Source organism: Aliiroseovarius crassostreae, from assembly GCF_001307765.1.
Taxonomy (GTDB): domain Bacteria; phylum Pseudomonadota; class Alphaproteobacteria; order Rhodobacterales; family Rhodobacteraceae; genus Aliiroseovarius; species Aliiroseovarius crassostreae.
This window is the reverse complement of record NZ_LKBA01000025.1, coordinates 56,828-113,483: the sequence shown is the minus strand read 5'-3', so window position 1 is coordinate 113,483 and position 56,656 is coordinate 56,828. Positions and strand designations below refer to the sequence as shown.

Sequence of the window (56,656 nt, the reverse complement as noted above, 5' to 3'; positions counted from 1 at the left end):
GCGCAGAAGGTGCGGCCCGCATCCATATTGAGGCCGAAGTGGCCAAACTGGCCTATGACGCCAGGGATCGCTTTATCGCCGACCCGTCCCTGTCCACACGGCTGGACCACATGATTTCCAACGAAACCGCCGAAAAACTTGCCGCTCGCATTCACCCGGCAAAGGCTCTGCACTCAGCCGCTAGGGTTTCTGAAGCGGTTCACAAAGACACTGTTTACCTCACGGTGGTCGATCAGAATCTGATGTCTGTTTCGCTGATCTATTCGATTTTCCACAGCTTCGGATCCGGGCTGGCATCAGATAGGTTCGGCATTCTGTTTCAAAATCGGGGCGCAGGTTTCAACCTGATTCCCGGTCATCCGAACGAAGCAAATGGTGGAAAGCGCCCGATGCACACGATTATCCCGGGGATGATTCGCCAGCATGGGAAAGTCATTCTGCCCTTTGGTGTCATGGGGGGCGCCTACCAACCCACGGGACATGCCCGTTTCCTCAGCAATCTGGTGGATTATGGCATGGATATTCAATCCGCCATTGATGGTCCGCGGGCATTTGCCGACGGAAACATATTGAAGCTGGAGCGGGCTTACCCGGATACTGTGGCCGCCAGATTGGTTGAAATGGGACACCGTGTTGAAATCCCAGAGGTCCCGATCGGTGGTGGACAGGCCATTAGGATCGACCATCAAAGGGGCGTCCTGATGGGGGCATCAGATCATAGAAAAGATGGGTGCGCCATCGGTTACTGATTAAAAACAAAAGGGTTTAGGATCAGTTCAGTTGAAAATGCAGCGGGTATTGCCCGTCCTCAAATTCACCAAACATATCAGGCAGATCAGGGTGGCTCACCGGCTCTCCGGAATAATCCGCAATCAGGTTCTGTTCGGACACGTAAGCCACATAATAGCTCTGATCGTTTTCGGCGAGCAGGTGATAGAAGGGCTGATCTTTTGAGGGGCGGCTGTCCTCAGGGATGGCGTCATACCACTCCTCGGTGTTCGAAAACATGGCATCGACATCAAAAATCACCCCGCGAAACGGATGTTTGCGGTGGCGCACAATTTGGCCCAGGTGATATTTCGCGTGTGTCTTCAACATCTTTTAGCCCCTATGTCCGTTACTACCGCGTTAACACCTGAGCGTCCATGCATGGAGGCCCGAAATATTAGAAACAAATTGTCCTTCATCAGCAGGTAGCAACTTTTCGCCTCTCCTTCGAACTGCCTTGCGCATCATCACTCGACCCCCTCATTTGTGATCAGTTGGTCCGTTTTCAAGCCTTTGCAAACCGTGTATGCTGGGACCAATAACAAACAATAGCGAGTTAGGCAGATGAGCAGCTTTCTTCGCACCGTAGTCATCAGCGGCCTTATTTTAGGCGTCCTCGCAGCCTGTGGCGGCGGCGGATCAAAGGCACCACGCAACCTGGACAACGCGTGCAGTATTATCAAACAGAAGCCCAAAATTTATCGGGCGATGAAAAAAGCCCAGCGAAAATGGGGGGTTCCGGTGCATGTGCAGATGGCCGTGATCCATCAGGAATCAAAATTCGTGGCCGATGCCCGCACCCCGGTGAAATATGTTCTGGGCGTCTTGCCAATGGGGCGACAGAGCTCGGCCTATGGCTATGCGCAGGCTCTGGATGCCACCTGGAAGGAATATCAGCGGGCAGAAGGGGGGCGCGGCGCCAAGCGCACGGACATTCGCGATGCCACGGATTTCATCGGCTGGTACATGACAGAAACCACGCAGGTTACCGGGATTCCCCTATCGGACGCGCGTGGACAGTATCTGGCCTATCACGAAGGGCGCACCGGGTATCTACGCGGCAGCCATAATAGGAAGACTTGGCTTTTGAACGTGGCCAACCGCGTTCAGGACCGCTCTTACATGTATCGTTCGCAATTGCTGAGCTGCGGCCGGTAAAGCAGGATCCGGCCCCACCCATACCGGAAGGGGCCGTTAAAGTGTTTCGCCTTATTATTGAGACACAATAATGAGGCGAAACACTTTAATCTATTGATTTATTGTCTTTTTCTGATCTCCTGACTGATCGAAAACAGTTTATTGGGCAGATCGCCCCCCTTGTTCAACTCCCCAAGTATCACCGTCGTTTCAGTGCCGCTATCATCGGTGATGATCCATTGGCGCAGCTCTGTCGGGTTGGATGTGAACATCAGTTTGATATTGCCATATTGCGGGTTGTCCGGGTCCTGTGCGGTGATGGTTGTGGCGGTGCCATCATAGCTGTGCCCCGTCACCATCTTGGCGCGCGACAGGTCAACGGTCTTGGCGAGGATCACCGAAAGCGGCGTGCGGCTGAGCGGATATTGCGACGGGCCAGCATTGGATTTTCCATCAAAAACAGCAACTTGCTGGCTCCCCACCACGACAAGAGCCTTTTCCGGCGGGTTATATTCAAACCGGGCTTTCCCCGGCCGTTTGATATAAAACGTCCCGGTGGACAGCGTCCCATCACCATTCAACTGGGTGAACTGCGCCTGGGCGGTCTGCAACCCATTGAGATAGCTTGAGATTTCCTTCAGCGAAAGTTTCTCGGCCAGAGCCGGCGCCGCGCTGAGCATCACCCCGGCGGCGGCAATCATCATACGAAAAGCGTTCATATATCCTACCTTCTGTTCGGGACCAGTTTGCCCCTTTTCCACAGAGGATTTAACCCCGAACCTCGCGTGATAGGCGATAACATGCGCGTGTCATGCCACGTCATCACGGGGGAAATTCGGATACGGCCAGTCAGGGCCGCAGCACCGTGAAACTTTAAAGTTTTTAAGGTCTTCAATGGGCGAAGTTTAAAGTTTCTGACGGTGAAATACCGGAACTTTAAAGTTTTGCGCCGCGACAAGGGGGCCACGGCGCAGGAAATCACTCGTCGTAAGCGGCGGTGATGATCACCTCAACCTTGAGATCCGGACTGGCAAGATGGGCCGATCCGCAGGCGCGCGCGGGCGCGTGGCCCTTGGGCACCCAATTGTCCCAGACCGCATTCATCTCGTCGAAGTCTTTCATATCATCCAGCCAGATGATCGCCTGCAGCATCTGTTTGGTCGACGACCCTGCCTCTTCCAGCAGCGCCTCAACCCGCTGCAGGCATTCGCGGGTCTGGTCCGCCACGCTGTCGCCGCGATTGCCGACTTGGCCACAGAGGTAAACCACCCCTTTATGCTTGACGATCTTGCTCATGCGGTCGCTGGTGTAACGTCTTTGAATCATGTCTCTGCCTCAGAAATGCGCGACGCGAGTCGCGGGGATCTTTTCCGCCCTCTACGTTCGGTGCTTTAGATTAATCTTTAGTTGTTTTTGAACGACCCGTTATTGCTGCTCCGGGATCAGGATCTCACGCTTGCCCACATGGTTGGACGCCGACACAAGACCTTCGTCCTCCATCTGTTCAACCAGGCGTGCGGCCTTGTTGTACCCGATGCCCAGTTTGCGCTGGATATAGGAGGTCGAGCATTTGCGATCCTTGATCACAATCGCCACCGCCTGATCGTAAAGTGCATCTTCGCCATTGGTATTCCCACCGGTGTTCAGGCCAAGCACCGCGTCGATATTGTCGGCCTTGTCGTCATCGGGCCCATCGACCACGCCGCCGATATAGTCGGGCGGGCCGTAGGATTTCAGATAGGTGACAATTTCCTCAACCTCTTCATCCGACACAAAGGGGCCATGCACACGGGTGATGCGCGCGCCACCCGCCATGTAAAGCATGTCCCCCATACCAAGGAGCTGTTCGGCGCCCTGTTCGCCCAGAATGGTGCGGCTGTCGATTTTCGACGTCACCTGGAAGGAAATCCGGGTGGGGAAGTTGGCCTTGATCGTGCCGGTGATCACGTCCACGGACGGGCGCTGAGTGGCCATGATCAGGTGGATACCGGACGCCCGCGCCATCTGCGCAAGTCGTTGGATACACGCCTCAATTTCCTTACCCGCCACCATCATCAGGTCGGCCATCTCATCGACGATCACCACGATATAGGGGATTTTCTGCGGCGCGAATTCCTCGCTTTCAAAGATCGGCTCGCCGGTCTCATCGTCAAAACCGGTCTGCACTGTGCGCTCGAACATCTCGCCTTTGGCCAGCGTGTCGGCGACACGGCCGTTGTAACCTTCGATATTGCGCACACCCATCTTGGACATTTTGCGGTAGCGATCTTCCATCTCGCCCACCACCCATTTGAGCGCGACCACGGCCTTTTTCGGGTCGGTCACAACCGGGGACAGGAGGTGCGGGATGCCGTCATAGACGGAAAGTTCCAGCATTTTCGGGTCGATCATGATCATCCGGCATTCTTCCGGTGTCAGGCGGTAAAGCAGCGACAGGATCATGGTGTTGATCGCCACGGATTTCCCGGACCCGGTGGTGCCCGCGATCAGCAGGTGGGGCATTTTGGCGAGGTTCGCGACGATGGGGTCACCGCCGATATCCTTGCCCAGCGCCAGCGGCAGACGCATGTTGGCGTCACCGAAATCACGGGTCGAGAGGATCTCACGCAGGACCACTTTTTCGCGGTTGTCATTGGGCAGTTCGATGCCGATCACGCTGCGGCCTGGCACGGTGGACACACGGGCCGACAGCGCGGACATCGAGCGCGCGATGTCATCCGCCAGGCCAATCACCCGGCTGGCCTTGAGGCCCGGCGCCGGTTCCAGCTCATACATGGTGACCACGGGGCCGGGGCGAACCGAAACGATCTCACCTTTGACGCCATAATCATCCAGCACCGTTTCCAGCATCCGCGCGTTTTCCTCAAGCGCCTCGTCAGACAGGTGATGGCGGTCGATGGTGACCGGATCGGTGAGCAGGCCCAGTGGCGGAACTTCGAATTCCGGGCGGTTGTCGTCGAATTTCAGGCTGGGCTGGGCTTCGGCCTTGGCCTGTGTCGAGGGCTGCGCGGGTTTGCGGGTATTGTGCTGAACCACCTTTTTGGCAGGTGTCGAGAACCCGGCCTGGGGTGGGGTGTAGACGCGCGGCACGTCCGCAGGCGCATCCATCAGGTTTTCCACCACCAGATCGTCCTCTTCCTCGGTCATTTGCGGGGCGGGGGCGACAGGAATGGCGGCGGGCATGCTGTCATGCGGCATTGCCATCGACATCGCCTCATACTCCGCCATGGGATCATCCATCAGCGGGGCCTCAACCATCGGGGCTTCGGGCGTGGTGTCAAGGATCATCGGATCGGGCTTGCGACGGTGGCGCGCCACGGCGCGTTCCAGCGGCGGCTCATTGCGCATGGCACCGGGGGCGCGGGGGATCGGGGCATGGCGGGCGCGGTTTTTCAACGCATTGGCCACCTTGGCCTTGATACGATCCTCACCGCCCAGGCCTTCGGGGATCTCACCTTCAAAGGCGGGGTTTTCCACCAGTTCCGGCGGGGGGGTCGGCTGTGCACGGCGCATGATTGCCGCCAGAAGGCCGGGTTTCTGCACCGGTTCCGGCGCGGGGGCTGCCATCAGCAGATCCGGGTCCTGCGACAGCGCGGCTGCGCTCATCGGCGGCTCAATATGGGCCGGTTGCATATGGGGTTCAGGGCGGCGCACGCGTGCGGCCCGCAGGGGCGGCGGGGCGGCGAAATCTTCATCCTCAATCAGGCTGTCTTCTGCCGCTTCGACGAGCTCACGTTCTTCAGCGCGGGCCATTTTGCGAGCCTGATGGCGCGCGTAAAGCCCCTTTGCAGTCACCGATGCGCCCATGGCGGCACCCTTTGCGGCCCCTTTGGCACCACGGCCCAAGAGCGACATCACGCCAGCATAGCTCATGATCAGGCCAAACAGCAGGAAGTGGCCAATCCGGCTTGCCTCAGCCTTGTTCAGGCCCAGCGCATAGCCCAGCACGACCAGAGTGGCGCATGCGGACACAATTGACATCAGCTTCAGCCCGGCCCCGGTGGTGACCGGCAGGGCCGCCAGGAACGCGCCCAGAACCGTATCCCCAAACAGACCGCCCAGTCCGAAGCTGTGGGTCCACTCGGGCCCCGGCACCAGGGTTGAGGCGTAAACAGCAGCAACCGCGACGGCAATCGGGGCGAAAATCCCCCGCGAAACGGCCCGTTCGCTGCCCATGTGGAATGCAAAACGCCCCCCCCAAACCACGAGGATCACCGGCAGAACCCAGGCACCCAGACCAGAAATCACCGACAGCGGTGAGGCAATGAACGCCCCCACCAGCCCCAGCGCATTTTTCGCGGGCGCATCGGTTGCCGACATCCAGCCCGGATCCTCGGGCGAGTAGCTGCCCAGGATAAAGGCGATGACAATCCCGGCCACCATCAACCCGATGCCGATCAGTTCCTTGCCACGCTTTTCGATCACCGCCTGGGTGGTGCTGTCAAAGATCGGATCTCGTTGTTTCACCTGAAACGCCATTTCGCCAAACCTCACGTATAGAGACAGTCACGAAGCTGGATCAGCCCGCGCCGCATTTCTTCTTTTGGGGCCACCATCGCGGCCCGGATATACCCTTTGCCGGGGTTGAACCCGTCCACTTCGCGCGACAGGTAAGCGCCGGGGAGGACCCGCACGCCGGTCTCTTGCCAAAGCTTCACGGCCGCCGCCTCTCCATCCTCGACCGGCAGCCAGAGGAAGAACCCCGCCTCGGGCGACATGTATCCGGGCACACCGGAAAACACCTCATCCGCGATGGTATATTTCTCCTGATACAGCGCGCGATTCTCGGCCACATGCACGTCATCAGACCATGCCCGTTCCGACACGCGCTGCAGCGGCAACGGGATCGGAGCGCCCGCATAATTGCGCAGGCGACGCATCCGCACGATGCTTTCCGGCCCGGAGGCGACAAAACCCGAACGCAGCCCCGGCAGGTTGGAACGCTTTGAAAGGGAATGGAAAATCGTCACCCTTTCAGGATCCGCCCCCCCTTCCTGCGCCACAGCCATGGCACCGGCGGGCGGTGTGTCACGGTAGATCTCGGAATAACATTCATCCGCGAAAATCTTGAAATCGAACTTCTCCGCCAGCTGGATCAGATTGGCCCAGTAATCGCGATCCGCCACCGCGCCCTGCGGGTTGGCGGGCGAACAGATATAGGCCACTTCGACCCGGTTCAGCACCTCGGGTGGCAGGCTGGTGTAATCCGGCAGATGGCCGGTGGCCGCGGTGGCATGCACGAACATCGGCTCTGCCCCGACGCTGCGCGCGGCCACGGCATAGACCTGATAAAACGGGTTCGGCGTCAGCACAATCGGCTGCTGCCCGCGCGAGGTTTCCTCGGGGCAGAGCGCCAGAAGCGCGTTGTGCAACCCTTCGCGGGTGCCGTTGAGCGCCATGATCTGCGCCTCGGGCATGTCCACGCCATACCGACGTTTCAAAAACCCCGAGATCGCCGAAAGCAGCTCGGGCGTGCCCTCATTGGTCGGGTAGCGCCCAAATTCATGGGCGTGTTCATTGATGATGCCCATCACCCAATCGGGGAAGGCGTGTTTGGGTTCGCCAATGGTCATATGCACCACATCACCCCCCGGATCGAGATGATCCAGAAGCGCGCGCAGGCGCGGGAATGCATAGGCTGGCAAGCCGGAATACCGCTCGGGAAACGTCATTTGGAACGTCTTTTTTCTGCCTCAGATATCGGGATCATGTCGCCCCGTTTTTATCCACAATAGGCCGCAAATTTGCCGCGGTCCAGAAAAACCCCATTATTTTCGCGCGTTGCGGCAGGAAGGTGTGGTTTTTTGGTCAGTGGGGGAGGGAGAGTGTTGGCACAAAGGTGGCCGCGCGAGGTGGGGCGGTCGTGCGCAAAATAGCCTCTCAGAACCGCTATCAGCCCGGAGCGGACCTAGATCTGGACGATAGCTCTAAAATCTGTTTTTCAAATCCTTGGTCCGGACATTGAACATTTCGCATCGTTTCAGAAGAAGAAATCTTGCTACATTCTGACAGTTGTACACCTCGTATGGGCCAAGACATTCCGTTCCTTCCTTAAAGGAATGTGCGGTCAACTGGTTCCGCAAATACTCACAGAACTGAATAGCATAAGGTAGTGAAACCATGCTGTCTCGAATCTTCTCTCCATCCGAAAACTCAGAGGCCTCGCCAATCTCAGAAAACACCTGAAGCTCTGTAGCCGCACCACGTGTGACCCACTCGATTGTAGCATCACGTTCGATATTGCTTTTGCTCAGACGCCCTACAAAAGGTTCCAATACCTTTGGATTCCATTCGTTATTTGCGCCGGGTAAGAACCTACGTTTTTTACTGCTCGCCTGGACTGTAAGACCGAGCTCTTCGATTGCCGAATAAGCAAGATTGATGGCGATCGAAGATCTGACGTGGGATGCAAACTCATCCGTGTGCTTTTCAAATGCTTGTCCATACCTCGGGTGCATGGAATGAGGTGTAACACTTTCAGTTTCATAGGAGTGAGCAAGTTTGTGAATCGCATAGATCAGCTTCTTCTCCCCCCAAGCATGTGCTGCAAGTGCTACAGCCGACGGTAGTGTTTCACGCCAAATGAAACGTTCGAAAAATCCAACCGAACGAAACACATTTTCAAACTGCTTCTCTCTTTCGTCCGGGTCATCGTCCAAAGGAAATCCACATGTGGCAGACGTTCCTTTGTCAGGAAAACCTTCAAGCACTATATTCGAAGCGCAAACCAACTGGATAAAATTATCTGTGGTGCATTCGCTCTCCTCCAAAATGAGTAGTTTGCCAAGCTCACCGAGGAAATTCAGTTTCAAGGCGCTCGCCTGAGATACCTCAGACATTCCTCTAGTTGAAAACCGAAATCGGGCTGAAGGATCAGTGATTGCGCTGACCTTGATGTCGGCGCGCTCGCATATTGACAGCACAAGTTCTATTTCGTCTGGCCTAAAGACCAAAAAGCTGCAGTAAGAGGGCATAGAATTCCCTAGGAGTTTGATTGAAAACGGTGGGGGTATTTAGGCGACCGCGCCCAACGACTGGAAGGCTTCATATCGCTTCAGCGCTAACTTTGCAAACTCCACTCCCCGGCATAGCGGCCGCCTTACGATGCACAGCCTCTGTCAATCTGGGTTCAAAACCAGTTTTTCTACCCCAGCGCCTTTTCCGCCGCGGCCCCCAACCTTAACAGACGTTCTTCCGCCATCGGCTCTCCCAGGAACATGATCCCCGTAGACGGCACTCCGGTCGGCAGCGTCAGGCCACAGCTGCCCATCAGGTTGCCGATGCGGGTATTTCTGAGCGCCCAGAGGTTTTCTTCGACGTAATAGTCACTGTCGGTCAGCAGGCGCTGCATGTTGGGTGGCAGGATGGTTGAGGTCGGCAGGACCACGGCGTCAAAGCCTGCGGTTTGCGCGTGGAACTGCGCGCGCATCTGCTCAAGCGCCTGCCAGGCCTGCACGAACTCCACCCCCGAAAACTGCCCGCCAGAGCGGAACCGGTCACGGATTTCTGGAAATATCAGGTCGGGCTGCGCTTCGATCTGGTCTTTCCAGGTGCCATAGGCTTCGGTCGTGAACAGCACGCCGGACAGGGCCAGCGCCTTTTCCACCACGGGCAGATGGGCGCAGGTGATGTCGGCGCCATGGTCGCGCAGCCGCCCAATTGCGTTTTCAAAGCCTGCGCGCGGGGCGTCGCGGGCATTGTCCAGCCCGTTTTCCAAGACCATAAGCCGGGCGCCGGAAAGCGTGGCCCCGCGCAGGTCAGCTTGCCTGCCCCCCTCAAGCGCGGCCAGCATCAAAGCGGCGTCTTCCACATTGCGACAAAGCGGCCCCACCGTGTCGAAGCTTTTGACCAGCGGCACCACGCCTTTCAGCGACAGGCGGCCAGAGGTGGTTTTCAGCCCAACCAGATCGTTCCACGCAGACGGGATGCGCACCGACCCGCCGGTGTCCGACCCGATCCCGCAAGGGGCCAGATCAAAGGCGACCGAGGTGGCCGCGCCGGACGAGGACCCGCCCGACACGGCGTCAGGATCATTCACGCAAGGTGAGGTGGCCGTGACCGGGTTGAGGCCCAGGCCCGAGAACGCCAGCTCGCTCATATGGGTTTTGCCAAGGCAGACCAGCCCCTGCGCGGTGGCGTTTTTCAAGACCTCGGCATCCTCGGTTGGGATGCGGTTTTTCAGGAGCGCCGACCCGGCCTCGGTCGCGACCCCCGCCGTGTCAAACAGGTCTTTCCACGAGATCGGAACGCCATCGACCAGCCCCAGACGCTGGCCGGACTTGGCGCGCAGACGGGCCGCTTTCGCCTCGGCCATCGCGCGACCCTCGGTCAGGCGGGCATAGATCCGGTCGGCAAAGGGGTGCGCGCGGATCGCCTCGAAATAGCTGCTGACCAGATCCACCGGGTCGATCTGCCCCGCGCCAATACCGCGCCCCAGATCCCCCACAGACATTTTCAACCACGCACGGCTCATGACATTCTCCTCATATCCGCGAGGACGGTAGCGGCAGGATCGCACATGGACAATCCCCCGTAATCGCGCGAGAAAGGGGGCATGAAACTGGATGCTGATATTCTGATCGTGGGTGGCGGGCTGAATGGCCCGGCGCTGGGGCTGGCGCTGGCGGATTGCGGCTTTGACGTCACCATCGTGGATGCGATGCCCAAGGGCGCGCGCGGGGCGGATGATTTCGACGGGCGCGGCTATGCGCTGGCCCTTGCCTCTCAACGCCTGCTTTCGGCGATTGGCGTCTGGCCCAGGGTGGCCGCACATTCCCAGCCGCTTCTGGATATCCGCATCTCGGACGGGCGCGCGGGCGAAGGCCCCGGCCCGTTTGTGCTGGAATTTGACCATGCCGAGATCGACGAAGGCCCGATGGGCTATATGGTCGAGGACCGGTTTCTGTCTCGCGCCTTTCTGGACGCGGTCGAAGCGCATCCCAAGATCACCCTGATTGATCAGGAAACTGTGGTGACGCAAAAGGTGGGACCTGCCTCCGTCACGCTGACACTGGGGTCGGGCAAAACACTTACCGGTCAGATTGTGGTGGGCTGTGACGGGCGGCGCTCGGGCACTTGTGAACGGGCGGGGATCAAACGCTGGGGCCATGATTACGGTCAGACCTCTCTGGTCTGCGCCGTGGACCACGCGCTGCCGCATAACGGCGCGGCACACCAGTTTTTCATGCCCCCCGGTCCGCTGGCCATCCTGCCACTTCCGGGCAATCAAAGCTCCATCGTCTGGACCGAAAGCCATGAAGAAGCAGCGCGCATTCAGGGGCTGGATGACGCGGGCTATCTGGACGAGCTGCGCCCGCGCTTCGGGTCGTTCCTGGGGGAGATCGGTCTGGCCGGGAAACGCTTCACCTATCCCTTGAACCTGACCGTGGCCGAGGCGTTTGTGTCTGACCGTCTGGCGCTGGTGGGGGACGCAGCACATGGGATGCACCCGATTGCCGGGCAGGGCCTGAATGCGGGGTTGAAGGACGTGGCGACGCTGGCGGAAGTGCTGGCACTGGCGCGGCGTCGCGGCGAAGATATCGGCCGGATCGACGTTCTGGAACGGTATCAGCAATGGCGGCGCTGGGACGTGATGCAGATGGTGGGCGCAACCGAGCTGACCAACCGACTGTTTTCAAACGACAACCCAATCCTGCGCGCCACCCGCGACATTGGACTGGGGGTGGTCAACGCCTTCCCCGGCCTGCGCCGTGGTTTCATCCGCGAGGCGGCAGGGCTAACGGGGGATCTGCCAAAACTGTTGCAGGGGCGGCAGATTTAGGGGGTATCCACGAGCAGTAAGTCGCAGAAATCTGCTCGTTTTGTCCCGGTTTGCCCGGGTATCCCAGCCTGTGATGACACTATTCCTACGATATCAACCCCACATAAAGGAGATATCAGATGGGCAAAGGTAAAGGGCAAGGCAATGGCAGCGGCTGGCCGTCGACCACAGGAAAACCCAGCGGTGGCGGGCGCTCCAACGGAGTCCCAAAGGGCAAGTGACTGCCAAGTCAAAAAAGTAAATTCGTACACGACTATGGCGGCGGCTCTAACTGCCGCCATGGTTTCTCAAAACCGCGCAAATTTGACCAGTTCAGGCCAGCAGGCCAATCCCGCATCAAACGCAGTATCAAGATCCGCCGACGGGTGTTCTTGCCTGATCTCCGCCAAGCCAACCGCGTGAGCAAACTGCAGAAAGCCCAACACCGAACCGATCAAGGAACTGATGTTGGCGAATGCTGCAGGGGCGATTTTTTCCTTCGGGTTATTTCTGCAATATGCCTGAAGTGCCCCTTCAAGGAGTAGGTGATGCCGATCAAGAATCCGCGCAGTCAACCGTTTCTGCCCCCGCTCAATTTCGCTGAGTTCGTCAGCAAGTGTTTCCATCGGCCCGCCATTAGCATCTCCGCTGACCAGAAAGGTTGCAATGAACCTGAACCGCGCAGGCCGCCCCATCCGCGGCGCCTCCTCGCGGCGCGTAAATTTGGCAAAACACTCCAACTCCCGAACCCATCTCTTCCCCAGATCGCCAAAATGATCAGGAATATAACCACTGATGTTGGCAGTCTTCCAAGCTCCATGGCTCCCCAGAAGGGCAACCACCCACAGGTATAAAACAACATCCAAAGCCACCAAACGTTCTATACGCCGCTCAAGTGGCGCGTTCTTTTGCGAAATCGCCTGAGCACCCAATGAAACCCACGGCACTCGAACGAAATCATCCGCAATGGCTGTGCCCGCATGGAATTTCCGGGCTACTTCTTCCACCCAATCAACGCGTTGAAGTATTTCCTGACAATCAGCACAGGGCACATCGCCGAACTGCGGGTCACACAGGATGGGGGCAATGAAACCACCAATCAAGTCATGCTTACTAGCTGCCCGCACACGAGCTCTCATGGTATCGCAGGACTGCGGATCGTTGCTTTTCGCCTTGTGAAAACGTTGCAATTCCAAAACAAACGGATCCGAAGGACCCAGCCTGCCCAACCCGCCATTATTTATCAACCGCGACAGACGGCGATAAAGACGCACATGTTCTTTGTCGCGATCATTGCGCGGGCCGATAAGATCACCGGGACCGATGTCAAGCAGACACCTGTCCGTTTGCTTTGAGGTCCGGTATTTTAGGAATAATTGAGGGAAAGGCGGAAAAATAAACATAATACAATGCCACTTTCACCGAATAAAAACACCCCTCACCCCTCCAGTTTGCGCGCCTCATCCACCAGCATCACCGGAATCCCGTCACGGATCGGAAAGGCGATTTTGGCGGCTTTTGAGATCAGCTCCTGCGCCTCAGCGTCATAGCTCAGCGTGGTCTGGGTGACCGGACAAACCAGGGCTTCGATCATGTGGCGGTCAACCTGGGGGGCGGATTTCTGATCAGTCATTGCAGGGTCTCATCTCCTTCCCTGCTGCGCAGGGCGATTTCCATTAGCGCCTCGAGGGTCTCGCGGCGGGTGGTCAGCGATGGTGCCTCAAGAAGCGCCTGTTTGTCTTCGGGGCCAAACGGGCAAAGCGTGGCCAGGGCGTTGATCAGAAGCTCATCTTCCGCCTCTTTCAGACTTTCCCAGTCCGATTGCAACTCTTCCAGCGCAAAATAGCGCGCCAGCAGGTCAAGAAAAGCGGGGCGCTTCATCCGGGGGTCCCGTTCAGGCTTGCCAAGATCGCGATCAAAACAGGTCCAATTGACGCGCGCATATTTGTAGGGGGTGAACCCGTCCTGCACCCCAATCAGACGAAACCGCGACACCCCTGTCAGCGTCACCATGTAACGCCCATCTTCGGTTTCGGTAAACGATGTGATCCGCCCGGCACAGCCAATCCCGTGCAGCGCCTCGCCCTGCGGCTGGACCATGCCAATCAACCTCTCCCGCGTCTTCAGCGCATCCTCAAACATCGCCAGATAGCGTGGCTCGAAAATATGCAGGGGAAGACGACCGCGCGGCAGCAAAAGCGCCCCCGCAAGCGGGAAGATCGGCACAGTGTCGGGCAGGTCAGCAGCGGTGATCATACCCTACCCTACCCCGTGAAGGCGATTACACCAAGATCATTGACGCCAGTTTGCGCCGCCCGTTCAGGGCCACGGGATCATTCGCGGCAAGCGCTTCAAAAATCATCAACAGCTGGGCCTTGGCCGCCCCCTCATTCCAGTCACGATCGCGACGGAAAAGCTCCAAAAGCTCGGTTACAGCCGAGGCACTGTCTCCAGCGGCACTCAGCGCCACCGCCAGATCAAACCGCGCCTGGTGATCATCCTCATTGGCATCCACCCGCGCCCGCAGCTCGGCCACCGGCCCCGCATCCTCAGCCTGCCGGGCCAGTTCAATCTGCGCCCGCACCGCTTCGATGTCTGGGGCCGATGAAATCTCAGCCGGGGCGCCATTCAACACCGCCTCCGCCTGATCCAACTGGCCAAGGGCAATCTGCGCCCGCGCCAGCCCAGCAAAGGCAGCGGCCGAGTTCGGATCCTCCTCAAGGATTGCCGCAAAGGTCTGGGCCGCATCTTCCACAGCGCCCGCCTCCAGCATCTCCTCCGCCGCCTCAATCGCTTCAGAAAGACCGCCATCCCCGCCAAGATCAGCCACCCGGTTCACAAACGCGGTAATCTCGCTCGGCGGCAGGGCACCCTGAAACCCATCCGCAGGCTGGCCCTGCCAGAACGCATATACGGTCGGAATGGACTGCACCCGCAATTGCCCGGCGATCATCTGGTTCTCATCCACGTTGATCTTGATCATCCGCACCCGACCCTTGGCAGCCGTCACAGCCGCTTCCAATGCCGGTCCCAACTGCTTGCATGGGCCACACCAGGGCGCCCAGAAATCAACAATCACCGGCACCTCTTTTGAGGCCTCAACCACGTCCTGCATGAAGGTGGCTTCAGAACCGTCCTTGATCAGATCAGCAGCAGGGGCGGCAGTTTGGCCGAGGTCAAGTTCCATGACAATGCATCCTTATGTTCCGATAAACGGTCTTGCGTTGCTCCTTAGATGGCGCAACCCCACACGCCATGCAAGGGCCACCCCCGGAACCGGGCTTTTTTCTTGCTGAAAATACCTCGGGGTGAGCCTCGAAGAGGCGAGGGGCAGCGCCCCTTACAGATCAAAGCTCGCAAAAACAGGGGCGTGATCCGAAGGTTTTTCCCAGCCACGCGCATCCCGCAACACCCGCGATCCGTGCCCGGCATTGGAAATATCCGGCGTGGCCCAGACATGGTCCAGCCTGCGCCCTTTATCCGCCGCTTCCCAGTCTCGCGCCCGATAGGACCACCAGGAATAAAGCTGCCCTTCGGGGATATCCTGCCGGGTGATGTCGATCCATCCTGCGGCCTCCTGCACGTCGCCCAGCGCCTCAACCTCAACCGGCGTGTGACTGACCACCTTCAAAAGCTGCTTGTGCGACCAGACATCATCTTCACGCGGGGCGATGTTCAGATCGCCTACAAGGATCGACTTCTGCGGTTTCTCACGCCCGAAATGGTCCCGCATCTCTGCGAGGTAATCAAGCTTCTGGCCAAACTTCTCGTTCACCTCGCGATCCGGCACATCGCCGCCCGCCGGGACATAGAAATTGTGGATCGTGACCCCATTTTCCAGCTGCCCCGCAATGTGGCGCGCATGACCAAGATCGGCAAAGTCAAAGCTTTCGGCCTCGACCATCGGCAGGCGCGACAGGATGGCGACACCGTTATATCCCTTCTGCCCCCGCGCCACCATGTGGGTGTAGCCCAGCGCCCTGAAGCCTTCGAGCGGGATCTTGTCAACCGGGCTTTTGCATTCCTGCAGGCACAGCACATCCGGCGCTTCTTCCTCCAGCAGTTTCAGCACAATTGGTTCGCGCAGGCGGACCGAGTTGATGTTCCAGGTGGCAAGGGTAAAGCTCATGGCGTCCTCCGGGTTCGCGCGTTTGGTGCGACCCTACACCGCGAGACATAGGGTGAACAGGGGCGAGTTTCCCCCGCCCCCATTTCATCAATTATACGACACCACTTCCCATTCCACGCCATCATGATCGTCGAAATAGAACCGTTTACCCGGTTCATAATCTGCGTGGTTGTGCGGGGTGAACCCTGCGGCCTTCACCCGCGCCTCGGTCGCGTCGATGTCGTCCACAACCACCCCCACATGGTTCAGGCCAGCGCGTGTCGTATAGGAATGCTGCGGATCCTTCATCGCGATATTGGGCGTGTAGAGCGCCACATATGACCCCTCGTCGCCCACATGCGCGGTGTATCCGCCCGACATCGCGTCGCCTTCCCACCGGGTGGTCCAGCCAAACACCGCGCCCAGCCATGCGGCGGTTGCTTTGGGGTCGGATACGGTCACATTCACATGCTCTAGATTTGCCATTTTGGCCTCCTTTTTTCGTTGCGACTCGGTTGATAATTCCTAAAGCTAACTTTAGCTCAAGCTATTTCTTTCGGAGACCCTCATGGAGCGCAGGAACGAGATTTCGATCGGCACATTGGCCAACCGCACCGGGCTCGCCGTGTCCGCGATCCGCTATTATGAAACCCAGGGGCTGGTTGCCCCGGAACGCAATGCGGGTGGGCAGCGGCGGTTTCTGCGGTCAGATATTCGGCGTCTGAGCTTCGTGATGATCGCGCAGAAATTCGGCTTTTCGCTAGACCGTATCCGCGAGGTGCTGGGCCGGTTGCCGAAAAATCGCACCCCCACGGCCAAGGATTGGACCGTAATCTCGCAAGATTTCCGCGCCGAACTGGACGAACAAATCGCCGCTCTCACGCGTCTCAGAGACAAGCTCGACGGCTGCATCGGCTGCGGCTGCCTCTCGCTGGATCGCTGCGCGCTCTATAACCCCGATGACGTGGCGGCGGATAAGGGCGCCGGCCCCCGCTACCTGATGGGGGATGAGGCGGTGAGGCCGGAGGAGTGACGCCGCGCGGACACAACAATCCCGCCCTGCTTGATCTGCCTTAAGGCACGTGGCGGCGCGGCCCCTCAGACTGGACGCAAAAGAGGTGCCGCATGTCAGAGCATGGCCACAGCCCACAGGAAATCGCCGCCCGCATAGGCGCCCCACCCGGGCGCGGCGTTCTGCGCGATGCGGTTTATGGCGCCATTGACGGATCCGTCACGACCTTTGCCGTTGTGGCCGGTGTGGCGGGTGCCGGGCTGTCCCCCCTCATCATCGTGATCCTCGGGCTGGCCAATGTGCTGGCCGATGGGTTTTCCATGGCCGCCGCCGCCTATTCCGGCTCCAAGGCGGAACAGGACAATTATCGCCGCCTGCGCAAGATCGAAGAGCATCACATCGCCACCAATCCCGAGGGCGAATGGCGCGAGGTGCGCGAGATTCTGGCCCAGAAGGGCCTGTCGGACCACATTCTGGACGAGGCGACCGATGCGGTCACCCAAAACCGGGACCGCTGGATCACCCTGATGATGGAAGGGGAATATGGGCTGGGCGGGCTGGATCCCAATCCCCTGCGCTCTGCCACCACAACCTTTCTGGCATTTCTGGTCGCGGGCATGGTCCCGCTTCTGCCATTCATCTTCCGGCTGGAGGGGGCTTTTACCCTTTCTGCCTGGATGACCATGGCGAGCTTCTTTGCCATCGGCGCGCTGAAAAGCCACTGGTCACTTAGCCCTTGGTGGCGCTCGGCCGGGGAAACGCTGTTGATCGGAGGGGCCGCCGCGGCGCTGGCTTATGGCGTGGGAACATTGTTCAACACCTGATCCCAGCCAGCGCCCGCACCGCGGTAATCTCATCAGGCTGGCGCACTTTGGTCAGTTCAATAGACATCTGAAAATCCTCCGCCGCCAACAATACCACAAATGGCCCGACGAAAAAAAAGCCCGGGCACGAAGGCCCGGGCAGTCTGACAGGGAGGATGTGCCGTTATGCATATCCGATCAACAGAAATGCACGCCCCGGCACGGGGGAGGTTTTGGGAGGCAAATCAGCCGTTCAGGCGATAGCCACCGCTTTCGGTCACCAGAATGCGCGCATTCGAGGGATCGGGTTCGATCTTCTGGCGCAGCCGGTAGATATGTGTCTCAAGCGTGTGCGTGGTCACACCCGCATTATAGCCCCAGACCTCGTGCAACAGCACATCACGGGGCACTACACCATCTGTGGCGCGATAGAGAAATTTCAAGATGTTGGTTTCTTTTTCCGTCAGGCGGATCTTGCGATCATCCTCGGTGATCAGCATTTTCGTGGCAGGTTTGAACGTATACGGCCCAAGCTGGAACACGGCATCTTCGGATTGTTCATGCTGGCGCAGCTGGGCGCGGATACGCGCCAGAAGCACCGGGAATTTGAACGGTTTGGTCACGTAATCATTGGCACCGGCATCCAGCCCCAGAATGGTGTCAGCATCGGTATCATGGCCGGTCAGCATAACCACCGGACATTTCACCCCCTGCTTGCGCATCACCCGGCACAGCTCTCGCCCATCGGTGTCCGGCAGCCCCACATCGAGAATCACCAGCTCATAGATCGCCTCTTTCGCCTTCACGATCGCCTCGGCGCCATTGCCCGCCTCGAACACGTCGAACTCTTCCGTCATCAAAAGCTGTTCTGCGAGCGCCTCGCGCAGGTCCTCATCATCATCCACCAGCAGGATCTTCTTCAGGTTCGACATTTCGCTCTCCCTTTTTGTTGGGCCGATCACGGCAGCAATCACGATTGCGTTTCCCAAGACATGTGCCCCACACACGGGTTTGACAAGCATTGCAACAGATCCTTCACGCCCTCGTGTCCAGGGGGCGATAATTTCGTGGGAAATGTTTCAATTCATTGCGTCCCGCCCCGGCAATCTGATGCAAAAACCTTGAAAAGCCGTTTCCCTTATCCCGCCAAGCCCCTAAATATGGGCGCAAGGAGTGCCCCATGACCCGTTTTGCGGACCTGATCCCGGATCTGAACGAATTGATTGCCCGCGCCCGTGCCGATCTGCGCATGGGGGTGCCGGTGGTGCTCATGCAAAATGGCCGCGCCGTCATTGCCGCGGCGGCCGAGACACTGGCCAGCGCCCGCCTGCGCGAATTGCGTGGGTTGGGCGATCCGGTGCTGGCGATCACCACTCGCCGCGCCGAGACGCTCAAGGCCCGCGCCTATTCTGACAAGGTTGCCCGTGTGACGCTGCCGGAGGATGCGGACACCCGCTGGATCGCCGCCATTGCCGACCCGGCCGACGACCTGACCCACCCGATGAAGGGCCCGCTCAATACAAAACGTGGTGGCGAGGACGGGCTTGAGGCGCAGGCCGTGGCCCTGACAAAATCCGCACAGCTCCTGCCCGCCGCGTTGGTGGTCGAGATTGAAGAGGCTGAAGAGCTGGCCCGCACCCATCTTCTCACCGTGCTGAAGCTCACCGATGATCATGTGGCGGCGCTGAACCTTATGCCCATTGTTCATGCACGCCTGCCGATGGCGGCCTCAGAAGCGGGACGTCTGCATATTTTCCGCCCCGTAGACGGGCGCGAGGAACATTACGCAATCGAAATCGGGCGCCCGCCGCGCGATAAACCGGTTCTGGCACGGCTGCATTCCGCCTGTTTTACCGGTGACGTTCTGGGCAGTCTGAAATGTGACTGCGGCCCGCAGCTGAACACTGCCTTGCGCCGGATGGGGGACGCCGGCGCCGGGGTGCTGCTTTACCTCAACCAGGAAGGGCGCGGCATTGGGCTTGCCAACAAGATGCGCGCCTATTCGTTGCAGGATCAGGGGTTTGACACGGTCGAAGCCAACCACCGGCTGGGGTTCGAGGATGACGAGCGCAATTTCGGCATCGGGTCAGAGATCCTCAAGACCATGGGATTTTCTGCCGTGCGGCTGATGACCAACAACCCGCGCAAAGTTGAGATGATGCAGGCCACCGGGATCGAGGTGAGCGAGCGTGTGCCGCTGAAAGTGGGAGAAGGGGCACATAACGCCGCTTACCTCGCCACCAAGGCGCGCAAATCCGGGCATATCCTGTGACGCGCCTGCTGCCACGTCGGCATGACATGCTGGTCACCCGCTGGGGCGCACGGTTCATGGGGCGCAGCATTCCCTGCTCCATCGGGCGTGGCGGTATGACCGATGACAAGCGGGAGGGGGATGGCGCCACACCGCGCGGGATCTGGGAGCTTGCGGCCGGCCTCTATCGGGCGGATCGGCGCGCGCGACCGGCCTGCCCCCTGCCTTTGCGTCCGATCGGTCCGTGGGACCTTTGGTCAGATGATCCTGATGATTCGAATTACAATCACCCGGTCCGCGCTTTGCGCTATTCGCACAGCCATGAACAGCTTCGCATGGCGGCCCCGCTTTATGATGTTTGCCTGATTTCGGATCAGAACTGGCCTGACGCCGTGCCGGGAAAGGGGTCTGCCCTGTTTGTGCATAACTGGCGTCGTCCGCGGTTTCCAACAGCGGGCTGCATTGCTTTTGCGGCGAACGACCTTAGCTGGATCCTTGCCCGCTGGCAGGCGGATAGCCGCATCCTTGTGCGGTAAGATATGTTTTCCAGTCATGGGCGACCTGCACCCGGGGCGCCTGCGCTTTTGCTTCGGCGCGCTGTTGGTGAACCTGAAAGGGGCGCTGCCCCTCGCGGCTTTGCCGCTCACCCCGGGATATTGAGGACCAGAAAAAGAGGGGATCAGGCGTGGCTGTCGCGTTCGCCAAAAATGGCGGAGCCGACCCGCACATAGGTGGCCCCCTGGCCGATGGCGCGTTCGAAATCACCGCTCATGCCCATGGACAGTTCCGGCAGGTCATTGCGCGCGGCGATTTTGGCGAGCAGGGCGAAATGCAGGCTGGGCTCTTCGTTGGCGGGCGGGATGCACATCAATCCCTCAACAGGCAAGCCAAGCGCGCGGCATTCGGCGATGAATGCATCGGCCTCGGCGGGCAGCACCCCGGCTTTTTGGTCTTCTTCGCCGGTATTCACCTGGATCATCAGACGCGGGCAGCGCCCTGTTTCCCCGGCGATTCGCGCGATGGTCTTGGCGAGTTTCGGGCGGTCGACGGAATGGATCACGTCGAACAGATCCATGGCCTGTCGTGTCTTGTTGGTTTGCAGCGGACCGATGAGGTGCAGTTCGACCCCGTCATATCGCGCTTTCAGATCCGGCCATTTCCCGGCGGCTTCCTGCACCTTGTTTTCGCCAAAGACCCGGTGCCCCTGGTCGAGCACCGCAACCACGCGATCAAGCGGCTGGACCTTTGACACGGCGATCAGCCGGGTCGAACCGGGGGCGCGGCCAAGGCGGGTTTCTTCTTTGGTGATGCGGGCCTGAATGTCAGCAAGGGGCATGGGGGACCTCATGTGTGTATCTGTTTTTCCACATCTCCCAAAAGAAAAGAGCGGGCACAAGGCCCGCTCTTCCCTCGTAATAATCCGTGAGGATTAGAACGACATGGTGATGCCGAGGTCAGCAACGGTGGTGCGATCGCCACCATCAAAGCCAACCGATGCAACGCCGCCTTTAACTTTAGCGCCGCCACCCAGGTCATAGGCAACGCCTACACCGTAGATGTCGAGTTCGGCGCCATCGAAGTCAGCATTCGAGTAAGCAGCGGTCACGGTGGTTGCACCCATGGTGTAGCCAGCGGTCAGACCCCAAGCGGTTACGTCAGTGTCCGCCAGAGTAGTGTCGAGCACCATACCGGCAAATTTGACTTTAGTGTTAGCAACCACTTCACCCTTCGAGAACAGAGCGTCGATGTCGAAGCCGGAAACGTTTGCGCCAGCTTTCACGGTGAACGTGTCGCCGCGCTCGTCATAACCCAGACCGAAGTCGTAGTCGCCCATGTTGTAGGTGGCTGCGATCGAGAATTCGTTTGCCTTGTCACCGACGTTCGGGTCGAGGCCGTCAACCGACATGTTGTACGAAGCAGCCACAGCGAAATCGCCGAAGGTGCCTTTGTACATCAGGCTACCTTGGTCGTTGTAATCAACAAGCGTTTCAGCAACATTGTCGGTGCCCAGACCGTCGAAGCCCAGATCGCCCAGGCCGAGGGTTGCGTCAACAGCCGAACCAACGTTACCAGCCGAGAACTTGCCGAAGCCGCCTTCGATGTAAGCAACCAGGTCGCCACCGTTCAGAGTACCCGTATCGGAGCCGGTAATGGTCAGGTCGGTACCGAAGGTCAGGCCACCGTCGGTTTCACCCGACATTGCGATGGTCAGGGTGTAGTCAAAGTGAGTGACCACTTTTTCTTCGACGATGTCGGTGTCGAAGTATTGGAAACCAGCAGCAGCAGCACCCGACAGGTTGATGTCGGCAGCGGCGTAGCCAGTGGTTGCAACGAGTGCGGTCGTAGCAATAAGGATCTTTTTCATTTCGGTTTCCCTCATGATATTTTTTTAAGAGTGCACCTCAAAACGGGGGATCCGAATTGAGTATGAGCGTGTTTTTCCCCTTCCCGGCGGTCATTGCAAGCACGGTGACCCGCGATGGGTGGTTTGGTCGGAGTGTTGGTGCTTCTTTGCCACAGTTTCCTCACGCCACGCCGGAAATGCCTGAAACAATCGGAAATAAACCGGTGGAAACGCCGTTTGGCCCGGATTGGCCGGCAGGTTTCCAAAAATGGAATCAGCTGAGCAGAATGACGCCGGGGCTGGCGCGCTGTTTCCGGGGAAAACGCTTGCTCGCCCAAGGGGGCTTATATACTAACAAAAAGAGACTTTACAGGAACGGGGCGTTTTGATGAGCAACCTGCGGAAATCTATTCTTGGTGTATCTTTGGTCGCCTTGGTCGCATTGTCGGCATGTGGGGGCGGCAACGGATCTATCGGATCTGGCAATATCTTTGGCGGGTCGGGCAAGACCGGGGCCAAGCAGGACGGGCTGCGCCATGCGCCGGAAAAAGCCCAAGAGCGGGAAACGGCCTGGAGTCTGTTTGCCAATGTGGATGATCCGAACACCACGGTTGAGGTCAACAAGTATATCTGGAACGCGGCGCTGGAAGTTCTGGATTTCATGCCGGTCAAGGCAGCTGACCCGTTCACAGGCATCATCGTGTTTGATTACGGTCGCCCGCCCGGCAGCGGTTCAAGCTATAAGGCCACGGTTTATGTGAAGGACCCGGCGCTTGATGCGCGGTCGTTGACGGTTGCCATGTATACGCGCGGCGGTCCGGCCAGCGCGAGTGCGATGCGGCAGATCGAAGATGCGATTCTGACCCGCGCCCGTCAGCTGCGGGTGGCAGACAGCAAGCTTTAAGGTCCTGACCCCAAGGCTGTCTGACCTTTGCGCAGGCGCGGAGGTTTACAATTCTGAACAGGAGCGCGCCCTATTCATTGGGGCGCGTTTTTTTGTGACCCGTGTGATTGGCCCGCATGAACGTGTTTCGGTCGGTCGATCAGGGGCGCTGCCCCTCGCGGGACAAGCCCGCTCACCCCGGGATATTTTCAGCAAGAGGAAGAGGGGATGGTTTGAGGTGCTTCGGGTTTGGGCTGGCAAAGGGAAATGCCGAAACGCTTTAGCGGGCGACATGTGCTGGTGGGTTGGCGGGCATATCATATAGGTGCTGGATCCAGTTGATCAGGCGCGGCTGGCAGATGGTCAGGAGGTCGTAATTTTCGACAACCTCGGCCCGGGCGGCCTGACCGAGGCGGGCGCGCTGATCCGGGTCATTGAGCAGGGTGATGATATTGTCGGCCAGGCCCTGCGGGTTGTGAAAGTCGAACAACCGCGCGGATTTGCCATCCTGCAGCACTTCCTCCACCGGTTCCGTGCGGCTGGCGACAATGGCGGCCTCAACCGACATGGCTTCGAGCAGGGACCAGCTGAGCACAAACGGGTAGGTCAGGTAGACATGCACCCGGCTGACCTGGAGCATTCTGGTGAACTGGTCATAGGGGATACGGCCCAGAAAGTGCACGCGCGCCCAGTCCGCGTCGGAAATCTGGTCCCGCACCTCGTCAATATAGATCTGTTTCCAGGTCTGCCCCTCGGGTGGGGGGGCGCCATAAGAGGTGTCATCCCCGCCTGTGATCAGCACCTGTGCCTTGGGCCGGTCGCGCAGGATCTGCGGCAGGGCGCGCATGAAGATGTGGTAGCCGCGATAGGGTTCGAGGTTGCGGTTGACGAAAGTGATCACCTCATCCTGACGGGTCAGGTGTGGGGTATTTTCGGCCTGGAAGGTAACGGTTTCATCGCACACCAGCTGGTCGGTGCGGATGCCATCATGGATCACGTGGATCTTGTCGCGGAATGCGGCGGGAAAACTGTCGGCCTGAAATCGGGTGGGGGAGAGCCCTGCATCGCCGATCGCGAAATGCAGGTGGTTGGTGATGTTTTTCATCCTGAGGCGCAGCACGTCGTCTGCCGTGACCTCTCCTTCAAACGCGGCATGTTCGGGACCGTTGTAAAATTCGCAAAACAGGCCCAGCCGCGCGTCGGGCCAGACATCTTTGACAAAAAGGGATTCGCCCCAGCCCGGATGGGCCACGATCACATCCGGGTTGAACCCCTGATCCCGCAGGCGCAGCGCGGCTTTGAAAAAGCTGTGCGCGCGAATGAGGTGGGTGTTGGTGTTGGTCAGCCAGGGGTGCGGCTGGGTGGCATTTTTCGGCACATTGAGCTGATAGGGCAGCACCTTCACCCCTTTCCAGACCCGCGCCTCTTTCACCCGCAGGGTCAGCGCCACGCAGTCATGGCCCTGACGGACCAGTTCAGGTGCCAGATGCACAAATTGCCCCGGAAAATTCTGGTGAATGAAGAGAAGTTTCATCTGAGCCTGCCTGAAAACCACTGCGCGTTACTGATAATGGGGTTTGCTTTACATCAGATTATCGCACCACCTCCCCCTTGAATAGGGCAAGAAGGCTGGACGCCGCCGCGTGTGCCGCTTATCACCGGAAAGAATTTGCGCGAAATGAATGCGAAAGGTCACTGGATGAGCCGCTATACCGCCGCCGACATCGAACCGAAATGGCAAAAGGCCTGGGATGAGGCCGGGATTTTCACCGCCAGGCGCGATGAATCCAAGCCGAAATATTATGTGCTTGAGATGTTCCCCTACCCGTCGGGCCGTATCCATATGGGCCATGTGCGCAACTATACGATGGGGGACGTGATTGCGCGCTACAAGTCCTCTTGCGGCTATTCGGTGCTGCATCCGATGGGGTGGGACGCGTTCGGGATGCCTGCTGAAAACGCGGCGATGGCGCAAGGCGGCCATCCCAGCACATGGACCTACGACAACATTGCCACCATGAAGGGCCAGATGCGCCCGCTGGGTCTGTCGATTGACTGGAGCCGCGAATTTGCCACCTGTGACCCGGAATATTACGGCCAGCAGCAGGCAATGTTCATCGACTTCATGGAGAAGGGCCTCGTTTACCGCAAGAATGCCACGGTGAACTGGGACCCGGTCGACATGACGGTTCTGGCCAACGAGCAGGTCATCGACGGTTGCGGCTGGCGATCCGGCGCGCCGGTGGAACGTCGTGAGCTGACCCAATGGTTCTTCAAGATCTCCGATTACTCGGGCGAGCTGCTGGACGCGCTGGATAGCTTGGACAACTGGCCCGAGAAAGTGCGCACCATGCAGGCCAACTGGATTGGCCGTTCGCAGGGTCTGCAATTCAGCTTTGAACGCACGGATGGCGGCGACGGGATCGAGGTCTATACAACGCGACCGGACACGCTGATGGGTGCCAGCTTCGTCGGCATCTCGCCCGATCATCCGATTTCCAAGGCGCTTGAGGCCGAAAACCCCGAGGTCGCCGCGCAGCTTGTCGAAATGCGCAAGGGCGGCACCACCGCCGAAGCCATCGAGACCGCCGAGAAGCTGGGTTATGACACCGGCATCCGCGTGAAACACCCGCTGAACCCGGATTGGGAGCTGCCGGTCTGGATCGCAAACTTCATTCTGATGGATTATGGCACCGGCGCGATTTTCGCTTGCCCGGCCCATGACCAGCGCGATTTGGACTTCTGCCGCAAATACAACCTGCCGGTCGTCGACACATTCCTGTCTCTGGAAAACCCCGCACCCGTAGAAAACGAAGCTTTCGTGCCGCCGAAAACCGAAAAGGTGAAATGGGTCAACCACTTCGCCGGGCTTGATGAGACCACTGGCGAGGAAGCGATCGACGCCACGGTGAAATTCGCCGAAGAGGCCGGCTGGGGCACAGGTGTCGAGAAGTTCCGCCTGCGCGACTGGGGGCTTTCGCGTCAACGTTACTGGGGCTGCCCGATCCCCGTGGTGCATTGCGACAATTGCGGCGTGGTGCCCGAGAAGAAAGAAAACCTGCCGGTCAAACTGCCCGAGGACGTATCCTTCGACATCCCCGGCAACCCGCTGGATCGTCACCCGACATGGCGCGACTGCGCTTGCCCCTCCTGCGGCAAGCCTGCCAAGCGTGAAACCGACACGATGGACACGTTTGTGGACAGCTCGTGGTATTACGCGCGCTTCACCTCTCCCGGTGCGGCCACGCCGACCGATCTGGAAGAGGCCTCCTATTGGATGAATGTCGACCAGTATATCGGCGGCATTGAACACGCGATCCTGCACCTGCTCTATTCGCGCTTCTTTGCCCGCGCGATGAACATCTGCGGCCATCTGCCGGACAGCGCGAAGGAACCGTTCAACGCGCTGTTCACCCAAGGCATGGTGACCCACGCGATCTACAAAAACGCCGAGCGCACCGATGAAAACGGTCGCGCGATTTACCACTACCCCGAAGAGGTCGAGGAGCGCGACGGGGCGATGGTGGTGAAAGAGACCGGCGAGAAGGTCGACGTGATCCCCTCGGCCAAAATGTCGAAATCGAAAAACAACGTGGTCGACCCGGTGAACATCATCTCGGCCTTCGGGGCCGACACCGCGCGCTGGTTTGTCCTGTCCGACAGCCCGCCCGAACGCGACGTGGAATGGACCGCATCGGGCGCAGAAGCTGCCGCCAAGTTCCTCAGCCGCGTCTATGCTTCTGCGGTGAAGATCGCGGATATGGACGATGCAGACGGGAATGACGAAGACCTCATTCGCGCCATGCACAAGGCCATCCATGACGTGACCATGGGCATTGAAAGCTTCGGCTTCAACGCCGCCATCGCCAAGCTTTACGCCTTCCAGAACACAATCTCGAAATCAAGCGCGGGCGGGCGCGCACAAAAGCAGGCCATGCGCACCATGGCGCAGCTGATGAGCCCGATGACCCCGCACCTGTCGGAAGAGGTCTGGTCGATGCTGGGTGGTGTTGGTCTGGTCGCACAGGCCGCCTGGCCCGTCGCAGACGAGGCCATGCTGATCGAAGACACCGTGACCCTGCCCATTCAGATCAACGGCAAGCGCCGTGCGGAAATCAGCGTGCCCAAGGACATGGACAAAGCCGAGGTTGAAAAACTTGCGCTGGCCGAGGATGCTGTGATCAGGGCACTGGATGGTAAGGCCCCCAAGAAAGTCATCGTTGTTCCGGGACGTATCGTGAATGTGGTTGTCTGATCGCCGCGCATTTTTGTCAGTTCTCCTCGCAGGTGGCGTTGCGGCCTGCGGGTTCACCCCGGTCTATGGGCCGGGCGGCACCGGCGAAGGGTTGCGCGGGGTGATCAGCTTTGCCAGCCCAGACACGCGCGAAGGCTATGAGCTGGTGAAGGCGCTGGAAAGCCGGCTGGGGCGCACATTTGATGGGCCATATCTGCTCAGCTACAAGATCGCCACGCAGACCCAGGACATGGGGGTGACTGCCACGCAGGAGATCACGCGCACCCAGGTGCAGGGCACGGTGGCCTATACGGTGACCGAACGCGCCAGCGGGGCCGTGGTGACCAAAGGGGCGGTTTCCAACTTCACCACCTATTCCTCTGAAGGGTCAACCGTGTCCACCGCGACGGTGGAACGTGATGCCTATCGCCGCCTGATGGTGTCGATGGCGGACATGATCACCACACGCCTGATGGCCAGCTTTACAGGTTGGGGGGCATGAAGCTCTCTCCTCGTGATGCGGCGCGGTATTTCACCAAGCCCGAGCCCCATCGCACCGGCGTTCTGATCTTCGGCACTGACCCGATGCGGGTGGCCCTGAAACGGCAAGAGCTGATTGCCGCGCTGATTGGGCCGCAGGGGGAAGAGGAAATGCGCCTGACCCGCATCCCCGCAAGCGAACTGCGCAAAGATCCCGCCATGCTGTCCGATGCGATCAAGGCACAAAGCTTTTTCCCCGGTCCGCGCGTTGCCTTTGTGGAAGACGCCACCGACCTGGTGGGGGATATCGTGACAAAGGCGCTGGAGGACTGGCAGGAGGGAGATGCTCAGGTGGTGATCACCGCCGGCTCTCTGAAACCCAAAGGAAAGCTGCGCAAACTCTTTGAAACCCACCCCAATGCCTACGCCGCCGGTATTTACGACGATCCCCCTACCCGCGAAGAGATCGAAGCCGATTTCAAGCGTGCCGGGTTGGGAGAGGTCGACCGGGAGGCGATGAATGACCTGATCGGTCTGTCGCGCGATCTGGATCCGGGCGATTTTCGCCAGACCGTCGAAAAACTGGCGCTCTACAAGCTGTCGGACCCAACCCCCGTTACCCCGGACGACGTGCTGGCCATGGCGCCCGCGTCAACCGAAGCTGAACTGGACACGCTGCTGCATATCGTAGCCGAAGGTAAAACCACTGAAATCGGCCCTGTCCTGTCGAAACTGCAGGCACAGGGCACCCAGCCCGTTGCCCTGTGCATCGGGGCCACCCGCCATTTCCGCGCCCTCCATGCCGCAAGCTCCGATCCCGGAGGGGCCGCACAGGGCATTGGGCGCCTGCGCCCGCCCGTGCACTTCAAGAACCGCGACCGAATGGTGCGACAGGCCCAAAACTGGGGCACCCATCGCCTTGAAAAAGCTCTTGAAGCACTGATTGAAACCGACCTCACTCTTCGGTCATCGCAAAAAGCACCGCAATTGGCGCTGATGGAACGGACCTTGATTCGCCTCGCCATGCTGGGCGGTCGTCGGTAGCGCGCCGAAGCGTAGGCGAAGGCGCCCCCTGCCTGCCTACCTGTTCAGATAATCCGCGGCGGCGCGACCGGCATGACGCCCTGTGGCCATGCACGCGGTCAGAAGATAGCCCCCCGTCGGGGCATCCCAATCAAGCATCTCACCACAGGCAAAAACCCCCGGCAGGGCACGGATCATCAGGCCTTGATCAAGCTCCTCAAACCGCAGACCACCGGCCACGGAAATTGCTTCATCCAGCGGGCGCGGCCCCTCATGGCGAATCGGAACCGCCTTGATCAGCGAAGCCAGCTGTTCAGGAGCCTGCGGCAACGGGCGGGCAAATTCCTGTAAAAGCGCGATCTGGGCCGGGCCGAGTTTCAACTGTTTGCGCAGATGGTTGGTCAGCGTTGCCTTGCCGCGCGCACGGCCCAGGCGGGCGGCCACATCCGCAACATCCCGTTCCGGCACGAGATCCACGAACAGCGCCGCCCCCTTCCGCAGGGCGCGCGACATCGCATAGATCGCACTGCCTTCCAGCCCCCGCGACGAGATCACAAACTCGCCCCGAACGGAATGCGCCCCGGCAGTTAGTCTGGCCGGTTTGATCGGACGACCGAAATGTTTCTGCATATGGTCGGACCATTGCACCACAAGCCCGACATTGCTGGGCTGGAACGGGGCAAGGGTAAGACCTTTCTGCACCAGCCAGGGCACCCAGGCCGCATCGGACCCAAGCCGCCGCCAACTGGCCCCACCCAAGGCGAGGACCGTGGCATCGGGGCGGTCAATGACGCGCCCGTCCGGCGTGTCAAAGATCAGGGCCTCCTCTTCCCAGCCCATCCAGCGCCAACGGGTTCTGAGCTGCACCCCCAGCTCCCCGAGTTCCGCCATCCAGGCGCGCAACAGGGGGGACGCTTTCATCACCTTTGGAAACACGCGACCGGAGGAGCCGGTGAACACCTCCTGCCCCAGGCCGCGCGCCCAGCCCATCACCGCCTCTGGCCCAAAACCTGCGGTAATGTCGCGGATCCTCTCAGACCCGGAATAATTGGCAAGGAACTGTTCCAGCGGTTCATCTTTGGTCAGGTTCAGCCCGGATTTTCCCGCCATCAGGAACTTGCGCGCGGGGGAAGGTTTGGCCTCAGCCAAAGTGACCCTGACACCGGCGCGCGCCAGTTCCCCCGCCGCCATCAGGCCAGCCGGGCCTGCCCCTATGACACATGCGGTTTTCACGCGGGCAGCGACCCGTCTTTCACGCCATCCCTGAACTGCACCACCCGTTGCGGGAACGGGATTTCGATGTTGTTTTCCTTGAGCGTTTTCCAGATCTGCACCATCACACGCGGGGTAAACTTGTTGCGCCCGTCGTCAATGCCTTCCACCCAGAACTCCAACGCAAACTCGATCCCGTTGTCACCAAAGGCGCGCAGCTCGCAATCGGGCATGTGTTCGGGCGTATCGGTAAGCACGAAGTCAAGCTCCCCCACCGCGTTTTCCACCAGTGCGGCCACCTGTTCGACATCACTGTCATAGCTGACCGAGAAAGGCGCCTCGTACCGGTTGGCGCTGCCGGCATCGGAAAAATTCACCACGCGGGTGGTGATGAAGTGCTCATTGGGCACCACAATCCAGCGCCCGTCGAAGGTTTCCAGAATGGCTGCGCGGGCGGTCATTTTCACAATGGTGCCCGCCTCACCGCCATCAAGTTCAACATAGTCGCCGACCGTGGCCTGCCCCTCGATCAGCAAGATCACACCAGAGATAAAGTTCGACGCAATCTGTTGCAGGCCAAAGCCCAGCCCCACACCAATTGCGCCCCCCAAGACGGCGAGCGAGGTGAGGTTCACCCCCATGATATTCATCAAGACCAGGAAAGCCGCACCAAAAATGGCGATCTCGGCAGCTTTGGCCGCAAGTTCCCGCGTGGCGGGGCGCATGTCTTCTTGCTGCTTGATCAGTTGAGCGGACTGATCATTCGACCAGCGACCAAACCAGAAGATGATCCCCCCCACCACCGCAAAGCGAATTGCGAATAGCAGCGAGAAGCTCATGTTGCCCAGCGGCACCACCGCATTGTCGAGCCAGGCCATCGCCGGATCCAGCAGACCGATCATGTAAAGCGCTGCGACCGGGATCAGAACATATTTGCCAAGCAGTTTCAGGAACGGGTCAGCCAGGATTTCACGGGCAAAGGCGCGCACGGCCAGGAACAGAAAGATGCGCTTGCCCAGCGCAATCACCGCGCCGGACCCGAAAATCGAACGGGTGACCGCCTCACCAATCCCGGTGAACGCAAAGGCCAGAAGCGGCATCATCAGGGGCAGGAACAGAAGCGAAAACTTCATCACCTTGGCAAAAATGTCGCTCCGCCCCTCTTTCGGAGTGAGGTATTTCAGGATGAGCGGGGTCAGCTTGCCATTCGCATAACGGGCCGCCAGAAATGCCGCGATCAGCAATGCAAATTGCGACCAGGCAGCCGGAGACAGGATCCACCCCTGCACAACCTCCCATACCGGTTCCAGATATCCCCAGATTTTTTGTACGATTTCCGGTTGGTCTTCCATCCCTCACCTCTTGCGCTCATACTCGTGATCAGACTGCATCGAATTTAGACAGGTTGATAGCCCTTTGGCGGGCAAGAACAAGGCCCCTGATCCGATTTCCCCATTATGGGGTCGGGCCATCCCACCGGATGCCAACCCCCTCCGGCGCCTAAAGCGTTTAATCCAAAACGCCCCCCTGCTTATGAGGCGGTGGCCAAAGCCCCCCAGCAAAGGTAGGGACAAGGGGCGCCTTCGCGCACGCTCAGGCGCGCTGTTGGTGGCTCACTTCGTGAGCCTGTGAAAGCACCTCGGCTCTCACCTGAAGCAAGGGATGACCGAAGCACTTCAGGGGCTCTGCCCCTCGCGCTCTGCGCTCACCCCGGAGGATTGGTGCCAAGAAGAAGGGCGCCTGCTTTCTTCTTGGCACCAATACTCCCGCCGGAGGCATCCCGGAAACCGACACGCAGTGGCTTGGATCAGGCAGGCACCATGGCCTTCATGGCAGCGACGTGATCCGGGCTTTGGCCGCGGGCATGATCAGCCAGGTCAAGGGCTGCGATCATGAGCTCGGGACCTTCGACAATGCGATCAATCAAGCCCCATGAGAGGGCTTCATCCGCAAGAATTTTCTGCCCCGCCATAAGGATCATCTTGGCTCGGGCGGGACCAACAAGCGCCGCCATACGGCCTGGATCGGAAGGTTGCGGCAGGTAGCCCAATTTCATCACCGGGTAGAAGAACTTGGCCGAGGGCACCGCGATCCGGATATCGCAGGCCAGCGCCATGCCCATGGCCCCACCGGCCAGCGTTCCGTTCAACGCTGCAATGGTCAGGCAAGGCGCATTGGCGATGGCCCCGGAGAGACGTTCCCAGACATCGTCAGTTGCAAGGCCTGCGCGCGCCTCGTCCAGATCGGCACCGGCCGAGAACACTTTGCCCTCACCGGTCAGAACCAGCACGCGGGCGTCACCCGCTGCCTGCTGTGCAATTGCGGCCAGCTCTTCCAGCATCGCCTTGGTCAGCGAGTTTGCCTTGTCCGGGCGGTTGATTGTCACCGTCCAGACCCCGTCATCCTTGGTCAGGTTGATCATCCAAATACCTTTGCACGTTGGCGGATCGAGACGTCGCGCAGCGAGATTTCCTCGCCTTTGAACTCATCCGCATCTTCAGAACACATCCACAAAAGCGCACGCGCCACCCATTCGGGTGGGATGTGGTCATCCCATTTGAGCTGCGCCACGGCGTTGATGCCCGAGGATTTGATCTCGCGTTGCATCTGTGTGGCCACGGTGCCGGGCGACAGGCCGATGGCACGGATGCCCTTGCCGGCCCCTTCCTTGTGCAGCGCCTTGGTCATCATATGCACCCCCGCCTTGGAGGCACAGTAATGGGCCCAGCCTTCAAGCGCATTATGGGCCGCACCCGAGCTGATGGTCAGCACCGAGCCACCCCCCTGTGCCGCCATGATCGGCATCACGGCGCGCATGCCGTAATAGACCCCCTTGAGGTTCACATCGATCACATGGCCCCATTCGGCCGGGTCGCTGGTCATCATTGGGCCAATCGGCTCAATCACACCGGCATTGTTGATCAGCACGTCGATGCGGCCAAACTTCTTCATACCCGCATCCACGACCGCCTTGACATCTGCCCATTTCGACACGTCACAGGGCACGGCAAGCGCGCGCTCTTCGCCAATTGCCTTGGCAATGGCGCTGATCTGGGCCGCCCCGCGCGCGGTCAGCACGACATTGGCCCCCGCCCCCGCAAAAATATGGGCGCTTGCTTCCCCGATCCCACGGCTTGCACCGGTGATCAGAACGGTTTTTCCGGTCATATCCAACATGTTGCCCCCCTTCTTTGCCTTAAGAGTAACCCAGTCACCAAAGCGTGGCCAGACGGGATGATGACCGCCGCCCGCATCGTGGCCCTTGCGAGACACCGGCCCAGCGTTTACCTGAATGAGAAGCAAATGAAGGAGCGCCCATGACCCGGCCCGACACGGACAATTCCAAGCTTGAGACCCTGACCGAACAGCTGCTCGCCGCGGCAAGGCGCGCGGGCGCCGATCAGGCGGATGCGCTGGCGGTGGATGGCACCTCGGTGTCCATCGACGTGCTGGGCGGCAAGCTGGAACATGCAGAGCGTTCAGAGGGGGTGGATATTGGCCTGCGGGTCCTGATCGGCCAGCGGCAGGCCATCGTCTCGGCCTCGGACACGTCCGCCGAAACGATCGCGGCGATGGCCGAACGCGCGGTGGCGATGGCAAAAGAGGCCCCCGAAGATCCGCATATCCGGCTGGCACGGGCCGATGAACTTGCAAAGGAATGGGATCTGGCCGCGCTGGAACTGGCGGATCCATCCGATGAACCGGACCCGGCGGCGCTTGAACGCGATGCGGCAGAGGCGGAGGCGGCAGCGCTTGCCGTGAAGGGGGTGACGCAGGTGTCGTCGGCCTCGGGTGGGTATGGGCGGCACCAGTTCCACCTGATGACCTCAAACGGGTTTTCCGGTGGCTATGGGCGCACCAACCGGGGTACCTCGGTGGTGGCAATCACCGGGGAAGGCGCCAATATGGAACGGGACTATGCCGGGGAAATGCGAGTGTTTCAGGCCGACCTTCCCTCTCCCGAAGACATCGGCACCAAGGCGGGGGAACGCACCGTTGCCATGGCCGGGGCAAAGAAGCCCCCCACGGGTGCTTTTCCGGTGCTGTATGACGAACGCGTCTCGGCCTCGCTGATCGGGCATCTGCTTGCCGCCACCAATGGGGCGATGATCGCGCGCGGGTCCAGCTGGGCGCGGGATCTGCTGGGCAAAGAGGTGCTACCCGCTGGGCTTGACCTGATCGAAGACCCGCTGCGCCCCCGGATCACCGGGTCGCGGCCCTTTGACGGCGAAGGGTTGGCGACCCGCCGCCGCAAGATCATTGACGCGGGCGTGCTGACCGGCTGGACGCTGGATCTGGCCACGGCAGACAAGCTTGGGATGGAGAGCACGGCAAGTGCGTCGCGCGGCACCTCCTCACCGCCCGGCCCGTCGATTTCCAACGTGGCCCTGACACAGGGCCCACAAAGCCGCGAAGACCTGATCCGCGAGATGGGGACCGGGCTGATTGTCACCTCGATGATCGGATCAACCATCAACCCGACCACAGGGGATTATTCGCGCGGGGCGTCCGGGTTCTGGGTGGAAAACGGCGAGATTGCCTATCCGGTCAATGAATGCACCATCGCGGGCAACCTGATCGAGATGCTGCGCACCCTCGTGCCTGCCAATGACGCCGAACCGCATCTGAGCCGTCTGGTGCCCAGCCTGCTGGTGGATGGCATGACACTTGCGGGGGCGTAAGTGGGCGACCTCGACCTTCTGATAAATGCGGCACGGGCGGCGGGCGAGATCTCATTGGGGTTCTTTCAGGACGACCCGGAGGTCTGGCACAAGGAGGGGGATCAGGGGCCGGTGACCGAAGCCGACCTTGCCGTTGACCGCATGCTGCATGGCGAATTGCTGGCAGCGCGCAATTACGCGTGGCTGTCCGAGGAGACCGAGGATGACAAGGCGCGGCTTGATGCCGAGCATGTGTTTATCGTCGATCCGATCGACGGCACGCGCGCCTTTATCGAAGGGGCCTATCACTGGTCCCATTCGCTGGCCGTGGCCAAGGGCGGAATTGTGCAGGCCGCAGTGGTTTACCTGCCCGCCGCCGACAAGCTTTATGCTGCCGAACGGGGCAAGGGGGCCACGCTGAACGGCACGCCCCTGCGCGTTTCCGACCGGCATGATATTGACGGTGCCACCGTGCTTGCCGCCAAACCCAACCTGGACCCGTGGTTCTGGAAAGGGGCCAAGGCCCCGCCGGTAACCCGCGCCTTCCGTTCATCCCTTGCGTATCGTCTGGCTTTGGTGGCCGAGGGGCGGTTTGATGCAATGATGAGCCTGCGCGGCACTTGGGAATGGGACATTGCCGCTGGAAACCTGATTGTCGAAGAAGCTGGCGGCGATGTGAGCGACCGCCGCGCGGGGCTGGTGCGTTTCAACAATCCGACCCCGATGATCAATGGGCTGGTGGCCGGGAACCCCGACATTCACCACGCCCTTGTCGCAGGGTTACTTTGATCAGATCCAGTAAGGTTTTGTTAGAACTAACATTCAATAAAATTTGGCTTTGCGGATCAGATATCAGACGCTAACACTATAGGCACCGAATTTGAGAAAGGTGCCTGCTTTGACTGATCCGAAGACCTCCCCCGCCCCTTCCGCAAACCGCCGCCCCCTGACCCTGCGCGACGTTTCCGAAGCCTCTGGCGTCAGTGAGATGACGGTCAGCCGGGTGTTGCGCAATCGCGGGGATGTCAGTCAGGCCACGCGGGAAAAGGTCCTCGCCGCGGCAAAGGAACTGGGCTACGTGCCCAATAAAATTGCCGGCGCACTGGCCTCACAACGGGTAAATCTGGTTGCGGTGATCATCCCGTCGCTGTCGAATATGGTGTTTCCCGAAGTGCTGACGGGCATCAATCAGGTGCTGGATGAAACCCCTTTGCAGCCGGTGTTCGGCGTGACCAAATATGACCCGGAGCGCGAAGAAAAAGTGCTTTACGAGATGTTGTCCTGGCGCCCCTCCGGCGTGATCATCGCAGGGTTGGAACACAGCGAAAACGCCAAGGCGATGCTGCGCGCGGCAGGAATTCCAGTGGTGGAAATCATGGATACGGACGGGCCCGCCATCGACGCCTGTGTCGGCATTTCACATCGCCGCGCTGGCCGGATGATGGCCAAGGCGATCCTCAAGGCAGGCTATCGCAATATCGGTTTTCTCGGCACCAAGATGCCGCTGGATCACCGCGCCCGCAAACGGTTTGAAGGCTTCACCGAGGCGCTGGCGAAAGAGGGCATCGAGATCATGGATCAGGAGTTTTATGAGGGCGGATCCGCTCTGGCCAAGGGACGCGAGATGACCGAAACCATTCTGACCCGCTCCCCCGATCTGGATTTTCTGTATTATTCCAATGACATGATCGGCGCCGGCGGGCTGCTTTACTGCCTCGACAAAGGCATCGACGTGCCGGGCAAACTGGGGCTTGCGGGCTTTAACGGGGTGGAGTTGCTGGAGGGGCTGCCGCGCCGACTGGCCACGATGGATGCCTGCAGGCTTGAAATCGGGCGTGCCGCTGCAAGAATCATCGCCGAGCGCGCCCAGGACGGGGGAGTTGCCGGTGGCGAACGGGTGGAACTTGCCCCCAAGATCGAACCCGGCGAGACACTGAAGCGACGCTAGACATCCCGTGCCCCGCAGATTAGACGACTGGCAGGCACCAACGCGGCCCCGTGGCTCAACTGGATAGAGCAGCCCCCTCCTAAGGGGCAGGTTGCAGGTTCGAATCCTGCCGGGGTCGCCAGCGTCTCTTCCCTTATCGCAAATACCCGGCAGATCCCGTGGGGGGGGCAGGCGATTTGCCTGACCTCCTGAAGGCCCCAAGACAGGGAAGAGCATCCCTTGGTTGCAAAACTTTCTTTCGAAACATCGCAAGGTCGTTTAGAGAAGAAGCAGTATCTGGCTGCACCGGGCAAGGCTGACGGGCATTGAGCCTTACAGGCATGACCCGCCTTGCGACGCCGGACACATGATCATGCAGTCGGGATGCGGGATGAACAAGACAGTCCATAATATCACAGGTGCCCCCCCTGCCAGCGGTGCGGAGGAATTTGCTGATCTGGGTGAGATGTTCCGATCCCTGTGGCGACAGAAACGGCTGATCGCGGCGGTGACCCTTTTATGTGTCGCGCTGGGCGCCACCTATGCCTACCAGATTGCAACACCGAAATACCGCGCCACCAGCGTCCTGTTGCTTGACACATCCGGGCGACAACTGGTGGATCTGGGGGGCTCTCTGCCCAGCCTCGGGTCCAGCACGCAAGAGATCAACACCGAGGTGGAAGTGCTGAAAAGTCGCCGCCTGCTGCAACGGGTGGTCTTTGCGGAGAACCTGACGCAGGACCCGGAATTCAACGATGCCCTGCAATCACCCGGCCTGACGGCCCGCGTGAGGGGCTGGCTGTTTGGCAGTGCCCCCGTCGACAACAGCCCGGCCGCCGCTGAACGGCGCGCCATCAATGCGCTGCTTGCGGCCATGCGGGCCCATAACCTGCCCAAGACCGACGTGCTGCAAATCACGGTCGAGACGGAAAGCGGTGCCAAATCCGCCGCATTGGCAGATCAGATCGCAAGGCAATACATCCTCTATCAGATGGATGTGAAATTCGACGCCACGAAAGAGGCCTCCGACTGGCTGAGCCAGCGGGTGGCGGATTTGAAAATCCAGCTGGAAGATGCCGAAGCCAGAGTGGCCGCGTTTACCGCGCGCACCGATGTGGTCAGCCGGGAAACCGTTCTGGCGCTGGATCGCCAATTGAAGGACATGCGAAACCGCGCCGAGACCCTTCAGGGCGAAATGGATGAGGCAAGCGGGCGGACCAATCTTCTGCGCTCTTTGATCACGGCCCCCGCGCAGGAGAAATCCGAGCAGGCCGGGGATGCCCGCCTGACCCGCCTTTTCCAGACCGAGGGCGCAAGCGACGGATTTGATCAGCGGTTTGACCTCATTTTGTCGCGCGCAACGCTTCAGTCCCAGCGGATCCAGGCCCAGGCCGAGGCGCTGGGCAAGGGCATAACCGAGCTGGAGCAGCGCATCGCAACCCAATCCGACGATCTGATCGAGTTGCAGCACCTGACCCGTGAGGCGGAGGCAAACCGGCTGCTTTATGAATATTTCCTGAGCCGGCTGAAAGAAAACTCGGCACAGGAGGGGATCCAGCAGGCGGACAGTCGGATCCTGTCAAACGCGGTGGTTCCAAACCTTCCGTCTGAGCCGAAGAAATCCCTGATATTGGTCATGTCTGCTGTGCTTGGCCTGTTGCTTGGCACGGGCGGCGCGGTGATCCGAAACGCGACCCGGAACAGTTTTCGCACCGCATCTGAGCTGGAGCTTGAAACCGGCCTGTCCGTGATGGGGCAAATCCCGCTTTTGCCGACAAAATCCCGCCGGGAGGCCGTGACCTATCTGAAAAACCGCCCCAGTTCAGCCGCAGCGGAAGCCATTCGCAACCTGCGCACCTCTGTCCTGCTGTCCAACCTTGACGCGCCGCCACAGGTTATCCTGTCCACCTCATCCCTGCCCGACGAGGGGAAAACCACCATCTCTTTCGCCCTGGCACAGAACCTTGTGGGCATGGGGAAGAAGGTGCTTTTGGTTGAGGGCGACATGCGCCGCCTCGTGTTCAGTGACTATCTGGACCGCGGGGCACCGGTGGGTCTGCTCAGCGTTCTTTCGGGGGCATCCACGCTGGAGGAGGCAATCATCAAAGACCCCGCCCTTCAGGCCGATATCCTGATCGGCGAACCGGGTGAGGTGAATGCGGCGGATGTGTTGTCTTCGCAGAAATTCCGCGATTTCCTTGAGCTGGCACGCAGCACATACGACCATATCCTTATCGATACCCCCCCGGTCCTCGTGGTGCCGGACGCAAGAGTGATCGCCCCTTCTGTCGATCTGATCCTGTTCACCGTGCGGTGGGATCAGACCCCGAAAGAGCAGATCAAAGATGCCCTTCGGATGCTCTCATCCGTCGGTCAACCGGTTGGCGGGCTGGTTCTGAACCAGATCGACGGAAAGAAGATGAAGCGATATGGCCAGGGGCGCTACGGGGCCTATGGCAACAGCTATTACACCAACTAACCACCCCTTTGACCATGAACCGCGACAGAGGGTGAAGCGATCAGGGCGTGTGGGGGCGTGAATTATTGCAATTCTGGAATTGCATCACGTTATAGTGGGCCAAGTCGTGTTTTTTAGGTACTTTGCCGCAACGTTGCTTCGCGGCGCAATGTAGCCCCATTCATGCAGCTCAGGGCGCCCGATCGGGTTTGCTTTGATCAGAGACAGCAGGTCACCATGCGTATTGCTTCTTTCCTCCTGACCCTCTCGCTGGCGCTCTCTGCCAGCCTGGCCACAGCCCAGCAAGCGCCCGCACCGGACGGGGTTCCCTGCCCGGCTGAAACCCCTGATTGCACGCCTACCGCCCATAAGGGGCCTGCGGATGAGGTGGTGAACCTGCCCCCTGCCGGGGAGGTTCAGAACGTTTTCTTCAGGATTGCACCGGCATTGGGTGCGGTCGGGGCAGTTGCACTGGCCGCAGGAGGGGGAGGGGCCACAACTTCGACCACCTCAACGGTCAATAACTGATCCCACACGCCATGATCGGCCCCATCCGCCGGTCACCACAGGCTGATCGGCGCCTTGCTGAATTTCCGCTGCGTCACCTACATCGGCCCCAGCGACGCCCGCATCCCACAAGCTGAAATCAATCATGGATATTGCCCTTTGACTTGTATTACCACTTCTCCCAAGCTGCGTGTGAAAGGAAGAGAGATGCGGAAACACTTGTCTATTCTGCTGGCGATTGGATTGCTCTCCTCTTGCGGTGCGGCCTATCACAGTTCACGCGTGGTTGAAGGCACGGCAGATGGCAACAAAGTACGCGTCCTGCCGATCACGGCGCAGAATGTTCTTCTGGCCAACCGATCCCCCTATACACCCCGCGAACTGCCCGCGGCCTTTCATTCCAGTGCGGGGACTGCCGGTTCTTTATACGGCGGCGGCCCGGCCCCGGCCCCGATCCATGCGGCCCCAACCCGGCCAGACGCACTGGAAACACGCCTGCCCCCGGCCCGCAAACCCGCCCCCTACCGAATTGGTGTCGGGGATGTGGTTCTGCTGGCCACCCCCACCGGCACATCGGTGGAGCAGCTGACCGGCCTTCTGGCCGCCCAGAACAGTCGGCAGGGCTATACGGTTCAGGATGATGGCAGCATCGCCATTGCCGATATCGGCCGGGTCGAGATTGCGGGCCTCACCTTGCAGGACGCTGAGGCCCTCTTGTTTCAACGTCTTGTCAAAGCCCAGATCGACCCGACTTTCAGCCTGGAAATCACCGAGTTCAACTCAAAGAAAGTCTCCCTTGGCGGCGCTGTGGCCAAACCCGGCGTGCTGCCGATCACCCTGTCCCCACTGCGGCTGAAGGAAGCTCTGGCGCAGGTCGGGGGGGCCACGACACGAACGCCTGAATACAGTTCGGTTCGACTGTATCGGGACGGAACCATCTACCAGATCCCGCTCGAACAGCTCTTTGCCGATGCGCGGCTGGGGGAGCTTCCGCTTCTGGCCGGTGACAGCCTGTTTGTAGATGACAGATACGACCTTGATCAGGCCGAAGCCTATTTCCGGCAGCAAATTCAGCTGGCTGAGTTTCGACAAGCCAGCCGCGGCGCCGCCCTCAGCAACCTGACCACCGAGATTGCCCTGCGCCGCAACGAGCTGGAGGAGCAGCGTCGCACCTATCTGGACAAGGTCCGTCTGGACGCGGTTGACCGCGATTATGTGTATCTTACCGGCGAGGTGAAATCACAAGGCCGCATGGATCTGCCCCTCGGCCGTCAGGCCAGCCTGGCGGATGCGATTTTCAAAGGCGCAAACGGCCTGTCCATCAAAACCGCTGATCCACGCCATGTTTACGTGTTGCGGGGATCACATGATCCGATGGAGTTCAACGCCCTGACCGCCTGGCAGCTTGACCTTCGCAACGCCGCAAATCTGGCGCTGGCCGCCCGCTTTGAGCTGCGCCCGAATGACGTGATTTTTGTGGCAGAACAACCCGTGACACGCTGGAGCCGCACCATCGACCAGATCTCTCCCAGTCTGATCAGCATCGGGGCAAATGCCGTGAACAACTGACCGCTGTGCGGGGCAAGACCCCTTCACGTGGTTTATAAAGTCATAATATTTTCAGTAGGATGCGAAGGTCTTTCCTCCGATCTCCCTCTCACCCTGCCCGCTCGATCAATTCTTTCTTAAAGTGTTTCGACTTATTGTTGAGACACAATGATAAGGCGAAACGCTCGAAACCTACTGATGTTGCGGGCGTTTCCCTGCTCTACTCCTTGCCACACCGATGAGGGTCGGTGTGTGAGGTGAGGACACCTCATCAATCACGTGAGGTGATACAATGTTTGGAACTTTTTCACGGCACATGCCCAGCGCATCAACCGGCTGGGCCAAAGCGTGGAAATTCGCGGCAGCATCTGCATGTCGAGCTGCACCATGTTTCTTGGCGCCGGCAATGTCTGCGTCTCACCCGAAACAACCTTTGGCTTTCATGGCCCATTCCGGTTTGGCGCCCGGCTGAGCGCAGCCGAGTTTGACGAATGGTCCAACCTGATTGCGTCACATTACCCGGCCTTGGTCAAAACCTGGTATATCCACAAGGCCCGCCACCAGAATTTCTGGCATTTCCCGTCTGAAAGGGCGCGAGCTGATCCGTCTGGGCGTGGCCCGGTGCCGTTAAAGCGCTTCCACAAAACGTTGAAACAGGCGCGTGTTCAAAATCCCGTTCGAGCGCAGCGAGAGGCAGGGAATTTGAACTCCGCCAAATGTGGAAACGCTCCAAGGCCCCGGCTATTTTGATCGCAGCCCTGCGGGGGGCTGCGCCAGAAACCATTGATAGGTGGACATGATCCCGTCATTCAGCGGGATGGACGCCTGCCAGCCCAACCGCGACAGGCGGCTGGCATCCATCAGCTTTCGCGGCGTTCCGTCAGGCTTGCTGGTATCAAAGACCAACGTGCCTTTGAACCCTGTCACCTCAGCCACCATTTCTGCCAGCGCCCGGATTGTCACATCCTTGCCGGTGCCAAGATTGATGTGGCTCAGCATCGGACCGGTTTCACGCTGATAGGCCTCTGTCGCCAGATCCATCACGAAAAGAGACGCGGATGCCATGTCATCCACGTGCAAGAACTCACGCCTGGGGTGACCGGAGCCCCAGATGGTGACCTGATCCTCCCCGCGCACCACCGCCTCGTGAAAACGGCGGATCAGCGCCGGAAGCACATGGGCGTTTTCCGGGTGGAAATTATCACCGGGTCCATAAAGGTTGGTCGGCATGACCGAGCGATAATCCACGCCATATTGCCGATTATAGCTTTCACACAGCTTGATCCCGGCAATTTTTGCAATGGCGTAAGGTTCATTGGTCGGCTCCAGAACCCCGGTCAGCAACGCCTCTTCCCGCATCGGCTGTTCGGCCATACGAGGGTAGATACAGGACGACCCCAGCTGCAACAGCCTGTCCACCCCGGCCCGATAGGCTGCGTGGATCACGTTGCATTCGATCATCAGGTTTTCATAAATGAACTGCGCCGGATAGCTGTTGTTGGCCAAAATGCCGCCCACTTTTGCAGCCGCCAGGATCACCTCGTCCGGGCGCGCATCGTGCATGAAGCGTTCCACATCCGCCTGATTGGTCAGGTCAAGCTCGGCCGAGCTGCGCGTGATCAGCGTGATGTCCTCTCCTGCCGCCTGACGTGCGTCCAGAGCCCGCAGGATCGCCCCTCCAACCATCCCGCGATGCCCCGCCACATAGATCCGCCTGCTCATGCCAACTCTCCCACAGATTGCATCCAGTCTTACAGGACATCTCGGAAAGAAACACCACAAGAGAATGCGCACAAAGGGCAGGCTGGGGGGAATGCTCTGCAAGAGAATGTACTTCCACCAGTTTTCATACGGACCCATGGACAGATTGCCCCCGCTTTCCAGCCCAGCGCCCCATTGTCATAAGACCAGCGCTGGTTTAACCTCTATTCTAGTCCGGTATTCGTTTTTCTGTTTTTGACTAAAAAGAAAGCGAGCCCGCTTTGCTCTTCTCTTATTCGGACCCTGATCCCCTGAAGGCGGCCTACCGGGGCTTTGCGCCCGGAAAGGTCAGCTGCGCATGAAAATTCATATCCTGGGCCTCAATTACGATCCCGAGACCATTGGCACAGCGGTCTACACAACCGGGCTGGCGGAAAACCTTGTTTCGCGCGGGCATCAGGTGGCGGTGACCACCGCGCATCCCTATTATCCGCAGTGGAAGCATCCCGCCGGTTGGCCGCGCTGGTCTTATCACACCAAAACGCCCCGTGACGGTCTGCGCATCACCCACTGCCCCCTTTACGTGCCGACCCGCCCTTCCGGCCTGGCCCGTATCCTGCATTATCTGAGTTTCGCACTCTCCGCGACGCCTCGCGTGGGATGGTCTGCATTCAGGGAGCGGCCCGATATCCTGTTTGTCGTGGCCCCATCGCTGGTCTCAGCCGTCACCGGCTGGGCGGTGGCCCGACTGACCGGGGCCAAACTTTGGCTGCATATTCAGGATTTCGAAGTGGAGGCCGCCTTTGCCACCAATGTCTTTTCCCCCAACAGCCATCTGGGGCGGCTGACCCTGAGGTTCGAACGCTGGGTCCTGCGCCGGTTTGACCGGATCAGCACAATCTCTCAGCCGATGCTAGAGAAGCTGCGTGAAAAGGGCGTGTCGGGGGCAAAAACATATGAGCTGCGCAACTGGGCCAATATTGCCCGCGTATCGGTGCTCGAAGGGCCATCTCCGATGCGGGAGGCGCTGGGGATCAAGCATCGGTTTGTTGCGTATTATTCGGGCAGCATTGCCGCGAAACAAGGGTTGGAGATCATTCCCGACACCGCACGCCTGCTGCAAAATCGCCGGGATCTGATCTTTGTGATCTGCGGCGAAGGGACCTTTCTGAGAGAGCTGCAGCAACGCGCGGCCGATTTGGACAATATCCGCTTTCTGCCGCTGCAACCGCTTGAGAAACTCAGCGATGCGCTAGGCATGGCCGACCTGCACCTGCTGCCCCAGATCGAAGCGGTGGAAGAGCTGGTGCTGCCGTCAAAACTGACCAACATGCTGGCCTCGGGACGTCCCGTTCTGGCCACCACGCAGCCAGACAGCGCCCTGGCGCAAGAGATCAAAGGGGCAGGCGAAGTCACCCCGCCGGGGGATGCGCCGGCCTTTGCAAAGGCGATCGAAACCCTGCTGGACCGGCCTGACCTTCGGGCGCAGATGGGCAAAACCGCCCGCCAACACGCGCTGGATCACTGGAACATGCAGGCCATTCTGGATGGGCTGGAAAACGCCCTGCAGGATCTGATCCAAACTCACCCGCACTCTTCCCAACACCCGACCGACCCCCCAACACACCCCGAGACGAATTGACATGAAAAAGGCACTCATCACCGGGATCACCGGTCAGGACGGATCCTATCTTGCTGAATTTCTTTTGGAAAAAGGATATGAAGTGCATGGGATCAAGCGCCGGGCGTCGTCCTTCAACACCCAGCGCATTGACCACATTTACGAAGACCCACACAATGACAGGGCACGTCTGAAACTGCATTACGGGGATCTGACGGACACATCGAACCTGACCCGGTTGCTGCGCGACATTGAACCGGACGAGGTTTACAATCTCGGGGCGCAATCCCATGTGGCCGTTTCATTCGAGGCCCCTGAATACACGGCGGATGTGGACGCGATGGGCACCCTGCGCCTGCTGGAGGCAATCCGTTTCCTGGGCATGGAGCAAAAGACCCGCTTTTATCAGGCCTCCACCTCCGAACTGTATGGGCTGGTGCAGGAAACCCCACAGCGCGAGACCACTCCGTTCCACCCGCGCTCACCCTATGCAGTGGCCAAGATGTATGCCTACTGGATCACGGTGAATTACCGCGAAAGCTATGGGATCTATGCCTGTAACGGCATCCTCTTCAACCACGAAAGCCCGCGGCGCGGCGAAACCTTCGTCACGCGCAAGATCACCCGCGGATTGTCCAATATCGCAATGGGGCTGGAGCCCTGCCTTTACATGGGCAATATCGACGCGCGGCGCGACTGGGGACACAGCAGGGATTTTGTGCGGATGCAGTGGATGATGCTGCAACAGGAGGTGGCCGAGGATTTCGTGATTGCCACCGGCGTGCAGCATTCGGTGCGTGACTTCATCCGCTGGAGCGCCCGCGAACTTGGGCTGGAACTGGCATTCTCGGGCACGGGCGTGGATGAGATCGCCGCCGTGGCCGCCATTACCAGCAACAAGGCCCCGGCCCTCAGGGTGGGGGATGTGATCCTGCGCATCGACCCGCGCTATTTCCGCCCTGCTGAGGTCGAGACCCTTTTGGGCGACCCGAGCAAGGCAAAGGCAAAACTGGGATGGGAGCCAAAAATCACCGCACAGGAAATGTGTGCCGAGATGGTCGAGGAGGATCTGAAAGCCGCGCGGCGCACCGCTTTGCTGAAAGAGCACGGGCTGGATCTTCCGGTCAGTCTGGAGGGGTAAGAGCGCGCAATGGCCCCGGATCCAAAAATTTCAGGCGTTACCCCCGGAGGTGTTGGGTTGCCCCCACCCCTATGCGCCACTTTGCCGCCGAAAGGAGGCCATCATGTCCGGGGATAAAAAGCCATCCCCACTTGCGCCGCCCAGGGTCGTCTTTCTTGGGCTGCAAAGTTTTGGGCGTGTCGGCGGCATTCAGCGGTTCAATCAGCGCCTTGTGCGTGCTTTGCTCAGCGCGGTGGGGAAAGACCGGCTGGAGGCGCATTTCATCCGGGACCTGCCGGCGGATATTCCCGATGACCTCCGCGAGGTTTCCACCGCTTTTGGCAATGGGAAACTGCGATATGTCCTTCGCTCCTTCACAAGGGCGCTCTCCGCAGATGTGCTTATGATCGGGCACCTGAATCTGCTCTGGATCGGGGGGGTGGTGAAAGCCATACGGCCCCGCATCACCCTGATCCTGATGGCCCATGGGGTTGAGGTCTGGAACGATCCGGCCATTCGCCCGGCGCGCTGGTATGAACCGAGGCTGTTGCGCTGCCCCGACCGGATTGCCTGTGTAAGCACCTATACGAAATCCGTGATGATGCGGGAATTTGGTCTGGACGACCGGCAGTTCACGATCTTTCCCAACACGGTGGATGCCAAGGTGGATGCACAGCACACCCCCACGGCCCCGGCCTTCGCGCTGGCAGTCAGCCGCATGGATCCGCATGATCGGAGCAAACATCTGGATCAGATCATCCGCGCCATGGCCGAGCTGCCCTCATATCTGGACCACACCAGGCTGGTCCTTGTCGGTGACGGGCCCTTGAAACCTGACCTTCAGACCCTTGCGCAGACACTGGGCGTGGCGGATCGGGTCACATTTGCGGGGCGGGTAAGCGATACAGAGCTGCAAAGGCTTTACCGCGACGCAACCCTATTTGTCCTGCCCTCGTCCAAGGAAGGGTTCGGCATTGTCTATCTGGAGGCCTGGAGCCATCTGCTGCCGGTGATCTGTTCCATCCACGGCGCCGCACCCGAGGTTGTGACCGATGGCGTGGATGGATTTGCCATCGACCCCCAAGACAGCCCCGCCCTTGCCCGGGCCATGCAACGCCTGTTCGAAGATCCCGCACTGGCCGCAAAAATGGGCCAAAAAGGCGCTGAAAAACTCCTGCAAAACTACACCACGGATAGGCTGCAAGCCAATGTCGCACAGCTGATTGCCCAACCGGAGCACGGGTGACTTGGCGCGGGTGATGAGTGACATATCGACAGAGTTTCGGCACGCATCCCCGCGGCCCGACCCGGCAAAACTGCGCTGGATGGGCAATCTGGTGATCCTGTTTTTCGCAGCCCTCCTTGTCGAAGGTATCTTGCGCAAATGGGTGCTGAGTTCCTATCACCGGCCGATCGCATTCCTCCGCGAGCCCCTGCTTTTCCTGATCTACTGGAGCTATCTGAAAGCGTTTATCCCCGATACCCGCTGGATACGCCCGTTTCTGATCTATGCATTCTTCATCACGGTTCTGGCCTTTGCACAGAATATGTATTGGCAATACCCGCTGATCGTGCCGCTTCTGGCCATTCGGTATTTCGTGCTCTACATCCCGCTTGCCTTTATCATGTGGCAGGTGCTGGACGAGGGTCAGATCCGTCGTATCCTCGTCTTTCTGCTCTGGGTCTCGGTGCCGGTTGCCGTCCTGGTCATGCTTCAGTTCCTGTCACCGGTTGCAAGCCCGATCAACAAGGGGATCACCGATGATATCGACAGCCGGTTTGTGGTGATCGAGGGGATCATCCGACCCTATGGGCCGTTCACCTTTGTGCTGGGGCAGAACTACTTCGCGGCGATGATGACCGGCCTCAGCCTTGTGGCCCTTGATCAGCGCAAGAGATTTCGGATCGGCCCGATCACCCTGTTCCTCGGGGCGATGTCGGCGATCACGATGGGGGCACTCAGCGGGGGGCGCACCTATTTTGCCTATCTGCTCCTGATCGTGCTGGCCTATATCTTTGCCGGCCTCACCGCCCGGCGCGCAAGGGTGGCCTTGAAGCGGCTGGTGACCGTCACCCTGTTTGCCGCGGTGTTTGTGACCATGTTTGTCGTGGTCTTTCCCCAGGCTTTCGCCTCGATGACCCAACGCCAGATCAACGCATCAGCCAATGAAGGCTCCCCCATCTTGCGGGCAACCTCGATGATCACGGATGGGTTTTACGCGCTGGACGAGGCCCCCCTTCTGGGCACCGGCATCGGGTCCGGCACCAATGCAGCCCGCGCCGCCGTCGGTGTCACGCGCGGGTTCATCAATGGCGAAATGGAATGGCAGCGGTTCATTTTCGAGTTTGGCCCGCCGCTGGGCGCGCTCATGCTGGCGCTCAGAACCTGGCTGGTCATCTGGCTTTTCCACTACGCCCTGCGCGTCAATCGTCAAACCGGGGACGGGTCTGCGCTCATATTCTGGGGTTTTGTCGGGCCGATGCTGCTGACGGCGCAGATTTCGATGCAAAATCAGATGGTTTCGATCAACTGGGTGTCCGTCGGCCTGATGCTGGCATTGGCAAAGCAGAGCCTGACCGCGCGAGGTGGCCGATGAAAGTCACCCTTTCAACCATCGGCCGGTTCCACATGTTTCCGCTGGCCCGAGAGCTTGAACGCCACGGGGTTCTGAACCGGATCTACAGCGGGTTTCCCTGGTCGAAACTGGCCCGCGAAGGGGTGTCGAAATCACGGGTGACGCGCTTTCCCTATGTGCGGCCCATTCTGATGGGAACGCGGGTTCTGCCCTTTCAGGTTCCCGCAGCGATGCTGGACCGCCTGCACCAGCTTTCCGTGGTCACGCTGGATCACTACGTGGCCCGCACCCTGCCCGACAGCGATATTTTCGTGGGCCATGAAGGGGTCGGGCTGCTCAGCGGGGCCGCCGCCCAAAAGCGCGGTATGCTCTATATCTGCGACCGGGGCTGTGCGCATATGGCCTGGCGCGAAAGGCTGCTGAACGAGGAGAATGCCCGGTTTGGCCTGCCCGCCCGCCCGCGCCCCCGGACCTATGCGCGCGAGATCGAGGAATATCACCGGGCCGACCTGATCGTGGTGGCGTCTGAAATGGCAAAACGCTCGTTTCTGGCAGAAGGGATCGACGCGCAAAAAATCGCGATTGTGCCATATGGCGTAAATTTTGACCGGTTCCACCCGGCAGGCAAGCCCAGCGCAGAGCGGTTTGAGGTCGTGTTTGTGGGCGGCCTGTCCCTGCGCAAGGGCGCGATGGATCTGCTTGCGGGTTTCGAAGCCGCCAATATTGCGAACAAGCGGCTGACGCTCATCGGGCAGGTCGATCCGCAGGTCGAAGCCCTGCTGGGCGCACGCCTGCCTCACCCCACGATCAACCGCCTTGGCCACGTGCCGCATGACCAGCTCAAACATCACATGTCCCGCGCCCATGTCATGGTGATGCCAAGCATCGAGGACGGGTTTGGCATGGTGGTGGGAGAGGCGATGGCCTGTGGCTGTCCGGTGATTGTCTCACACCATACAGGCGCGGCAGACATCGTGACCGATGGTGAAAACGGTTATGTCGTGCCGATCCGCTCGCCTGAATTCATTGCAGAGAGGCTGGAAGAACTGGCCACCGACCCCACCCGGCAGCGCGCAATGTCCAAGGCCGCCCTGCACTCGATCACCCGGCTGGGCGGATGGGATGTCTATGGGCAAAGAATGATCGACCTCTATGCTCAGGCCCTCAAAGAACGGGGACGTTCCGCATGATGGCCCCCGCCCGCAAGATCCTGCACCACACTCCCCGCGCGCTGACATTCCTGACCGGAAGCGCCGGGGCACAGGGGATCGCGGCCCTGACGGGCCTGTTCCTGGCCCGCTGGCTGTCTGTGCCCGACTATGCCCTGTTCACCGTGATGATCACCCTAATCAGCGCCACGAACATACTGACCAAAGGCGGCGCGCATTATGGTTTTGCCGCCATTCTGGGGAAAGTCTGGCCCGACAGGGAGCGGACCGCACAGGCCGTGGTGGCCGTTTTGCAGATCCGGCGAAGAGTGTCGCTTTGGACCCTGCCCCCGGTTCTGGTGGTGGCTGGCTGGCTCCTGCACAAAAACGGGGCCTCCTCCGGCGAGATCATCGGGCTTTGCACCCTGCTTTGCGTGATCTGGTGGGCGGATATGCAGACCCGGCTGGTGGATCAGGTGCTGTTTCACGCCCATCAGACAACACGCGTGCAACTGCTTGATACCAGCCTCGCCGCCCTGCGCCTTGCCGGGGCGGGCCTTCTGTTCCTTCTCAATGGCCTGAGCGTCCTTCCCGCAATTTGCCTGAGTGCTGCCACCGCCCTTGCCCGCATCCCATTGATCCGAAAATGGGTGGCAAAGATTGCCCCGCTTCAGGGCGCGGCGGCCCGGCCTGAGGACATCTCAGCCCTGAAAACCAGTGTGAGACAGCAATTGCCGGTTGAGATCTACATGGTGCTTCAGGCGCAGATCATATTGGTTTTACTCACTATTTTCGGAACCGGGACCGAGGTCGCAAGTTTCGGTGCCTTGGGGCGTATCGGGCAGATCCTGGTGCCCGTCACGATGTTTACCACCGCTTTCCTGATCCCGATCTATACGCGGGCAACAGGCAATCTTGCCACGCTTCTTTTCGGGCTGACACTCCTGTCCGCCCTGCCCGGGCTGGGTTTCATTGTCCTGACCTATCTCTACCCCCATGCGGTTCTGTGGCTGATTGGGGAAAACTACGCGGGCCTGCAAACCGAGGTGATCTGGGCAGTCGGCGTGTCCGTGGCGATGCGGCTGGCGACCACCTATAGAAATCTGGTTGGCAGTCGCGGCTGGATCCGCTTCAACATCCTGCAGATCCCCCTATTCATCCTTTGGGTGTCCGCAACACCCCTTCTGTTTGACCTGTCCACCCTGATCGGGGCGTTTCAGTTTCAGCTTGGGTTTGCCCTGATCATCACCATCGCCGCCAGCGTGGATTTCATTTTCGCCCGGCACACGCCCCCTTCTGCCAAACCAACGTGAGGTTCCACAGGTTTCCCCAACATGTCACTGCACCGTCTCCGCTATAAACTGATCATCTGGTCAACCCGTTCCCCCCGGCTGTATTTTGCGCTGCGCCGGATGGCAGGCCGGATGAATGCGCGATGTGTCGGGCCGCAGACCGATATCGTGATCGAGGGATTTCCGCGCTCGGCCAACAGCGCCACCACCCACGCGTTCATCGACCGGCAGGAACCGGGCATCCGCGTCGCCCATCACCTGCATCATGTGGCGCAACTGCTTGAAGGGATCCGGCTGGGTGTGCCCTGCGTGGTGCTGATCCGGGACCCGAAATCCGCCATCCTGTCGCTTCGCGCACTTAGGGTCGAGGCGCAAAACCGCGAGAATGCTGGCCGCAATGGCGAAACATTCGAAGACGCCCTGAAAGCCTGGCTGACCTTTTACGACACATTGCGACCTCAGCTTTCCCATGTGGTGATCGCGCCCTTTGAAGAGGTGACGCAATCGGTTGCCCCCCTCATCTCCGATGTGAACAGACGGTTCGGAACCCAGTTTGCCACCTCCTTGCCCGCAGGCCGGTCCGAGCGCGTTCTGGGCTATCACGCCAAACCCACCCCGCTGCGCGACGACATCAAGCGAAAGCTGGCCGCGGAGCTGGAGCTGCTGATCGAAACCAATGCCGGATTTCGCCGCGACCTTGCACGCGCGACGCAGCTCTATCAGACCTATCTGGACGCATATGCCCAGCGCCCCGACAGTTTCGGGGCACGCTCATGAAGGTTCTGCACCTCATCGCATCCGTAAACCCCAACCAAGGCGGGCCGCTGGCTTTTGCCCTCAACATGGCACGTGAGCGGGAAACCCACGGGCACAGCTCTCTTTTCATCTCAACCGATCCACCCAACGCAGACTGGGTTGCGGCGTTCCCATTTCCCATTGTGACGGCGCCAAACTCTCGCCGCGGGATCGAGCGGGCCGTGACTGAACATTGCCCGTCCTGTGATGTCGCAATTGTGCATGGTCTTTGGAACTTTTCCAGTATCGGGGGATACAACCCCCTGCGCCGCAACGCGGTGCCCTGGCTGCTTTACCCTCATGGGATGCTGGACCCCTATTTTCGACGCATAAAACCGGTCAAGCACCTGATCAAACAGGTCTATTGGCTTTTGTGGCAGGGGCGTATGCTGAGCGGTGCGGCAAAGGTTCTGTTCACCTGCGAGGAGGAGCAGACCCTCGCGCAAAATGCCTTTTGGGGCCATCATGACTATTCCGGTATTGCCGTGCGTTATTGTGCAGCGGATCAGAAGATCACGCAGCCACGACCGGTGCAAATACCCGGCCTGCCCGGGCGCGACAGCTCTCGCCGCTGCCTTCTCTTTCTCAGCCGCATTCACCCGAAAAAGGCCGTAGACACGCTCCTCACCGCCTTTGCAGAAATCGCCCACACCTTCCCCGACATTGACCTGATCATCGCAGGTCCGGACAAGAACAGCTATGCCGATCAGCTGAAGGCGCAGGCTGCATCCCTTGGTCTGGACGGGCGGGTTTTCTGGACCGGGCAGGTTGCCGGGATCGAAAAGCAGACCCTGTTTGCCGAGGCAACGGCCTTTGTCCTGCCCTCTCATCAGGAGAACTTTGGACAAGTGGTTGCCGAAGCCCTGTCAGCCGGCACCCCGGTTCTGATTTCCGACAAGGTCAATATTCATCGGCAGGTTTCAGAAAATGGCGTCGGTCTGGTCTGCGAGGACAGCCTGCAGGGCACCAAAGAGATGCTGACGCGTTTTCTTAGCCTGCCCGATCAGGACCGTCAGGCCATGGCACAGGCCGCACGCCCCACCTATGAACGGCTGTTTTCCGTCAAAAGCGCCTATGCGGATCTGCAAGATCAGATTGACGAGGCGCTCGGCGCTGATCAGCCCTGTTGCGGCGGCGATGAAAACGGCTTCCAGCAGTCATAATGCGCAAGCCCCGCCCGACCGAGGTCGGATGCAACCTGCCGGGTGGCGGCATTGGGCCTGAGATCCGGCTGTATGAGCGCCCCGTTTTCCCCATACCCAAACGCCGCCATATCCCCTTGATACAACGCGACTATCTTTTCGATCTGCGAAGAAGAGAACGTGGGGGGCTGATAGTTTCCGGCATTCAGAACCGAAACCGAAACACGGATCCCGTGCGGGGCGAGATATGTCGCTGCCTCCTCTGCCAGATTTTCACAACGCACCACCGCATCCACGAGGTAATTGCCGTTCTCGTCAATCAATTGCGTTGAAATCGGGCGCCGGGGCCTTTCGGTGAGCCAATCGAGAAAATAATCAAAGGACCGGGCCGCACGCACCTCATGAAAACCCGCGGCATATTCCGCCGGGAAACTGTCGCGCAGGAGGTGCGTGTAGTAGGAATAAACCCAGCTTACCGGGTGGCGCACAACGGTCAGTTTCATGGCCTGCCGGAACGACGGTTCAGGCAGAACCTCTCGCGCGCCCATCAAGCTTAGATGACTGTGGTGGCGAAAATCGAACAGCCGGGGATGCATCGCTTCAAGCCCGATCCTGCGCAGCATACGGGCCGGAAAACTGCGGGGAAACGGATCGGCAAACGGCGCGAGAGCGGCGGAAAAACTGGTACTCGCTGATTTCGGCAAGCGGCAATAGATCAGGTTCTTCTCATGCGAAACGATCATGCCCGGCCCACGCTCCAGACGCACGGGCGCACCAGACAGGGGCACCATGCGGGTTGGGTCTGCCGCCAGTCACCGCGTTGCGCCCTCATGGTCACGGCGCCCCGTCGATCCCTGACCACAAAAGGTGAGGTGCCTTTCAAATCCAGCCTATGCAGACACATCAAACACCCTGTCCCTGATCCGAACTGCGGGGTTGCCGGCATATACCCCCCAGGGGGACAGCTTTCCGCTGACAACAGCGCGTGCTGCAATCACGCACCCTTCCGGAACCGTTACGCCGGGCCCAATGAACGCCTCTGACGCGACCCAGACATGTGCACCGATTGTTATCGGACGCGTAACCAACGGACGTGTGGCCAGCGTGTAATCATGTGTTCCGCCACACAGATAGGCCCCCTGCGAGACAATGGCCCCCTCACCCAGAGCTATTCTTTCCATGTTGTAACAGTTTACACCGCCCGCCATCATGGAAAAGGCGGCCATTTCCAGATTTGGCGGATACCAGATCTTGGCCCCTCCGCGCACCATGGCGGTCGGATGGATCTTTGCCCCGAAAGCGCGCAGCAGGAATCGCCGCCACCCCGCCAGTTGCGGCGGGGTCCATGAGGCAAACAGCCTCCACACGATCATCCAGACAAGGCGCAGCAGGCGGTGGCGCAACGGAAAACAGGGGGCGTCCCGTCTGGCCATGACCTCTTCGGACAGGGGGAGGTCTGAAAGGGAACGGGGAGGGGGGGACATTGATCAGCCTTATACTTCCTGCCCCCCAAATTAGTCCCTGCTCCAAGCCCTGTCGAGACACTTACCCGGCTAATCCCTTCCCGGCTTGGCGACAGATACCCGCCACGCATCGCGAAAGGATGCTGGACGCCTCCAGTTATTACCGTGATCCAGCAATAACTGGAGACGCTTTAAAGCGACCGGCCTTGTTGATGCGCGAACGCAGACACCAGCGCGGCGCGTTCCCCTGCATCCAGCGACCGCTCATATACGGCGACACCATGGAGTTTGCCGCCGGTATGATTGCCGTCGCGGAACGAAAACAGCCGCAGGTTAATCGCATCATTTGCCGCCCCACTGGTGGCCGCTGAGACAAAAGGCGATCCGTCAACGGACAGGGAAACCTGATTGGCCACCCATTGACCCAGCACAATCACCGGTGCGGTTGCAACCGTCTTGGAAACAGAGAGCGTGGTGGCTGCCCCCTGTCGATCAAGGGCGCGGTAAACCGTGTTTGCATCAACTGCACCGGTATGCAGGCTCCAGTATCGGCTGCTGCTGGCATGCAGGGTGACAATGCCGCCATTGGCTGCCATCGCCTCAACCGCTGCCAGCATGGTAAAATCATAATCGGAAATCATCGGGGGGGCGGCCAGGAAGTCATCCGCCCCATCTGCCCATAGCCAATGATGCGTCCCATCCGTCTGGTAAACCGGGCGAGAGGCACTGGTAGGCTGGGTCATGTGGTGGCCATTGCCGCTCTTGTCCAACATCACGGCAACCGGATCACCTGACTGGGTGACCGGGATCGTCATCGCGATGTCCTGAAACAAACTCGTTTGGTCGCTTGGGTCATACCAGGCGACAAGCCCGGCGATCGAACTTGGAGAAAACGCAGAGCGTTTCCGCCTCATCGCCAGGGATGCAATGCTGAAATCAAGCCCAAGCATGTTTCACCCGACGATAAAGGCGTGAATGCCCGAAGCGGTCGTTCCGGTTGCGTTCACCCGACGTGTGCCAACCGGAAGAATGGTCTGATCCCCCAGCGTCACGGTCCGCACGGCACCAGACTGGGTCACGAAACTGACGGTGCCTCCGGTTTCAACCAGCAACGCAATGGCAACCGTATCAAGGTCCACACTGTCCGAAGGCACAACGGGCAGAAGATCGGTGGCGGGGCCATTCAAACCGGGCGAACGGCTCTTGAAAGGGTCTGACATGTGTATTTCCTTTTGTTCGGAGTTCATCCAATCACAACAAACTCGTCGCAGTGACGATGTTGCGAGACAAAGGACCTATCAATGCGCCTTTACCAATTCTGAAACCGACCGTTCTGTTCCGCGCCTGCAGGCAACACGCAACATAATTCGGATTTCACAACCGGCACGGGAACGCCTATTGTATCCCAGCAGGCAGGTTGCACCTTGCGATACATGCCTGCTTTAGGGGCATCACTCAGGGGCATTCGGATGTTTGGAAACCTGCTCAGGAACCGCCGCTCCTCCGGGACCGATGCTGAATTTTCAGGCGCCCCGCCGCAGCCTGAGACCCCCATTTCGGTGATTGGTGACATACACGGGCAGATTTCCTGCCTCGAAAAAATGCTGACCTTTCTGGACCGGGAAAAGCCCACCACCCGCCGCATTTTTGTCGGTGACTATATTGATCGCGGCGACCATAGCGCCGATGTCCTGTCCTGCCTCAGAGAGCTGGAGCAACGGCGCCCTGACAGCATATTCCTCATGGGAAACCACGAGGAGATGATGCTCGATTTCCTGGATCACCCCGTGAAAGCCGGCAGCCGCTGGCTGCAATTTGGCGGGCTGCAGACCATGGCGAGCTTTGGGCTGTCCGGTCTTCGCCAAAGCACCGATGAGCGCACATTACGTCACATGCAGCAGGCTTTGCGTGACGCCATGCCGGACGGGTTAGAGGCCTGGCTTCGCGGGTTGAGGCGCATGTGGCACGAAGGAAACATCGCCGTTGTTCACGCAGGCGCGGATCCCACACGCCCCATCTCCGCGCAACCCACCCGCGCCCTGACATGGGGGCACCCGGAATTTGGAAAAAGACCACGCCAGGATGGGATCTGGGTGGTGCGGGGCCATCGGGTTGTGACCACCCCCACCATTCAGGCCGGGGTAATCTCTGTCGACACCGGCGCCTTTGCAAACGGGAAACTCACGGCCGCCACAATCCAAGATTGTAGGACGGAATTCTTTCAGGTTACAAATACCTGAACGCAAGCAAATCACATCATAGCCAAGACGCGGACAGGTCTCGCATAATTGGGCCGGAACGTGTTTCACCATCTGCTGCGGCCTGAAATCCGCGCGGCAAACCGGGAAGAGGTCGTGAGCATAAGTCGCGCCATAGCTGAAGCGGGTTTGATCCTGGTGGGGCTGTCCACAAGCGCCCTTGCCGAGGTGCCGGCAACGGTGCCCATTTCGACATTCGGCACGCCCGGACTGATCGACATGCCCACAGGCGAGATGCTCTCCGACGGGGCATTGATCAGCTCGATCTCACGGCATGATGGCAGCCAGCGCTACAACCTGACCTTTCAACTGACACCCCGACTCTACGGCACATTCCGATACGCCATCATTGACAGTTTTGATGGCAATGGCAGCGCCCGTTACGACCGCAGCTTTGATGTCGGTTACCTGCTCACGGAAGAGA

The 56,656-nt window shown here is 59.7% G+C and carries 55 protein-coding genes and 1 tRNA gene (2 of these 56 cut by a window edge); 29 read left to right on the top strand and 27 right to left on the bottom strand.

What is annotated here, in order from left to right; translation table 11 throughout:
- Positions 1-749: the end of a gamma-glutamyltransferase family protein gene (locus tag AKJ29_RS18355; RefSeq protein WP_055192985.1), read on the top strand. 838 nt of this gene lie to the left of the window's left edge; only the last 749 of its 1,587 coding nucleotides appear in the window; the start codon falls outside the window, past its left edge; the stop codon is at positions 747-749.
- A 22-nt stretch (positions 750-771) separates the two neighbouring features.
- On the opposite strand, the gene hspQ is transcribed toward AKJ29_RS18355, so the two are convergent.
- Positions 772-1,098: a heat shock protein HspQ gene (gene hspQ / locus AKJ29_RS18350; protein ID WP_055192984.1), complete on the bottom strand. Its 327-nt coding sequence runs from the start codon at positions 1,096-1,098 to the stop codon at positions 772-774.
- Positions 1,099-1,332: 234 nt separating this feature from the next.
- Between hspQ and AKJ29_RS18345 the strand changes: the two genes are divergently transcribed.
- Complete coding sequence (locus tag AKJ29_RS18345) at positions 1,333-1,926, top strand: transglycosylase SLT domain-containing protein (protein WP_055192983.1); 594 nt, start codon at positions 1,333-1,335, stop codon at positions 1,924-1,926.
- Positions 1,927-2,024: 98 nt separating this feature from the next.
- Here the strand turns inward: AKJ29_RS18345 and AKJ29_RS18340 are convergent, their stop codons facing one another.
- The 6 genes from AKJ29_RS18340 to AKJ29_RS18315 all read right to left on the bottom strand — a co-directional run bounded on the left by AKJ29_RS18340 (position 2,025) and on the right by AKJ29_RS18315 (position 10,378).
- Entirely contained in the window at positions 2,025-2,624 is a 600-nt protein-coding gene (locus tag AKJ29_RS18340) for a LolA family protein (protein WP_055192982.1), read from the bottom strand.
- Positions 2,625-2,883: 259 nt separating this feature from the next.
- A complete protein-coding gene (locus tag AKJ29_RS18335; RefSeq protein WP_055192981.1) occupies positions 2,884-3,231 on the bottom strand; it encodes a RidA family protein in 348 nt (115 codons plus the stop codon).
- Positions 3,232-3,330: 99 nt separating this feature from the next.
- Positions 3,331-6,384 carry a DNA translocase FtsK gene (locus AKJ29_RS18330; RefSeq protein WP_055192980.1) on the bottom strand — a complete coding sequence of 1,018 codons (3,054 nt, stop codon included), beginning with the start codon at positions 6,382-6,384 and terminating at the stop codon, positions 3,331-3,333.
- A gap of 11 nt (positions 6,385-6,395) precedes the next feature.
- The gene (locus AKJ29_RS18325) at positions 6,396-7,577 is read right to left on the bottom strand and encodes an aminotransferase class I/II-fold pyridoxal phosphate-dependent enzyme (protein WP_055192979.1); all 1,182 of its coding nucleotides are present in this window, start codon (positions 7,575-7,577) and stop codon (positions 6,396-6,398) included.
- 255 nt (positions 7,578-7,832) lie between these two features.
- Complete coding sequence (locus tag AKJ29_RS18320; protein WP_139231358.1) at positions 7,833-8,717, bottom strand: hypothetical protein; 885 nt, start codon at positions 8,715-8,717, stop codon at positions 7,833-7,835.
- Positions 8,718-9,049: 332 nt separating this feature from the next.
- Complete coding sequence (locus AKJ29_RS18315) at positions 9,050-10,378, bottom strand: amidase (RefSeq protein WP_055192977.1); 1,329 nt, start codon at positions 10,376-10,378, stop codon at positions 9,050-9,052.
- Positions 10,379-10,459: 81 nt separating this feature from the next.
- Here AKJ29_RS18315 and AKJ29_RS18310 point away from each other — a divergent pair, with 81 nt between their 5' ends.
- Positions 10,460-11,686 (top strand): FAD-dependent monooxygenase, encoded by a 1,227-nt coding sequence (locus tag AKJ29_RS18310; protein WP_055192976.1) that lies wholly within the window; start codon positions 10,460-10,462, stop codon positions 11,684-11,686.
- Positions 11,687-11,973: 287 nt separating this feature from the next.
- On the opposite strand, the gene AKJ29_RS19550 is transcribed toward AKJ29_RS18310, so the two are convergent.
- The 6 genes from AKJ29_RS19550 to AKJ29_RS18275 all read right to left on the bottom strand — a co-directional run bounded on the left by AKJ29_RS19550 (position 11,974) and on the right by AKJ29_RS18275 (position 16,259).
- A complete protein-coding gene (locus AKJ29_RS19550) occupies positions 11,974-13,068 on the bottom strand; it encodes a hypothetical protein (protein ID WP_139231359.1) in 1,095 nt (364 codons plus the stop codon).
- Between the two features lie 35 nt (positions 13,069-13,103).
- The gene (locus tag AKJ29_RS18295) at positions 13,104-13,298 is read right to left on the bottom strand and encodes a Trm112 family protein (protein WP_055192973.1); all 195 of its coding nucleotides are present in this window, start codon (positions 13,296-13,298) and stop codon (positions 13,104-13,106) included.
- Entirely contained in the window at positions 13,295-13,921 is a 627-nt protein-coding gene (locus tag AKJ29_RS18290) for an LON peptidase substrate-binding domain-containing protein (protein WP_055192972.1), read from the bottom strand. Before AKJ29_RS18290 ends, AKJ29_RS18295 begins: the two co-directional genes overlap by 4 nt.
- Before the next feature lie 25 nt (positions 13,922-13,946).
- The gene (locus tag AKJ29_RS18285; protein ID WP_055192971.1) at positions 13,947-14,852 is read right to left on the bottom strand and encodes a thioredoxin family protein; all 906 of its coding nucleotides are present in this window, start codon (positions 14,850-14,852) and stop codon (positions 13,947-13,949) included.
- 153 nt (positions 14,853-15,005) lie between these two features.
- The gene (locus AKJ29_RS18280; protein WP_055192970.1) at positions 15,006-15,794 is read right to left on the bottom strand and encodes an exodeoxyribonuclease III; all 789 of its coding nucleotides are present in this window, start codon (positions 15,792-15,794) and stop codon (positions 15,006-15,008) included.
- Positions 15,795-15,881: 87 nt separating this feature from the next.
- On the bottom strand, positions 15,882-16,259 hold the full coding sequence (locus AKJ29_RS18275) for a VOC family protein (RefSeq protein ID WP_055192969.1): 378 nt from the start codon (positions 16,257-16,259) through the stop codon (positions 15,882-15,884).
- A gap of 82 nt (positions 16,260-16,341) precedes the next feature.
- Between AKJ29_RS18275 and soxR the strand changes: the two genes are divergently transcribed.
- On the top strand, positions 16,342-16,806 hold the full coding sequence (gene soxR, locus AKJ29_RS18270) for a redox-sensitive transcriptional activator SoxR (RefSeq protein WP_055192968.1): 465 nt from the start codon (positions 16,342-16,344) through the stop codon (positions 16,804-16,806).
- Between the two features lie 92 nt (positions 16,807-16,898).
- On the top strand, positions 16,899-17,609 hold the full coding sequence (locus AKJ29_RS18265) for a VIT1/CCC1 transporter family protein (protein ID WP_055192967.1): 711 nt from the start codon (positions 16,899-16,901) through the stop codon (positions 17,607-17,609).
- 224 nt (positions 17,610-17,833) lie between these two features.
- Here AKJ29_RS18265 and AKJ29_RS18260 read toward each other — a convergent pair whose 3' ends face one another.
- On the bottom strand, positions 17,834-18,520 hold the full coding sequence (locus tag AKJ29_RS18260) for a response regulator transcription factor (RefSeq protein WP_055193012.1): 687 nt from the start codon (positions 18,518-18,520) through the stop codon (positions 17,834-17,836).
- 248 nt (positions 18,521-18,768) lie between these two features.
- On the opposite strand from AKJ29_RS18260, the gene ribA reads away from it, so the two are divergent.
- On the top strand, positions 18,769-19,860 hold the full coding sequence (gene ribA / locus AKJ29_RS18255; RefSeq protein ID WP_055192966.1) for a GTP cyclohydrolase II: 1,092 nt from the start codon (positions 18,769-18,771) through the stop codon (positions 19,858-19,860).
- A 26-nt stretch (positions 19,861-19,886) separates the two neighbouring features.
- Positions 19,887-20,375 carry a L,D-transpeptidase family protein gene (locus AKJ29_RS18250; RefSeq protein WP_055193011.1) on the top strand — a complete coding sequence of 163 codons (489 nt, stop codon included), beginning with the start codon at positions 19,887-19,889 and terminating at the stop codon, positions 20,373-20,375.
- 143 nt (positions 20,376-20,518) lie between these two features.
- Here the strand turns inward: AKJ29_RS18250 and AKJ29_RS18245 are convergent, their stop codons facing one another.
- Together AKJ29_RS18245 and AKJ29_RS18240 are read right to left on the bottom strand one after the other, a co-directional pair.
- Positions 20,519-21,175, bottom strand: a complete 657-nt coding sequence (locus tag AKJ29_RS18245; RefSeq protein WP_055192965.1) for a YggS family pyridoxal phosphate-dependent enzyme — start codon at positions 21,173-21,175, stop codon at positions 20,519-20,521.
- Positions 21,176-21,268: 93 nt separating this feature from the next.
- Complete coding sequence (locus AKJ29_RS18240) at positions 21,269-22,204, bottom strand: porin (RefSeq protein WP_055192964.1); 936 nt, start codon at positions 22,202-22,204, stop codon at positions 21,269-21,271.
- Between the two features lie 62 nt (positions 22,205-22,266).
- On the opposite strand from AKJ29_RS18240, the gene AKJ29_RS18235 reads away from it, so the two are divergent.
- Positions 22,267-22,572 carry a hypothetical protein gene (locus AKJ29_RS18235; RefSeq protein WP_055192963.1) on the top strand — a complete coding sequence of 102 codons (306 nt, stop codon included), beginning with the start codon at positions 22,267-22,269 and terminating at the stop codon, positions 22,570-22,572.
- Complete coding sequence (locus tag AKJ29_RS18230; RefSeq protein WP_055192962.1) at positions 22,572-23,087, top strand: DUF3576 domain-containing protein; 516 nt, start codon at positions 22,572-22,574, stop codon at positions 23,085-23,087. The genes AKJ29_RS18235 and AKJ29_RS18230 overlap by 1 nt, the downstream gene beginning before the upstream one ends.
- 259 nt (positions 23,088-23,346) lie before the next feature.
- On the opposite strand, the gene AKJ29_RS18225 is transcribed toward AKJ29_RS18230, so the two are convergent.
- On the bottom strand, positions 23,347-24,600 hold the full coding sequence (locus AKJ29_RS18225) for a glycosyltransferase (protein ID WP_055192961.1): 1,254 nt from the start codon (positions 24,598-24,600) through the stop codon (positions 23,347-23,349).
- A gap of 165 nt (positions 24,601-24,765) precedes the next feature.
- Between AKJ29_RS18225 and leuS the strand changes: the two genes are divergently transcribed.
- The 3 genes from leuS to holA are packed head-to-tail and all read left to right on the top strand — an operon-like array spanning position 24,766 to position 28,824.
- Positions 24,766-27,321: a leucine--tRNA ligase gene (gene leuS / locus AKJ29_RS18220; protein ID WP_055193010.1), complete on the top strand. Its 2,556-nt coding sequence runs from the start codon at positions 24,766-24,768 to the stop codon at positions 27,319-27,321.
- Positions 27,308-27,802 carry an LPS assembly lipoprotein LptE gene (gene lptE, locus AKJ29_RS18215; RefSeq protein ID WP_055192960.1) on the top strand — a complete coding sequence of 165 codons (495 nt, stop codon included), beginning with the start codon at positions 27,308-27,310 and terminating at the stop codon, positions 27,800-27,802. The genes leuS and lptE overlap by 14 nt, the downstream gene beginning before the upstream one ends.
- Positions 27,799-28,824 (top strand): DNA polymerase III subunit delta, encoded by a 1,026-nt coding sequence (gene holA / locus AKJ29_RS18210; protein ID WP_055192959.1) that lies wholly within the window; start codon positions 27,799-27,801, stop codon positions 28,822-28,824. The genes lptE and holA overlap by 4 nt, the downstream gene beginning before the upstream one ends.
- Positions 28,825-28,860: 36 nt before the next feature.
- Here the strand turns inward: holA and AKJ29_RS18205 are convergent, their stop codons facing one another.
- From AKJ29_RS18205 to AKJ29_RS18190, 4 genes are all read right to left on the bottom strand, one after another.
- The gene (locus tag AKJ29_RS18205) at positions 28,861-30,036 is read right to left on the bottom strand and encodes a TIGR03862 family flavoprotein (protein WP_074963657.1); all 1,176 of its coding nucleotides are present in this window, start codon (positions 30,034-30,036) and stop codon (positions 28,861-28,863) included.
- The gene (locus AKJ29_RS18200) at positions 30,033-31,367 is read right to left on the bottom strand and encodes a mechanosensitive ion channel family protein (protein WP_055192958.1); all 1,335 of its coding nucleotides are present in this window, start codon (positions 31,365-31,367) and stop codon (positions 30,033-30,035) included. The genes AKJ29_RS18205 and AKJ29_RS18200 overlap by 4 nt, the downstream gene beginning before the upstream one ends.
- 455 nt (positions 31,368-31,822) lie before the next feature.
- On the bottom strand, positions 31,823-32,437 hold the full coding sequence (locus tag AKJ29_RS18195) for an enoyl-CoA hydratase/isomerase family protein (RefSeq protein WP_055192957.1): 615 nt from the start codon (positions 32,435-32,437) through the stop codon (positions 31,823-31,825).
- Positions 32,434-33,189, bottom strand: coding sequence for an SDR family oxidoreductase (locus tag AKJ29_RS18190; protein WP_055193008.1), 756 nt, complete (start codon positions 33,187-33,189; stop codon positions 32,434-32,436). Before AKJ29_RS18190 ends, AKJ29_RS18195 begins: the two co-directional genes overlap by 4 nt.
- Positions 33,190-33,332: 143 nt before the next feature.
- On the opposite strand from AKJ29_RS18190, the gene AKJ29_RS18185 reads away from it, so the two are divergent.
- The 6 genes from AKJ29_RS18185 (at position 33,333) to AKJ29_RS18160 (ending at position 39,589) form a co-directional block, all read left to right on the top strand.
- Positions 33,333-34,697 (top strand): TldD/PmbA family protein, encoded by a 1,365-nt coding sequence (locus AKJ29_RS18185; RefSeq protein WP_055192956.1) that lies wholly within the window; start codon positions 33,333-33,335, stop codon positions 34,695-34,697.
- Positions 34,698-35,465: an inositol monophosphatase family protein gene (locus AKJ29_RS18180; protein WP_055192955.1), complete on the top strand. Its 768-nt coding sequence runs from the start codon at positions 34,698-34,700 to the stop codon at positions 35,463-35,465.
- A 109-nt stretch (positions 35,466-35,574) separates the two neighbouring features.
- Positions 35,575-36,624, top strand: coding sequence for a LacI family DNA-binding transcriptional regulator (locus AKJ29_RS18175; protein ID WP_055192954.1), 1,050 nt, complete (start codon positions 35,575-35,577; stop codon positions 36,622-36,624).
- A 44-nt stretch (positions 36,625-36,668) separates the two neighbouring features.
- Positions 36,669-36,745 (top strand) — tRNA-Arg (locus AKJ29_RS18170).
- A gap of 249 nt (positions 36,746-36,994) precedes the next feature.
- Positions 36,995-39,082 (top strand): GumC family protein, encoded by a 2,088-nt coding sequence (locus AKJ29_RS18165; protein ID WP_055193007.1) that lies wholly within the window; start codon positions 36,995-36,997, stop codon positions 39,080-39,082.
- 216 nt (positions 39,083-39,298) lie between these two features.
- Positions 39,299-39,589, top strand: a complete 291-nt coding sequence (locus AKJ29_RS18160) for a hypothetical protein (protein WP_139231360.1) — start codon at positions 39,299-39,301, stop codon at positions 39,587-39,589.
- Here the strand turns inward: AKJ29_RS18160 and AKJ29_RS19780 are convergent.
- A complete protein-coding gene (locus AKJ29_RS19780; protein WP_161805488.1) occupies positions 39,572-39,715 on the bottom strand; it encodes a hypothetical protein in 144 nt (47 codons plus the stop codon). The two genes, AKJ29_RS18160 and AKJ29_RS19780, sit on opposite strands and share 18 nt — an antisense overlap.
- 60 nt (positions 39,716-39,775) lie before the next feature.
- Between AKJ29_RS19780 and AKJ29_RS18155 the strand changes: the two genes are divergently transcribed.
- Entirely contained in the window at positions 39,776-41,137 is a 1,362-nt protein-coding gene (locus tag AKJ29_RS18155) for a polysaccharide biosynthesis/export family protein (RefSeq protein ID WP_175502269.1), read from the top strand.
- A gap of 720 nt (positions 41,138-41,857) precedes the next feature.
- Here AKJ29_RS18155 and fcl read toward each other — a convergent pair.
- On the bottom strand, positions 41,858-42,838 hold the full coding sequence (gene fcl / locus AKJ29_RS18145) for a GDP-L-fucose synthase (protein ID WP_055192951.1): 981 nt from the start codon (positions 42,836-42,838) through the stop codon (positions 41,858-41,860).
- 337 nt (positions 42,839-43,175) lie between these two features.
- Here fcl and AKJ29_RS18140 point away from each other — a divergent pair, with 337 nt between their 5' ends.
- From AKJ29_RS18140 to AKJ29_RS18105, 8 genes are all read left to right on the top strand, one after another.
- A complete protein-coding gene (locus AKJ29_RS18140; protein WP_074963658.1) occupies positions 43,176-44,459 on the top strand; it encodes a WcaI family glycosyltransferase in 1,284 nt (427 codons plus the stop codon).
- 1 nt (position 44,460) lies between these two features.
- Positions 44,461-45,579, top strand: coding sequence for a GDP-mannose 4,6-dehydratase (gene gmd, locus AKJ29_RS18135; protein WP_055192950.1), 1,119 nt, complete (start codon positions 44,461-44,463; stop codon positions 45,577-45,579).
- Between the two features lie 103 nt (positions 45,580-45,682).
- Positions 45,683-46,804: a glycosyltransferase family 4 protein gene (locus tag AKJ29_RS18130; RefSeq protein WP_055192949.1), complete on the top strand. Its 1,122-nt coding sequence runs from the start codon at positions 45,683-45,685 to the stop codon at positions 46,802-46,804.
- A 13-nt stretch (positions 46,805-46,817) separates the two neighbouring features.
- Positions 46,818-48,155 (top strand): hypothetical protein, encoded by a 1,338-nt coding sequence (locus tag AKJ29_RS19775; RefSeq protein ID WP_161805486.1) that lies wholly within the window; start codon positions 46,818-46,820, stop codon positions 48,153-48,155.
- Positions 48,152-49,324 (top strand): glycosyltransferase, encoded by a 1,173-nt coding sequence (locus tag AKJ29_RS18120; protein ID WP_055192947.1) that lies wholly within the window; start codon positions 48,152-48,154, stop codon positions 49,322-49,324. Before AKJ29_RS19775 ends, AKJ29_RS18120 begins: the two co-directional genes overlap by 4 nt.
- Positions 49,321-50,595 carry a hypothetical protein gene (locus tag AKJ29_RS18115; protein WP_055192946.1) on the top strand — a complete coding sequence of 425 codons (1,275 nt, stop codon included), beginning with the start codon at positions 49,321-49,323 and terminating at the stop codon, positions 50,593-50,595. The genes AKJ29_RS18120 and AKJ29_RS18115 overlap by 4 nt, the downstream gene beginning before the upstream one ends.
- Before the next feature lie 21 nt (positions 50,596-50,616).
- Positions 50,617-51,351 (top strand): hypothetical protein, encoded by a 735-nt coding sequence (locus AKJ29_RS18110; RefSeq protein WP_055192945.1) that lies wholly within the window; start codon positions 50,617-50,619, stop codon positions 51,349-51,351.
- Positions 51,348-52,532 carry a glycosyltransferase gene (locus AKJ29_RS18105; RefSeq protein ID WP_055192944.1) on the top strand — a complete coding sequence of 395 codons (1,185 nt, stop codon included), beginning with the start codon at positions 51,348-51,350 and terminating at the stop codon, positions 52,530-52,532. The genes AKJ29_RS18110 and AKJ29_RS18105 overlap by 4 nt, the downstream gene beginning before the upstream one ends.
- Here the strand turns inward: AKJ29_RS18105 and AKJ29_RS18100 are convergent.
- The 4 genes from AKJ29_RS18100 to AKJ29_RS18085 form a co-directional block, all read right to left on the bottom strand.
- Positions 52,487-53,302, bottom strand: a complete 816-nt coding sequence (locus tag AKJ29_RS18100) for a sulfotransferase family 2 domain-containing protein (protein ID WP_055192943.1) — start codon at positions 53,300-53,302, stop codon at positions 52,487-52,489. The two genes, AKJ29_RS18105 and AKJ29_RS18100, sit on opposite strands and share 46 nt — an antisense overlap.
- A 99-nt stretch (positions 53,303-53,401) precedes the next feature.
- Positions 53,402-53,944 carry an LbetaH domain-containing protein gene (locus tag AKJ29_RS18095; protein WP_055192942.1) on the bottom strand — a complete coding sequence of 181 codons (543 nt, stop codon included), beginning with the start codon at positions 53,942-53,944 and terminating at the stop codon, positions 53,402-53,404.
- Between the two features lie 221 nt (positions 53,945-54,165).
- The gene (locus tag AKJ29_RS18090; RefSeq protein WP_139231361.1) at positions 54,166-54,789 is read right to left on the bottom strand and encodes a LamG domain-containing protein; all 624 of its coding nucleotides are present in this window, start codon (positions 54,787-54,789) and stop codon (positions 54,166-54,168) included.
- Positions 54,790-54,927: 138 nt separating this feature from the next.
- Complete coding sequence (locus AKJ29_RS18085) at positions 54,928-55,194, bottom strand: spike base protein, RCAP_Rcc01079 family (protein ID WP_055192940.1); 267 nt, start codon at positions 55,192-55,194, stop codon at positions 54,928-54,930.
- A gap of 249 nt (positions 55,195-55,443) precedes the next feature.
- Here AKJ29_RS18085 and AKJ29_RS18080 point away from each other — a divergent pair, with 249 nt between their 5' ends.
- Entirely contained in the window at positions 55,444-56,214 is a 771-nt protein-coding gene (locus AKJ29_RS18080) for a metallophosphoesterase (RefSeq protein ID WP_082392694.1), read from the top strand.
- A 114-nt stretch (positions 56,215-56,328) separates the two neighbouring features.
- Positions 56,329-56,656 carry the start of a YjbH domain-containing protein gene (locus AKJ29_RS18075; protein WP_235477755.1) on the top strand. The gene runs 1,781 nt beyond the window's last position, so only the first 328 of its 2,109 coding nucleotides appear in the window; its start codon is at positions 56,329-56,331; the stop codon falls past the right edge of the window.

Coding starts and splice junctions, on each gene's coding strand:
- AKJ29_RS18325 (WP_055192979.1), bottom strand. CDS start 7,577: ATGACGTTTCCCGAGCGGTATTCCGGCTTGCCAGCCTATGCATTCCCG.
- AKJ29_RS18090 (WP_139231361.1), bottom strand. CDS start 54,789: ATGACGATCCCGGTCACCCAGTCAGGTGATCCGGTTGCCGTGATGTTG.
- AKJ29_RS18330 (WP_055192980.1), bottom strand. CDS start 6,384: ATGGCGTTTCAGGTGAAACAACGAGATCCGATCTTTGACAGCACCACC.
- AKJ29_RS18120 (WP_055192947.1), top strand. CDS start 48,152: ATGAAAGTCACCCTTTCAACCATCGGCCGGTTCCACATGTTTCCGCTG.
- AKJ29_RS18260 (WP_055193012.1), bottom strand. CDS start 18,520: ATGTCGAACCTGAAGAAGATCCTGCTGGTGGATGATGATGAGGACCTG.
- AKJ29_RS19775 (WP_161805486.1), top strand. CDS start 46,818: ATGAGTGACATATCGACAGAGTTTCGGCACGCATCCCCGCGGCCCGAC.
- AKJ29_RS18245 (WP_055192965.1), bottom strand. CDS start 21,175: ATGCCCCTTGCTGACATTCAGGCCCGCATCACCAAAGAAGAAACCCGC.
- soxR (WP_055192968.1), top strand. CDS start 16,342: ATGGAGCGCAGGAACGAGATTTCGATCGGCACATTGGCCAACCGCACC.
- holA (WP_055192959.1), top strand. CDS start 27,799: ATGAAGCTCTCTCCTCGTGATGCGGCGCGGTATTTCACCAAGCCCGAG.
- AKJ29_RS18130 (WP_055192949.1), top strand. CDS start 45,683: ATGTCCGGGGATAAAAAGCCATCCCCACTTGCGCCGCCCAGGGTCGTC.
- ribA (WP_055192966.1), top strand. CDS start 18,769: ATGACCCGTTTTGCGGACCTGATCCCGGATCTGAACGAATTGATTGCC.
- AKJ29_RS18340 (WP_055192982.1), bottom strand. CDS start 2,624: ATGAACGCTTTTCGTATGATGATTGCCGCCGCCGGGGTGATGCTCAGC.
- fcl (WP_055192951.1), bottom strand. CDS start 42,838: ATGAGCAGGCGGATCTATGTGGCGGGGCATCGCGGGATGGTTGGAGGG.
- AKJ29_RS18080 (WP_082392694.1), top strand. CDS start 55,444: ATGTTTGGAAACCTGCTCAGGAACCGCCGCTCCTCCGGGACCGATGCT.
- AKJ29_RS18240 (WP_055192964.1), bottom strand. CDS start 22,204: ATGAAAAAGATCCTTATTGCTACGACCGCACTCGTTGCAACCACTGGC.
- AKJ29_RS18250 (WP_055193011.1), top strand. CDS start 19,887: ATGCTGGTCACCCGCTGGGGCGCACGGTTCATGGGGCGCAGCATTCCC.
- AKJ29_RS18310 (WP_055192976.1), top strand. CDS start 10,460: ATGAAACTGGATGCTGATATTCTGATCGTGGGTGGCGGGCTGAATGGC.
- AKJ29_RS18165 (WP_055193007.1), top strand. CDS start 36,995: ATGAACAAGACAGTCCATAATATCACAGGTGCCCCCCCTGCCAGCGGT.
- gmd (WP_055192950.1), top strand. CDS start 44,461: ATGAAAAAGGCACTCATCACCGGGATCACCGGTCAGGACGGATCCTAT.
- AKJ29_RS18265 (WP_055192967.1), top strand. CDS start 16,899: ATGTCAGAGCATGGCCACAGCCCACAGGAAATCGCCGCCCGCATAGGC.
- AKJ29_RS18140 (WP_074963658.1), top strand. CDS start 43,176: ATGAAAATTCATATCCTGGGCCTCAATTACGATCCCGAGACCATTGGC.
- AKJ29_RS19780 (WP_161805488.1), bottom strand. CDS start 39,715: ATGATTGATTTCAGCTTGTGGGATGCGGGCGTCGCTGGGGCCGATGTA.
- AKJ29_RS18290 (WP_055192972.1), bottom strand. CDS start 13,921: ATGATCACCGCTGCTGACCTGCCCGACACTGTGCCGATCTTCCCGCTT.
- AKJ29_RS18315 (WP_055192977.1), bottom strand. CDS start 10,378: ATGAGCCGTGCGTGGTTGAAAATGTCTGTGGGGGATCTGGGGCGCGGT.
- AKJ29_RS18185 (WP_055192956.1), top strand. CDS start 33,333: ATGACCCGGCCCGACACGGACAATTCCAAGCTTGAGACCCTGACCGAA.
- AKJ29_RS18285 (WP_055192971.1), bottom strand. CDS start 14,852: ATGGAACTTGACCTCGGCCAAACTGCCGCCCCTGCTGCTGATCTGATC.
- AKJ29_RS18235 (WP_055192963.1), top strand. CDS start 22,267: ATGAGCGTGTTTTTCCCCTTCCCGGCGGTCATTGCAAGCACGGTGACC.
- AKJ29_RS18110 (WP_055192945.1), top strand. CDS start 50,617: ATGTCACTGCACCGTCTCCGCTATAAACTGATCATCTGGTCAACCCGT.
- AKJ29_RS19550 (WP_139231359.1), bottom strand. CDS start 13,068: ATGTTTATTTTTCCGCCTTTCCCTCAATTATTCCTAAAATACCGGACC.
- hspQ (WP_055192984.1), bottom strand. CDS start 1,098: ATGTTGAAGACACACGCGAAATATCACCTGGGCCAAATTGTGCGCCAC.
- AKJ29_RS18230 (WP_055192962.1), top strand. CDS start 22,572: ATGAGCAACCTGCGGAAATCTATTCTTGGTGTATCTTTGGTCGCCTTG.
- AKJ29_RS18200 (WP_055192958.1), bottom strand. CDS start 31,367: ATGGAAGACCAACCGGAAATCGTACAAAAAATCTGGGGATATCTGGAA.
- AKJ29_RS18335 (WP_055192981.1), bottom strand. CDS start 3,231: ATGATTCAAAGACGTTACACCAGCGACCGCATGAGCAAGATCGTCAAG.
- AKJ29_RS18275 (WP_055192969.1), bottom strand. CDS start 16,259: ATGGCAAATCTAGAGCATGTGAATGTGACCGTATCCGACCCCAAAGCA.
- AKJ29_RS18280 (WP_055192970.1), bottom strand. CDS start 15,794: ATGAGCTTTACCCTTGCCACCTGGAACATCAACTCGGTCCGCCTGCGC.
- leuS (WP_055193010.1), top strand. CDS start 24,766: ATGAGCCGCTATACCGCCGCCGACATCGAACCGAAATGGCAAAAGGCC.
- AKJ29_RS18085 (WP_055192940.1), bottom strand. CDS start 55,194: ATGTCAGACCCTTTCAAGAGCCGTTCGCCCGGTTTGAATGGCCCCGCC.
- AKJ29_RS18155 (WP_175502269.1), top strand. CDS start 39,776: ATGCGGAAACACTTGTCTATTCTGCTGGCGATTGGATTGCTCTCCTCT.
- AKJ29_RS18105 (WP_055192944.1), top strand. CDS start 51,348: ATGAAGGTTCTGCACCTCATCGCATCCGTAAACCCCAACCAAGGCGGG.
- lptE (WP_055192960.1), top strand. CDS start 27,308: ATGTGGTTGTCTGATCGCCGCGCATTTTTGTCAGTTCTCCTCGCAGGT.
- AKJ29_RS18295 (WP_055192973.1), bottom strand. CDS start 13,298: ATGACTGATCAGAAATCCGCCCCCCAGGTTGACCGCCACATGATCGAA.
- AKJ29_RS18160 (WP_139231360.1), top strand. CDS start 39,299: ATGCGTATTGCTTCTTTCCTCCTGACCCTCTCGCTGGCGCTCTCTGCC.
- AKJ29_RS18100 (WP_055192943.1), bottom strand. CDS start 53,302: ATGGTGCCCCTGTCTGGTGCGCCCGTGCGTCTGGAGCGTGGGCCGGGC.
- AKJ29_RS18225 (WP_055192961.1), bottom strand. CDS start 24,600: ATGAAACTTCTCTTCATTCACCAGAATTTTCCGGGGCAATTTGTGCAT.
- AKJ29_RS18345 (WP_055192983.1), top strand. CDS start 1,333: ATGAGCAGCTTTCTTCGCACCGTAGTCATCAGCGGCCTTATTTTAGGC.
- AKJ29_RS18115 (WP_055192946.1), top strand. CDS start 49,321: ATGATGGCCCCCGCCCGCAAGATCCTGCACCACACTCCCCGCGCGCTG.
- AKJ29_RS18195 (WP_055192957.1), bottom strand. CDS start 32,437: ATGATCAACCTGACCAAGGATGACGGGGTCTGGACGGTGACAATCAAC.
- AKJ29_RS18095 (WP_055192942.1), bottom strand. CDS start 53,944: ATGGCCAGACGGGACGCCCCCTGTTTTCCGTTGCGCCACCGCCTGCTG.